Genomic DNA, 57,671 nt, shown 5'->3' with positions numbered 1-57,671 from the left:
TCTACTATATGTTGATTAAGACAGGTTTCCTGCCGCCTATCATCTTTATGGGTGTAGGTGCTCTGACGGACTTCGGGCCGATGCTGCGCAACCTGCATCTCTCTATATTCGGGGCGGCAGCGCAGTTGGGTATTTTCACAGTGTTGCTGTGTGCTGTTATGATAGGCTTTACACCGCAAGAAGCCGGTGCACTGGGCATTATCGGTGGTGCTGATGGTCCTACGGCTATCTTCACGACTATCAAGCTGGCACCTCATTTATTAGGTCCAATTGCTATTGCGGCATACTCTTACATGGCATTGGTACCGGTTATTATTCCGTTGGTGGTGAAGCTACTTTGCTCTAAGAAGGAGTTGATGATTAATATGAAGGAACAGGAGAAACTCTATCCTTCGAAAACAGAAATCAAGAATCTGCGCGTACTGAAGATTATTTTCCCGATAGCAGTGACTACGGTTGTTGCTCTCTTTGTGCCGACGGCAGTGCCTTTGATTGGTATGTTGATGTTCGGTAACCTGATTAAGGAAATCGGCGCAGATACGAGCCGTTTATTTGATGCGGCTGCCAATAGCATTATGAATGCGGCAACCATCTTCCTGGGGCTGAGTGTAGGTGCTACGATGACGAGTGAGGCGTTCCTGAACTGGACGACTATCGGTATCGTTGTCGGTGGTTTCCTTGCATTTGCGCTTTCTATTTCAGGTGGTATCTTCTTTGTGAAGTTGTTCAATGTGTTCAGCAAGAAGAAAATTAATCCACTGATCGGTGCAACAGGACTGAGTGCTGTGCCGATGGCAAGTCGTGTATGTAACGAGATTGCCACGAAGTACGATCCTAAAAACCACGTACTGAATTACTGTATGTCCAGCAATATCTCCGGTGTAATCGGTTCGGCTGTAGCAGCCGGTGTGCTGATTTCGTTCCTGGGATAAGAGTTCTATATCTATAATAATTAAGTGCGAATTGTATGATTTGATCATGAAATTCGCACTTGATTTGTATATATATAAGGCTAAAATACCCTGTCTTTACTCTAAAAGATATAAATATTCACTTTGCTGTTTTTATGCCAGTCTTGTTCCGGGATTAATATAATTAGTTATATTTGCCTCCTGAATATTATGAAAACAATAAATTGACGTTGAAATCAATAAAATGAGTTCACACAAAGCAATATCAGTATCACTTATAGATAAAGCGATTATAGATAATATCAATCGAGGAGATGAGAGGGCCTTCGCTGCTTTATATAATAGCTATTTTACTTATCTCTGTACTTGCGCGGCAGGATATATCTTCGATGCAGATGTTGCCAAGGAAATTGTAAATGATGTCTTTGTGCATATATGGAATAAACATGGCGGTCTGGAATTCCCTATTCATTCTTATCTGTTGCGTTGCGTACAAAATGGTTGCCTGAATTATATTCGTTCACTACGATCGCGTGAACGGGTTCTGGATGAATTCAGAGAAGATTTATTGCTGTTTCAAGAAGAATATTGCCGGAGTGGAGAAACACCTTTGCAAGTGTTGGAAGTCGAAGATATAAAGAAGCAAGTGCATGCAGCTATACGGACATTGCCGGAAAAGTGTCGGATTATATTTGAAAAATACCTTTATAAGAATCTTTCCCCTCAGGAAATTGCTGATGAGTGTGGCTTGTCAGTGAATACAGTTCGTGTGCAGATAAAGAATGCCTTTGATAAATTGAAGAATCATTTAGGCCCGGCTGTCTTTATTTTATTCTTATCTTTTATCGAGCAATAATTATCCACTTGCTCTGTTCTTTATATTTTGTTGGTTTCTAATGAATTAAATATCCATGAAATACTTTCTCTAAAATAATACGAAAAAAAAAGCTTTTCGGATAAATGTTTTCTGCATGAGATGTGTATTCTATATAAAGAGTTATTAAATGCATAAGTTCATGAAGGAAAATAATGAAGAATTTGATAAATGGATGATGGATTACATGACTGGTAGTCTTTCAGGAGAAGATATGCAGAAATTCCATACTCTGTTAAGATCAGATATTCATTATAGGAAAAGATTCAAAGACTTGTCTGCAATTCATGCGAAACTATTAATACCACACTTTGTCGCAGAAGAGGCTGATAACTATGAGAAACTGCTGCGTAGGATTAATTTGGAGAAAAGCACGTCTTTACGGAACTCATCATCACATCGTATTACTTGGAAGTCTATACGTCGCATAGCGGCAGTCATTGTTCTGCTGATAACTTCTTCCATTGCATGCTATTATGTGTGGGATGATGTGTGGAGAACTTCCCAGGATGTTGTGTTGTGTCAAATGGAGGTGCCGTTGGGCTCACAAACAAAGGTTGTATTGCCTGATGGCTCAGTGGTCTGTCTGAACTCTGGCTCCGTTCTGAAGTATGACCCCTCTTTTATGAAGAATAAGAATCGGGATGTTTACTTGACCGGTGAAGGATATTTTGAGGTGCAGAAGAATCAACACAAACCGTTTATTGTACATACCGGAGATTTGAATGTAAAGGTGTTGGGAACTGTTTTCAATGTACGGGCTTATACGGATGAATCGAATGTGGAAATAGCCCTCGTCAAAGGACGGGTAAATGTATTCTCCCAATCCGAAACAATAGGCAATGTAGTCTTGAATCCCAACCAACGGGCTGTTTATGATAAAAAATCCAGATCTCTGTTTTCGGAGGATACAGATGCGGAAGTGGCGGCTCTGTGGATTACTGGACGCTTGAGTTTCATAAATACTTCTTTGGTTGATATAATGAAAGAGCTGGAACGACATTATAATGTACGGATTATTGTTGAATCTGAACATATGAAAACAGAAATCTTCTCAGGAAGCATTAATTCTAAGCTGTCTTTAGAAGAAATGTTAGACTATCTGGATGTAGACAATAAGTATGTATGGACGAGAAAAGACAATGTGATCACAATAACTGATAAATGAATGTTTAACCCTAAAAAATGAATGAGATGAAAAACACCACTTAAAAAAAAGAATCGGAGAAACATATTGACCCCATGCTCTCCGATTCGTGAATCTAAAAACTATTTGCATAATTTTTTTAACGATACAAATGTATGAAAAAAAATCATATTCAAGGAGTGATTTGCTTATTTTATCACTCTAAGCGACTTTTTATACCCGTACGGCTGTTTACTGTGCTTGTTTTATTTTCCATAATGGCAACATTTACAGCCAATGCAATCCCTTATCAAGATATCCGTATTACTGTACAACGGAAAAATGTGGCTTTAACTCAAATCTTTCGGGATATCGAAAAGCAATCGGGATATTCTTTCCTGGTGAGGAACAATGACGTTAATACAAATGAGAAAGTTTCTATAAATGCAAAGAATAAAACTATAGAACAGGTCTTGGATATGCTGTTTTCTGGAAAAAACATCAAGCATAAAGTGGAAGGCAAACGCATCACTATTTATAAACCAATGAATAAAAATAAAGAGCAGACATCGAATAGTGTTCGCAGAATAACCGGTAGGGTGACAGATGAGGCTCAAGAACCTGTTATCGGCGCTTCTGTTACGATTGATGAAACTTCCGATGGCACTATTACAGATGTAGATGGATATTTTTCTTTAGAGGCTCCAACTGATGCTGTACGCTTGAAAATCTCATATATTGGTTATACTACCCAAGTTGTTACTATTGGTAATAAAACGGAAATCAATATATTGTTGAAAGAAGACACTCAGATTCTGAGTGAAGTGGTAGTGGTGGGCTATGGTATACAAAAAAAGGCTTCATTAACCGGTGCGGTGGCAGCCATCAGAAATGAGCAACTGATTTCTACCAAGAATGAGAATACTCAGAATATGCTAACCGGTAAAATATCAGGCGTTCGTGTTATGCAAAAATCTGCCGAGCCGGGCTCATTCAATAATAATTTTGATATTCGTGGTATGGGTGATGCCTTGATTATTATTGATGGAGTACCTCGCGATAATATGTCCCGTTTGTCTCCCAATGATATTGAGTCTATTTCTGTATTGAAGGATGCATCTGCTGCAATTTATGGAGTACGTGCAGCAAATGGTGTTGTTTTGATTACTACCCGTCAGGGAGAGGCTGGGCATGTAGAGCTGGAGTATTCAGGAAACTTTGGATGGCAGAATCCTTCCGGTTCAGTAAAGAGTGTGAGTGCTGCCGATTGGATGACACTGAAGAATGAAAAGAGTATGCATAATGTGAATGGTGGTTCTTTAGTCTTTGGGCTGGATGAGATTGAAGCTTATCGTAATGGGACAAAGCAGGGAACCGACTGGCATGATGCAGTGATGCGCCCACTGGCTCCGCAAACCCAACATACTTTAAGTGCGCGTGGTGGTAATGAAAAGGTACAATATTATATGAGTGCAGGATATATGTATCAGGAATCATTCTTACGTAGTGAGAGCCTGGATTACGATCGCTTTAATGTCCGCTCTAACGTGACCGGTAAAATTACAGATCGGTTAACCGTTAATTTTAATATGAGTGGAATCATGGATCAGAAAGATCAGCCTTATACGAATGCGGACTGGATTATACGTGCTATGCAACGTGCACCGGCCACCCAACCCATTTACGCAAATAATAATCCTGAATATTTAATGTATGGCTGGATTGAAGGTGATAATCCGGTAGCTATGATGGATGCCGACCAGGTAGGTAATAAGAAATATAACAATAAATGGTTTCAGACTTCTGCACAGGTCACTTATGATCTACCTTGGATAAAAGGTTTGCAATTAAAGGGAATGTTCAGCTATGACTATCAAATAGCCGATAATAGCATTTATTCCAAATCATTCAACGAGTATGAGTATGATGCTGCAACGGATGTCTATGCAGTTCGTAAGCTCCAGGTGCCGGCTACTTACCGCCGTGAACATTACACGAAGCAATCTTGGTTGTATCAGGCTTCATTAAACTATGCACATACTTTTCAGAAGAATCATAATGTAACAGGATTATTGCTATTGGAAGGTCAGCGCCGTGACGGTGATAACTTTTTTGCTAGGAGAGAACTATCCTTGAATCTGGATAAACTGTTTGCGGGGAATGTGGCAAACCAAGAAGGCAACATGGGAACTGGTGGTAATGAACTATACCAAATGGCTAATATGGGATTAGTAGGTAAGTTCGGTTATGATTATAAGTCCAAGTATCTGGCTGAATTCAGTTTCCGTTATGACGGTTCTTCCAGATTTGGCACTGGCTCTCAATGGGGATTCTTCCCCTCAGGCTCTTTAGGATGGCGTATCTCTGAGGAAGGTTTCTGGAAAGATTCTCATCTGGCTTTTATTAATAATGCAAAAATACGTCTGTCCTATGGTAAGTTGGGAGATGATAATGCTTCCAGTTATCAATTCATTACGGGATACACTTATCCTGCTGGAGGCGATGCCAGCGGACGTCCCGGAGGATATGTTTTCAATGGTTCTTATATAAATGCAGTAGCGAATAAAGGTATCACTAATCCACTTATAACCTGGTACATTGCCAAAACATTTGATGTGGGTATAGATCTGGATGCATGGAATGGATTATTGGGTCTTACCGTTGACTACTTTAGTCGGTCCCGTACTGGTTTATTGGCAACTCGCGCAACCAGTCTTCCATCAATTGTAGGTGCAAGTCTGCCTCAGGAAAACTTGAACGGAGATTTTACACATGGTTTTGATGTTGAAGTATCTCATTACAATAGTATTGGTGATTTGCGTTATAATTTGAAGGGTATCTTCTCTTACACTCGTACTAAGTCTAAATATGTGGAACGTGGTGAATCGGGAAATTCTTATGAAAATTGGAGAAATAACAATAATGATCGTTTACAAAATATAGTTTGGGGATTTGGTGATGGTGGCCGTTATACCTCATATGGAGATATTGCAAACAGTGGTATTTTTACCGGTTATGGTACATTGCCCGGTGACTATAGATATCAAGACTGGAATGGGGATGGCATTATCTCCGACCTGGACAGACATCCTATTGGTTATGAAAACCGCCCTTTAATCAACTTCAGCTTGAATATGGGAGCTAATTGGAAGGGATTTGATCTGAATCTTTTATTTCAAGGAGCTGCTATGCAATATAATCGCTATATAGAACAGTTGCGTGAACCGATGTGGGGTAGTGATTATTCAAATGCATTAGATTATTTTATGGATAGATGGCATCCGGTAGATCCGACAGCTGATCCTTATGATCCTTCTACGAAGTGGATAAGCGGTGAATATGCTTATACGGGTACATTGTCTGATGAATGGTCCGAATACAATGTACATAATTCAAGCTATATTCGTTTGAAAAGTGCCGAATTAGGCTATACGTTCCCGCAAAAATGGATTGGAAAAAGTGGAATCAAAAATTTACGCTTATATGTAAATGGCTATAATTTGTTTACTGTTAAAGGGGTACCGTTTGATCCGGAACACTCTGGTAATGATACGTGGGGTAACTTGTATCCGTTGAATAGAACTTTTTCTATTGGCGTAAATGTTAAATTTTAATTGAATAATAATATCATGAAAGCATTAAGATATTTATGGTGTCTGGCATTGACTTTTACGATGTCTGCATGTCTGGATTTGAATCTTCCACCTTTGAATGTTATTCAGGATACTGATGTATTCGGATCACAAAATGGTATATATAGTTATTTGGCCCGCATTTATAGTGGCATGCCTATGGAGGACTTTCGTTATTCTCCGGAAAGAGGTTTCTTTAATGGCTATACAATGACCGGAATGAGTGTAATGGATGGTGAAGCTATTTGTGCTAACCAAAGTAAAGGAGCTCAAAGTGAAAATACCAAGTACTGGAGGGATGCATATGCTTCCTTGCGTGACATTAATTACTTCTTGGAAACTTTGCCTAAATATGCTTCTAATTTTCATGACTCGGATGTAAATACTTGGAAAGGGGAAATGCTGTTCAATAGAGCTTTTATCTACTTTGCTATGGTGAAGCGCTATGGAGGTATCCCTCTTGTAAATGAAGTCTTGAAATATCCAGGACAGTCTATTGATGAATTGAAATTACCGCGTTCTTCGGAAGATGCCGTTTATCAGCAAGTCAAGAAAGATCTGGATGATGCATATAGTTTACTTCCGGAAACGAATGAGTTAGGCCGAGCTACAAAATACGCGGCCGCTGCACTCAAGTCAAGAGCAATGTTATTTGCCGGTTCTATAGCAAGATATAATCAAATAACATTAGTAGATGAGAAAAGTGGAGAACGTCTATGTGGTATTTCTGCGGAAAAAGCTACTGAATATTTCAAAGAAGCTTATGACGCAGCAAAATTATTGGAAGGACATTTTTCATTGTATAAAGATGATTGGAAAGCGGATGACAAGGAAGCTCAATATCAGAATTTTGTAAATATGTTCTTTAATGACAGAAGTTCTGAGAATATCTTGATCCGTCAGTATCTGTATCCCAGTTCAGTACATGGATATGATTGTTTCGCTATTCCCCGGCAATATATGGTCGGAGGCTATTCCTCGGCTATAGGTCCTACACTGGATTTTGTGGAAATGTTTGATGGCTTTCCAAAGGATGAGAACGGGCGTATAAAAACGATGGAAAATGGCAAATATGTATTGTATGATAATCTGACGGATTTCTTTCGAAATGCAGAACCGCGTCTGCGAGCCACTGTTATTTTGCCTGGTGAGCAGTTTAAAGGTGAGGCTGTTGAAATCTGGCGGGGTATTTATATCGGATCGGTAGAAGGCGGTATTTCCCCGTTAATCCCTGAGGGTACGCTTTCTAAATATGAATCCAGTGAATGTAAGGACCTTATTGTCACAAGTGCAAGTGGCAGTGGGCAAGTTCCTTATCAATTGTCTAATGGACAGTTAATGAATCCTGCCGGGCGAAGTGGTTGTTTCCATAATGATAACGCTAGTGCTATTTCCGGTTTCTCTGTTCGCAAATATCTGGATCCTAAATTAGAGGCGTCGCTTGTGGTGCTGAACCGTTCTGTACAGTCATGGATTGAGTTACGATATGGTGAGGTGTTGCTGAATCGTGCTGAAGCGGCGATGGAATTAGCTGAAGCTGGCGGGGGAGCAAACTATAAAGAGGATGCCTATGCTTGTATTAACGAAATTCGAGAGCGTGCCGGAGCCACTTTATTGGAAGATGTCTCGGAAATAACGATAGAGGTAGTTCGTGTAGAAAGACGTAAGGAGCTGGGCTTTGAGAATAAATTATGGTGGGATTTGAAACGCTGGCGTACTTTGGATAAGGAACAGAATAATCGAATTTACCGGATTCTGATGCCATTTTATGCGGATAAAGCAAATAAATGGTTCTTTGATGCCCGCTATGATGAGAAAATGATTCGTTATACAGCTGACTCTCGTTGGTATTATCTGGATATACCGGGGGATATTGTGAATAGTGATGGAATTCCCCAGAACCCAGGTTATTAATTTAATAAAGGAATAGAATATGAGAAAGATAGGTTATTTTTTAGTAGTAAGTTTTATTTTATTGGGGACAGTTTCTTGTCAGAAGTTTGATAATTATGAAGAGCCTCAGGAAACATTGAAAGGAGCCATTATCGATAAGGGAACGCAAAAACCATTTCTAACGGAAACGGGAAATAATGGTGTTCGCATCAAGTTGATGGAATATAGCTGGAGTGATAATCCTACCCCTTATTATTTCACAGTGAAACAAGATGGCACGTTCAATAATACTAAAATTTTTAAAGGCAATTACAATATTGAACCGGAAGGTGCTTTTGTTCCTTTGGTTTTGAAAGGTGGAAATGGTCAAGTATTAACAGATGAGAGTATAACGACAGATATTAAAGGAACAGTTACTCTGAATTTTGAAGTTGAACCATTCTTGCGTGTGGAATATGTAGGTGAGCCTGTTGTCGAGGATAAAAAGATTACTATTCAAGCTAAGATTACCCGCGGTACAAATCATGTTGATTATCAGCAACAGATTTCTGATGTTTACCTGTTTATTAACGGATCAAGTCCTTATGTCGGGAATAATAACTTTGATGACCGATATGATAAGCATTTGAGTGGTGCTGCGGTGAATGATATTTTAGGGAAGGTAATTACCTTGACAACAGAAGGAGAACTTCCAGCAGGCAGAACTTATTATTTACGTGTTGGAGCGCGTATTGATAAGGATATTGCTGGTGCCAAGCGCTATAATTATGCTGAAGTTAAGACTGTTAGCATTCCTTGATTCTAAATAGTCCAATTAATAATATAGAACATTACCTGTTGGCTGAATTAGCTTAATCTCTAAAAACGGATTAAGCTGATTTAGTCAGCGAGTAATCATATTGAATCATAATTAATATAATGATGATAAAGTTTTTTGTTTTATACGTCCTTTTATTCTGTTCTATGATTGTTTCTGCGCAACAGCGAATTTCAGTTTCATCACCTAACGGGAAACTTAAATTTTCACTGAAAATAGAACCTGAAAAAATAACTTATGATGTGGATTATAAGAAATGCCCCATTGTGACAAACTCTTTATTAGGATTTAGCTTTGACAATGGTGATTTTGGTCATAATATCAAAACTGGTAAAGTACGCCGTAAGTCTATTGATGAAACTTATGAGCTGATTATTGGTAAAGTAAGTGTTGCGCGTAACTATTGTAATGAAGTCATTATTCCTTTGCAAGAGAAGTCTGTTCCTACTCGTTTGGTTAATTTAATTGTAAGGGCTTTTAATGACGGAGTAGCCTTTCGCTATGAGTTTCCTGAGCAAGAAGGGTGGGACTCGTATGTGATGTATGATGAAAAGACTCAGTTTAATCTAAATGGCAATCCGATGACTTTGTTGATGTACCTTCCGGGCTATGTAAATACCCATGAGAACGTTTACAATCGTGTGAAGTATGATGATATTGCCGGGAAAAAACTGATTGAAATGCCTGTTACATTTCAGTTTGAAGACAATACCTGTGTATCCATTACGGAGGCTGCTATACGGGATTATGCAGGTATGTATCTGATGAAAGAAAAGGATAAACTGGTAGGCAAGCTTTCGCCACACCCTGGACAGGAAAAAATTAAAGTAGAAATCAGTACATTCCCGCATCGTACTCCATGGCGTGTGATTTCAATAGCTGAGCGGGTTGGGGCTTTGTTGGAATCCAATATTCTGACCAGCCTGAACGAGCCATGTGCGATAGAAGATACTTCATGGATCAAACCGTGCCGCACAACGTTTACTTGGTGGAACGGAAATGTGGTTCCCGATAGCACTTTCTCGCCTGGTAATAACTTTGATACGAATAAATACTATATTGATTTTGCCGCCCGCAACGGTTTGGATGCCCATGGAATTTATGGTTATGCCGAAACTCCATGGTATTATGATGAAAACTTTAATTTTGGTCATTCAGGTCCTGATGCCGACGTTACCAAACCAATTCCTTGCCTGGATATGCCACGCATTGCAGAGTATGCAAAAAGTAAAGGTGTGGGTATACATCTTTGGGTAAACTGGCGCCCGTTGTACGACAAACTGGATGAAGCTTTTACTTTGTATGAGAAGTGGGGTGTAAAAGGTTTAATGGTTGACTTTATGGATCGTAATGATCAGGAAATGATATGTATACAGGAAGATATTCTGAAGTGTGCTGCTAAACATCGCCTATTTATCCAGTTCCACGGCTCTAGCAAGCCTTCGGGGCTTGTGCGCACTTATCCGAATGAGTTTACCCGTGAAGGAGCACTAAATTACGAGGTTTGTAAATGGGACAATGCTGTGAATGCCGACCATGATATTTCTATCCCTTTTACTCGTATGCTTGCTGGGGCTACAGACTACCATCTGGGTGGTTTCCGTGCTTTACCACGTTCCCAATTCAAGATTCAGTATGTTAACCCTTATGTAATGAGTACCCGTTGCCATATGATGGCGATGTATGTGGTTCTGGAGAATCATCTCACTTCTCTGTGTGATACCCCTATGGCTTATGAAGGACAACCAGGTTTTGAAGTTTTGCGTACTGTTCCGGGTACATGGGATGAAATACGCGTACCATTGGCAAAGATTAATGAATATGTTACAGTGGCCCGCCGCAATGGTTCCGATTGGTGGGTAGGTACTTTGAATAACAGTACTGCTCGCACTTTGCAACTGAAATTGGACTTCTTGGATGAGGGGGATTACGAAGCTACTATCTATACGGATGCTGCTGATGTGGATGAGAATGCCAATCACTTAAATAAGGAAGTACGCAAGGTTATCCGGACTGACGTACTGAATTTGCCTTTGGCTATGGACGGAGGTTCGGTTTTGCATATCACTAAGTTACAATAGGGTTGTTTTTTAATAATATAATTAGATCTTTAGTATCATGAACAGAAGAAATTTTATAAAAAGAGTAGGTTTATTAGGTGCTGGATATGCATTAAACAAGAGTATGGTATTTGCCCATTCTGGAAATTCATTAGAGAGTGATTCTCTGACTCTGTTTCCTGCAGTGAGAAGAGTTCCGTCAGAAAGACATTTCAAGAGCCCGGCTATAGAGAAGGCTATTGATACTTTCAAAAAGAAAGTGAAGAATAAAGAGTTAGGATGGTTGTTTGAGAACTGTTTCCCAAATACATTGGATACAACTATTTATTATTCGGAGAAGAATGGTCGTCCGGATACTTACGTCATTACCGGCGATATTGATGCCATGTGGTTAAGAGATAGTTCGGCACAGGTGTATCCGTATTTAGATTTCATGTCTGAAGACAAGAAGCTACAGCAGATGATTGCCGGTGTTATCAACAAACAGACAACATTCATCCTAAAGGACCCGTATGCTAACGCTTTCTATGATGATGATAAAAAGTACACCCGTTGGACTAGTGACCATACTGAGATGAAACCGGGTATCCATGAACGTAAATATGAATTAGATTCGCTTTGCTATCCTATTCGTTTGGCTTACGGATATTGGAAAAAGACAAATGATGCTTCTCCTTTTGATACGCAATGGAAGGAAGCGATAAAAGCTATACTGAAAGTTTGTAAAGAACAGCAAAGGAAAGATGGTAATGGGTCTTATAGTTTCCGTAGAACTTCAGAATGGGCCATTGACGCTGTGCCAATGGGTGGAGTAGGGTACAAGACCAATCCTGTGGGGTTAATTTGTTCTACTTTTAGACCCAGTGATGATGCTACTATTTTTCCTTTCCTGATTCCTTCTAATTTCTTTGCTGTAGCCAGTCTGAAACAAGCATCTGAAATGGTGCGTAAGATTTCAAAAGACAATGTTTTGGCAGATGAATTGATGGCGTTGAGTGACGAAGTTCGTAAGGCTTTGCAGGAATATGCTGTGGTTAATCATCCTAAATATGGTAAAGTATATGCATTCGAAGTGGATGGTTTCGGTTCAGCTTATTTGAGCGATGATGCCAATGTTCCTAATTTATTAGCTCTTCCTTATTTAGGTGGGACAGATCGTAATGATCCTATCTATGAGAATACAAGAAGGTTTGTGTGGTCGACGGACAATTCATTCTTCTTCAAAGGCAGAATGGCCGAGGGTATCGGAGGACATCATATTGGTGCTGATATGATATGGCCGATGAGTATCATTATGAGAGCTTTGACTTCCAAAGATGGTAAAGAAATCCAGCAATGTATACAAACATTGCAACACACGCATGCCGGAACCGGTTTCATGCACGAATCTTTCCATAAAGATGATCCTAAGAAGTTTACCAGAAGTTGGTTTGCTTGGGCGAACACTTTATTTGGTGAGCTACTATGGAAAACATTTAATGAAAACCCCGCTTTACTGGAGTATTAAGTAAAGCGGGTAAACAATATTTTTTATATTAATCTAATAACGAAACAATGAATATTCTCAAAAACAATAGTTTAATTTTATTGACTCTTTTCCTGTTATTCAGTTCCCAGCTAATGTCGCAGAAGACATACAGGTGGACCGATGAACTGGAATTACTTAAAAGAGTGGATAAATTGCCGGAATACCGTACAGGTTCTTATGTCGAACAGTTCTCGAGTTACGACCGAACTTGGGGTAATGACGATGGCTTTGCCGGAACCTACTCTTTTCTTCGTAAAGAAGCCGGTCGGCTTGTTATTGCTGAGATGGAAGGTCCTGGTGTGATTAACCGTATCTGGACCCCTACACCTACAGACCATATGTTATATTTCTACTTTGATGGTCAAAAAGAACCAGGCTTAAAGATTAAATTTTCCGATCTCTTTTCTGGTAAAGTTTATCCTTTTACCAAACCGATTTGCGGAAACGAGATTGGTGGTTTTTATTGTTACCTGCCAATAACCTACAAAAAATCATGTAAAATTGTTTTTGATGGTCCAAAGTTGGAATTCATCCAGATTCAATATCGTGCCCTGCCGGGTAAGAAAGTAGAAACTTACACAGGAGAGTTCTCGCTGCAAGACAAGAAATTGCTTTCTGAAGTTAATAAGATATGGGCTGATATTACTCCTGAAGTAGTCAATTATACACTTGGTAAATCGGCTGATATACAGACGAAAGAAACAACATTCACCCTCAAACCGGGTGAAGAAATGCCTTTCTTTGAAATGGACGAACCGGGGCGGATTGTAGGTGTGGAGATTGATGGGGGAACTTCTTTTGAAGGTTTATATAAAGATGTGATACTTTCTGCCAAGTGGGACAATGAAAAAGTTGAGGCTATTTATTCTCCTGTTGCCGATTTCTTCGGATACGCTTTTGGTAAAGGGGCCATGCGCAGTATTGTGATGGGGAAGCAAGGTACTTCCAACTATTGCTATCTTCCTATGCCTTTCGATAAATCTGCCTCTCTCAAATTGGTTTATAAGAAAAGGGATAATATACAGCAATCTCCCATCTCTGTAAATGTGAGAATTTATTATAACAACAATAAACGTAATGCTAAAGAAGAAGGTAAGTTCTATTCTGTGTGGCATAGGGAAAAGACTCCATTGGGTATGTTTCACCGCTTCTTAGCCCAGAAGGGGAAAGGGCATTATGTGGGTACTATGCATCAGGCACAAGGTTTGCGTCCTGGTATGACCCTCTTTTTTGAAGGAGATGACAGCACTTATGTAGATAATAAGATGAGGCTACATGGGACTGGTTCTGAAGATTATTATAATGGTGGTTGGTATGCTTTGTTGGATCGTTGGGATAGAGGTAATAGCCTTCCTATTCATGGATGTCTGGATTACTCTCTTCCGATGGCACGAACCGGTGGTTATCGTTTCTTTTTGTCTGATAAAATGTCTTATGAAAATGAAATCTATCATGGAATGGAACATGGCGAAGTGAAGAATAATTTCCCGGTCGACTATACTTCCGTCGCTTTTTTCTATGCAGCACAACCTTTATCTGATAGAATTGAACCTTCTGATGAACAACGGACAGTCTATCGTCCTACCATTCATGTTTACTTTCCGCAGTTGATGTTGCTGACACCGAGTGGAGGTGTCCAGGTAGTGAATGAAAGAGGTATTCGTATGACCACCCAGCATGAAGGGACTGTGCGTATCATGTTGAATGACATTCCCGAAGGAAAATATAAAGTACTGATTAATTATTTTGAAAAAAACAATGGAGCGGATTTTCAAATCTGGCAGCGTCAAAAGCAACTGTCCGATTGGATATCAAGTAGGGGGGACAAGGAATTATTTAAAGATAGAGTATATGTAGGAGATATCGAATTGACGGAGCAAACTAATTCCATTACTGTGCATGTTAGGAATAATAAAGGGAGGGACGAATTTGAATTAACATTAATCACACTTGAAAGAATTGAATAGATGTACTTGTTTTCAATAAGGTAAAATAATATATATAACAGAAAACGATAAGAAATGAATTGGATAAATAACAGATATCTTTTATTGCTGGGCTTTGCCGTTTGTGGTATCACAGGAACTGCTGAAGCCATGCAACCTTCGCCCTCAAAAGGTGGAAAAACGCTCCACATAACGAATGTTCGTAAAGTTGCTCGTGTTACAGGGGATACACTTCCCGGTGAGACAATCTATAGTCCTAATAATACCGGACCTGATTTTGATGTTTATGGTACGGACTTAGGTTTAATGTGGCGTACCGGTAAAAAACAAGTAGGTCTCTTTTTTGGTGATACCAGTGGTAAAGGCTTTGTCATTAATAAAAATGGTGGCAATGGTTCCAATTGGCGCTCTAATGTAGTTGCTTTCTCATCAGATGTTTATCTGGAAGATGGATTAAAAATTGATTCCATGTTACTGGATTCTGAAGGCAAAGCCCGTGAAATTTGTGCGGGTGGAAAAACAAATCCGGATGTATATCAAACTTCCATTCCGACCGGTGCTATTCGTGCCGGAAAACGGGACTATGTGCATTATATGAACATCCATAATTGGGGAGGGGGGCATGGACGCTGGCTCACTAACTTTTCATCGCTTTATGCGTCTGAAGATGGTGGAAGTACTTGGACACGCCGCAATGAAGTCACATTTGCTGCTGATAGCCATTTTTCCCAGATAACTTATGCCAAGCGCAAAGGCTGGGTTTATATGATTGGCACACAATCGGGGCGCGGAGATGCAGCCTATCTGGCCCGTTTTCGTGAAAAGGATATCCTTGATATGCAGTCTTATGAATATTGGAATGGAGAATGTAAGAAGTGGGTACGTGGTAAAGAAACTGCTGCAACTCCTATTCTTCGGGGGCCTGTGGGCGAAGCATCATTATTATGGCATAGAAAGTTCAAACGTTGGATTTTGACTTATAATTATGATCCTAACTATGATAAGGATCCCGTAATAAAGAAGAGTGGGATACTCTATTGTACAGCAGAAGATATAACGCAATGGAGTTCTCCTAAACTGTTGTATCCTTCTCATTATTGTGCTTATTTGCACCCTCTCAAAGATAATGAGGATAAAATATGGTTTATATCGTCTCAGTGGGGACCTTATAATACGTTTTTGATGAGTGCAGACTTGCATCTGGAATAAAAACTAATGCTTAACATTATGAGAAAAGTGTTTGTATTAATTTGTTTTTTGAATTATCTGTTTGGAGTACATGCCAAAGACTTCACGCAGTATGTCAATCCTCTCATGGGTACACAGTCTACTTTTGAACTTTCCACCGGCAATACTTATCCCGCTATTGCACGTCCTTGGGGAATGAACTTTTGGACACCACAGACAGGGAAAATGGGTGACGGATGGCAGTATATGTACACAGCCAATAAAATCCGGGGTTTTAAGCAAACGCATCAGCCTAGTCCGTGGATTAACGATTATGGGCAGTTTTCTATTATGCCTATAGTCGGGAAGCCGGAGTTTGATGAAGATAAGCGTTCCAGTTGGTTTTCGCATAAAGGAGAAGTGGCACAGCCTCATTATTATAAAGTGTATCTGGCAGAATATGACGTCGTCACTGAGTTCACATCTACTGATCGTGCTGCGTTGTTTCGTTTCACATTTCCTGAAAATGATCATTCTTATGTTGTAGTGGATGCTTTTGACAAAGGTTCGTATATTAAAATTCAGCCAGAGAAAAACCGGATTATCGGATATAGTACACGTAATAGTGGAGGTGTTTCTGAAAACTTTAGGAATTACTTTATTGTTGAGTTTGATAAACCTTTCACCTATCAGGTTACCGTGGCCGGCGGTGTTGTACAGGATGGACAAAACGAGCAGGTGACCGATCATGCGGGAGCAATTATTGGTTTCAAAACCCGTAAGGGGGAGAAAGTACATGCACGTGTTGCTTCCTCTTTTATAAGTTTTGAACAAGCGGACCGGAATTTGAAAGAGTTGGGGCATGATAGCTTTGAAGCATTAGTTCAAAAAGGTAAGGATGCCTGGAATCGGGTTTTGGGGAGGATTGAAGTGGAAGGAGGCGACCTCGACCAGTACCGTACGTTCTACTCTTGCTTGTATCGCTCGCTGCTTTTCCCACGGACATTCTACGAACTGGACGAAGCAGGAAGACCAATACACTATAGCCCCTACAACGGGCAGGTTTTATCGGGTTATATGTATACCGATACGGGATTCTGGGATACTTTTCGTTGCTTGTTTCCTTTCCTCAATCTAATGTATCCTTCGGTGAACAAGCAGATACAGGAGGGACTTATTAATACGTATAAGGAGAGCGGTTTCTTTCCTGAATGGGCAAGTCCAGGACATCGAGGCTGTATGATTGGTAATAATTCGGCTTCTGTGCTGGTAGATGCTTATCTTAAAGGCGTTAAGGTGGATGATGTGAATGCATTGTACGAAGGCTTATTGCACGGAACTGAGCACGTACATCCTAAGGTACATTCCACGGGGAGGCTGGGGCATGAATATTACAATGAATTGGGTTATGTACCTTATGATGCGAATATTAATGAGAATGTAGCTCGTACGTTGGAGTATGCTTATAACGATTGGTGTATCTATCGGTTGGCTAAAGCTTTGAAGCGTCCAAAGAAGGAACTGAAACTTTTTGCGAAACGTGCAATGAACTATCGTAATGTGTTCGATATAGAAAGCTGTCTTATGCGTGGACGCAATAAGGATGGACGGTTCCAAGTGCCTTTTTCTCCTCTGAAGTGGGGAGATGCATTTACGGAAGGAAATAGTTGGCATTATTCTTGGTCGGTATTCCATGATCCTCAAGGATTGATAGAGCTAATGGGTGGCAAGGAGCGTTTTGTGCAGATGCTTGATTCGGTGTTTACAGTTCCTCCATTGTTCGATGAAAGTTATTACGGGCAGGTGATTCATGAAATACGCGAGATGACGGTGATGAATATGGGTAATTACGCTCATGGCAACCAGCCGATTCAGCACATGATTTACTTGTACAATTATGCCGGACAACCTTGGAAGGCGCAGTATTGGATACGTCAGGTTTTAGAGCGTATGTATGCACCTACTCCGGATGGATATTGCGGAGATGAGGATAACGGGCAGACATCAGCTTGGTATGTCTTTAGTGCTTTAGGCTTTTATCCGGTATGTCCAGGTACTGACCAATATGTGTTAGGGGCGCCTTTGTTCAAGAAAACGACCTTGTATCTGGAAAATGGGAAACAGTTGGTGATTTCTGCGCCCGACAATAGTGAATGCAATTATTATATTGATAAGTTCTTTATCAACGGGAAACTGTGGAATAAGAATTTTTTATGCCATGCAGATTTGTTGAAAGGAGGACAATTTGAAGTTATGATGAGTGATGAACCGAATAAAAAGAGAGGTGTATTGGATGATGATATACCATACTCGTTTTCTAGGGAATAGGGATTACTGGTTTCCTTCTCCATAATGAGAGGGGTATAAAAGAACACAAATCCGTAAATTATATAAATAAGTTTATCAATAAGATGAACTCGTATAATTCGCGTAATTTGTGTTCTTCTTTTTGTTGGATAATTGTCTTTCTTTATTCACTAATTACCTTCCTGTATTCCGCCACCGCCATCTTTGCAGCCAGATGCGCATTTATCAGGTTCGTATGTGCCTGTGTCCACGATAACTGTGCGGAAAGTACGTCAGCCATGCTTGATTTCCCTTCATTGTAGGAAAACGTCACGAGGTCGAGGTTCTCTTCGGCAAGAGTCATGTTTTCGCGGGCGGTTTTTACTTGTTGCTCTGTCTCTGTCAGTTTCGTTGTAGCGGCGGATAGCTCTTCAAGAATATTATCGGTGACGTAACTTTGTTGTAGCTTTTGCATACCGATATATGCCTTTTGTTGCCGGTTCGTCTTGAAGCGGGCACCCCAACGGAAAATGGGGATGCTCACATTGATGCCTGCCACGGGAGTATGAGGTATTTCCTGCCCCATGTAAGTGATACCCGTATCCCATCCGGTGGCGAGAAACATACTGACCTGCGGGTTGTATTTGCTGAGTGCAGCGTGACGTTGCGCTTCGCTCCGGATGATGTTGACTCCGGTGCTGGCATAGTCAGCACGGCGGGGGAGGACATCATCGAGGCCAAGCAGAGTGACCGGTTCGCCGGGAGTGCTGATTTCGCATAGGCTATCTACGGGGGTGCCGGGGGAGACGCCCATAAGGATATTCAGCTTTTGCAGGGCGAGGGTATAATTCTGGCGGGCCTTGATATATTGTAATTCCGCTTCTTTCTTGCGGGTGGAAATCATTAACAGGTCAGTGCGACTGATAGCGCCGTCGTTGAAACGGTCCTGAATGATGTCGTACTGACGCTGTATGATGTCTTGGAAAGCTGCGGCAGCTTCGAGCCCGGCACGGGCGGCAGAAGCATTCCAATAGACGGCATCGCTCTGGTAGTGAATCTGATCGAGCGTCAACTCAGTGGTCAGTTGGGAGAGTTCCTCATCGGCTTTCGCCATTTGCTTTTGGGCTATCAGAGAGCCGCCGGTATAGAGCGGTTGCGCCAAGGTGGCAAGGGCTTGGTAGGTGTAGGGGCGGTATTCGCCTTTCGGACTGTTCCACTGATCGAGGTGGTTGAGGTTGGCGGTACCTTCGGCGGTGATGTCTATTTGCGGCAAAAAGCCTGTAGAAGCAATTTTCCGTGCTTCGGTGCTTGCCACGGTTTGCAGACGTTGCTGTTTCAGTACCTGACTGTATGCCTCTACGCGGTCGCGATAGGCTTCACGACTGAGGTATTGCTGCGCTCCGGCAGTCAGACCGGAGCAACAAAGTAATATGAGTATGAGTTCTTTTTTCATAATTATCCTTTTATTTTATGTATTGCACAATAGGCTACGGGCAGCACGAACAGCGTCAGAGCCGAAGCCACCAGCAAACCACCCATGATCGTTGCTGCCATACCGCCAAACATAGCGTCGAACAGCAATGGAAGCATCCCCAGAATTGTAGTTCCCGAAGCCATTGCCACTGGCACGATACGGCTGGTAGTGGCACTGACCACTGCATCCAGTGGTGCCTTTCCTGTAGCAGCTTCTATGTCAATCTGGTCCACCAGTACGATGGCATTCTTGATATTCATGCCAATCAATCCAAGCAGACCGAGGACAGAGAAGAAGTCGAAAGACTTGCCAAGTACCAGTAGACCCAGTACAATACCGATGAAGATAAGAGGCAGCATCAACAGGATGACAATCGGTTTACGGTATGTGCGGAACAGGAACAGCAGCGTGATGAACATCAGGAAAAACGTCAGTGGCAAGTTTGCAGCCAGTGCCGCGTTGCTTTCCGCTTGGCTTTCTTGTTCTCCGAAATATTTCATGGTATAGCCTTCCGGTACTTGAATCTCTTTTTGCACCTGTTCCCATACCCGGTTGAAAGCAGCGATGGCATTCACTCCACGGCGTGGGTCTGCTTGTGCCATCATTACCATCTGGCGGTTATAATCTTTCACGTTAGAGAACTTATATTGGAAATCGAACTCACTGACCACCTGTTCCAGCGTAGTGGTCTCTTTGGTGGTGCCAAATACCGGAAGTGTGCGCAGGTCGTTGATACGGAAAGAGTCTATCGTGTTATCCTTTAGCAGAATTGGCAATACTTGGTCTCCTTCGCGATATTCACCCAGCGTCATGCCGTTTGTGCCTATCTGGATGCTCTGCGCCATGCTCTGCCGGGAAACACCTAGAGGCTGGGCGCGTTCCGGACTGTAAACCGGTCGCCACACGGGTATCTTGTTTCCCCACGAATTACGCACGTTGATGAGGTCAGCGTCGCGGTGCATGATTTCCAGGGTCTTGTCCGTCAACATCACCAATGTGTCCACATTGTTGCCGATGAAACCTATTTCGATGGCGGCATCCACGGCGGGAGAGAGTTTGAAGAGCGTGGTGCGGGTGATGGCATTCGGATAATTGGCTTTCATGTACCCGTCGAAGTTCTCCTCATATTCCTTGGTGTACTTGCTATCGGTCAGTTCAATCAGAATATTGGCAAAGTTCGGTTTCGGGCCGACTGAGGTGGAAGCCAGATAGTAGCGCAGTGGTGTGCTGCCGAAGGTAGTGGATATTCGTTTCACTTCCGGCTGTTGCAGCAGATGCGCTTCCACTTGTTTCATTTCCCGTTCGACGTCGCGGATGCTGTAACCGTCCGGATAGAAAATATCGGCACGGAAGTACGGCTTGTCCAGTGAAGGGAAGAAGTTCTGCGGCATCAGTCCCATGATGACGAGCGACAGAATGAACAGTATGATGATACTTCCTAAAGTCAGCACTTTCTTCTTTATCAATATGCTGAGGATGGAGGCGAATTTGTGGTAGAAAGGCTTGTCGTACGGGTCTTTGTTGGCATCTCCAGACTTGGCTTTCAGAATAAAGTTACCGAAGGTAGTGGTTTGCGTAAGTGCCAGTACCCAACTTAATCCCAAAGAAATGGCCAGTACCACAAACAGTGGCTTCACGATTTCCGCTACGGCCGAAGGAGCCAGATAAAGCGGCAGGAAGGAGCAGATGGCAATGAACGTGGCGCCCAATAATCCCCACTGCGGCCCCGTGGCACCGTTTATCAGAGCCCGGCGTCGATCCATGCCTCTGGCAATGGCTATTTGCGCATTGTCTGTCACCACGATGGCGTTGTCCACCAGCATACCCATGGCGATGATGAATCCTGCCAGGGAAGTTCGGTTCAGTCCTACGCCGAGGAAAGACATGATGAGCAGCGTGCCGCCGATGGAGAATATCAGCGAACTGCCGATAAGTATTCCTGCACGCAGCCCCATCACCAGCATGATGATGACAATAACAATCAGAATAGACTCTACCAGGTTGATGATGAAACCGTTGTTTGCTTCACGGGCTATCACGTTTTCGGGGTAGAGGCTTTCGAGTTCCAGACCGACCGGGATGAGCGGGAGCAGTTCTGCCAGCCGGGCATCTACCAGTTCGCCTGTTTTCACTACATCTTTGGTCGGGTCGGTAGAGACACCGATGCCGATGGCACGCCGTCCGTTGACGTGCATGATGTTGGAGGGCGGGTCCATGTAGCCTTTCTCGATGACGGCAATGTCGCCCAGCTTCACTTGTCCGCCGGGGGTGGTAATCACTTGTCGGCGGATGTCGTCCACGGTGGTGTACGTGCCGTTGGCAACGATGCGCAGTTGCTGTTCTCCGGCGTTGATTTCTCCGGTATTGATAATCTGGTTTTGTGATTGCAGCAGGCTTGCCAGTTGTTTGGGATCAATGCCCATTCCCGCCAGTTTATTGACGGAGATGAGAATATTTACTACTTCGGTTTGAGTGCCGAAGAGGGCTACTTTCATAACTCCGTCGGCGGTGATGACCTGGGTCTTGATGCGTTCCGCCCAGTTGCGCATTTCCTCGTAGGAGAAACCGTCGTCGCCCACCAGACCGTAATAAATGCCGAATACATCGCCGAAATCATCCGATACCGTAGGAGTGGAGGCACCGGCAGGCAGTTGCGGCTGTATGTTGAGAACCTTGCGGCGCAGTTCGTCCCACTTCTGCGGAATGGACTCTGCAGACAAGGCGGGTTGAAGTTCAAACGTTATTTTGGATAGTCCGTACATGGACTCCGACTTGATTTTGTATACGCCACTCATTGACTGTATTTCGCGGGAGATAGGTTCGGTGATGAGTCGTTCCACTTCGGCTGGTTCCGCCCCCGGATAGCGGGTCATGATGACCGCGCTTTTGATAACGAAAGGCGCATCCTCTTTCTTTCCCAGGCTGCTGAACGACAGTATGCCGCCAACGAGCAGCACGGCGAGAAAGAAGTAGACAATCTTGGTGTTGTCTAATGCATATTTAGCTAAGTTCATAATTTAAAATGTTTAGGTTTATTGGGGATATTCATCACGTGGCTTTTTTGCCAGGTATCAAACGATATCAATTGATTACCTTCACCGTCTGTCCTTCCACCAATTGGTGTACTCCGGCTATCACGACACTTTCTCCCGGTTGCAGTCCGGCCGAAATCAGAACATTGGCTTCACCCGTCGGAGAGTATACTGTCACTTCCCGGCGGCTTACCTTGCCGTCCTTAACTACCCACACATACGTTTTCTTATTTTCACTCTCACCAAAGACAGCACTGAGCGGAACATTCATCAACTTTTCTTCCATGAACGGGGCTACGTCCGAAGCCAGTTTGATTTTACATGTGAATCCTGGCTTCACGTCATAAAAGCTGTGGTCGAAAGCTGGGTCGTCTATCCTGATGGTTACCGGTATTCCCGTCCCGTCTGTTGAAATATCCAGATATTCTTCCAGTCGTGCGTTGAACGTTACTCCCGGATAGCTGTCGAATACCACCTGGAATGTCACATCTTTTGCACGAAGCAGATACAGATAATCATCCGGCACCGTGAATTTGATGCGAAGCTTCTGCGTATTCACCAACTGCACAATGCCTTCGCCGGAGTTGACACGCTGATAATTTTCCACCAGGCGCTTCTCGATGGAACCGTCGAACGGAGCTGTCAACTTCGTATCTCTCATATTATTGCTGGATAGCTCATAGGCGGATTTTGCCTTCTGGTAATTGGCTACACTGATTTCGTATTCCTGCACGGAGATGGCTTGGCGTCCCAGCAGGCGTTTGTTGCGCTCCACTTGTGCGGCAGCAGTTTCATAAGCTGCTTTGTCGGCGGCATATTGCAGGGAGATGTCGCGCGGGTCGATGGCAGCAATCAACTGGCCTTTCTTTACCCGTTGCCCTTCCACAACAGGCAGGTTGATGACTTGTCCGCTGACGCGAAAGGCAAGTTTTACGTATTCCACGGCTTCCACTATTCCGGAGAAGTCTTTCCGGATGACCGATTGGGAACTGACGGTCGTTGTCTTAACAGGCCGGATAAGGGCGGTTTCACCCTCCTTCTTTTGCCCGCACGACGTGACAAGCAGCGTCGCGGCAAGGGCGAACAGATAGATTTTCTTCATACAAGTTGTTCGTTTAGGTATAAATGCATAAAACCGGAAAAACAGAAAAATGTTCTCCCGGTTTCTATTATTGTGCTTTGTTATGACAAGCAGACTTTAGTCTTCTATCCTGAGCTTTAAGTCTGTGCCCGATTTCAGGCTATAAACGTTTTGGTATACTTGTATGTTCAACTCATCTCCGGCAATCAGCGAGATTTTTATCTCCTTTCCTATGTGCATGTATAATGTACGCCCCTGATAATTCACTTGGAACGAATAACCTTTCCATTTTTCCGGTACAACGGGTGAAAAGCTCAGTGTATTCTCCAGAACTTCCATACCTGCAAAGCCTCGCACAATGGCAAGCCAACTGCCTGGCATACTGGTGATGTGGAGTCCCTGGTGTGTTTCGTTGTTGTAGTCATCCAGGTCGAGGCGGGTAGCATGCATGAAGAGTTGGTAGGCCCGTTCCACTTCACCGATGCGGGCGGCAAGGATGGAGTGGATGTGAGGAGAAAGTGAAGATTCGTGCACCGTCATAGCCTCATAAAACTCGAAGTTGCGGCGGACAGTTTCTTTATCAAAATGGAAATAATACAGATATAAACCCAGCAAAACATCGCTTTGCTTGATGTAGCACGAACGCAGGATGCGGTCCCAGGACCAATGCTGATTGATGGGGCGTTCTTCAGGCGGGATGGCGTCGGTACTTTTCAACTCCTTGTCCAGATAGCCGTCATTCTGTACGAAGATTCCCAGTTCTTTGTCTTCCGGCAGGTACATGCGGTCGATGATATCGCGCCAACGTTCAGCTTCTTCCTGTTGGCGGAGGTTGGTGACACGGCGGACACGTGCGTATTCGTCCGGATATTCTCCGGCAATGATTTCAATGTATCTGAGAGTCATTCGCAGGCATTGCACGCACGAATAGTTCGTGTACCAGTTATTATCCACGTTGTTTTCGTATTCATCCGGTCCCGTCACGCCCAGTATCACGTACTTTTGTTTTGGCTTTGAGAATGATACACGCTGGCTCCAGAAGCGGGAGACGGCAATCATCACTTCCAAGCCGTATTTGGCAACGTAATCCTTGCTACCTGTCAATGCTGCGTGCTGTGCAATGGCATATACAATGATATTGTTGCGATGTATTTCCTCGAAGGTGATTTCCCATTCGCTATGGCACTCTTCACCGTTATTGGTCACTTGCGGAAACAGTGCGGCACCATCTTTGAAACCCAGTTTCCGAGCATTTTCTATGGCTTTGGGCAATTGGTTGTAGCGGTATATCAGCAGGTTCTTCACAATCTCTCTCGGAGTGGAGAGCAGGAAAAACGGCACACAGCAAAGTTCCGTGTTCCAGTACGTATTTCCACCATATCTTTCACCGGTAAATCCTTTGGGGCCGATGTTCAGGCGCGGGTCATCTCCCCGGTACGTCTGGCATAGCTGGAAGATATTATACCGGATACCCTGCTGCGCTTCCGGGTCGCCTTCGATGGTGACGTCCATTTCGTTCCAAATATCTTTCCAGGCTTGCTGATGATCGTCAGCCAATGTTTCCCAACCGGAAACCTTGGCCTGACGGGCTTCGGCGATGGAATGCTCAATCAGGTCATGACGTTCATAATAGAGTGACGAAGTGATAGCTGTGTATTTGATGAGCGTGATGTTATCCCCCGGTTTCACGTCTGCCCCAAGGCTGAATCCGGTTTGTTTTTCCTTTTCAATTCGTATGGGATTGGATGTGGTTTCTTTGCCATTTTTGAAGAAATGATATGTCATGGCATAACATACTTGTGCATCTTCCCGCCGGGTTTGTGTCCATAAGTATGCACAATCTTTGGTGACGCCGGAACGCAGGATATTCCATATCTTTTCACTCTGTTCATCATCTTTGTTTGTTATGATGGCATTCAGAGAAGGGACGAGTGATATCTTGCCGGTATAATTGATGGAAGTTACGTTATATTTCACCAGGCACAAATTGGGGTGTGCCATGTTGTCAATGTGTTCTACGTGTATACACAATTGGTTTCCTCTGGGAGAGGTCACTTCAAAGTCGCGGTAAGAGATACCGGCTTTCATATCGAGCCTGCGGTTGAAACTGTTTACATCCCACTGTGCCAGATCCAGTTCTTCGTCGATGAGGCGGAGGCTGACACGACTCCAGTCTGCCGCATAGGGAATGCGGGTGTAGAAAGCGGGAAAGCCGTTCTTCCACCAACCTACACGTGTTTTATCCAGAAAAGTGATGCCGGCTACGAATGAACCGCGATACGAGTCGCTCGAATAAGGCTCTTCAAAATTCCCCCGTTGTCCGAAGCGTCCGTTCCCCAGGCTGAATATACTTTCGGACATTCGCAGGTTATCAGCGTGAAAGTTATCTTCAATAATATTCCATTCATCGGTTTTAAGGTATCTCTTCATGGCGTGTATTTCGTTGGTGATTATGGCCGTAAAGATAAACAAATAAACGGATAAACGGCAGTAAGAGGAAAAAAAGAAGACAAAATTTAACCCGTTGATAAAAAAAAGAAGTAGCTCGTGGCTACTTCTTTTCATTCGTAAGGATTATGCTTTCACCTGTTCTCCTTTTGTCTCTTTGATGAAATACACACAAATAGCACCAATAATCAGCATAACACCCGCCATAACCAGCATATTGATCTCGGGCGGGAGTACTCCTTTTGGAGTGAACAGAGCCAGAATACTTCCACCCAGTGAAGCTGCCACAATCTGTGGAATGCAGATAGTACCGTTGAATAGGCCCAGATAAGTTCCCATGTGTCCACCGCTCAGTGCATTGGTCAGGATGGTGAAAGGCAATGCCAGCATAGCTGCCCAGGCGCAACCAATCAGTAAGAAGGAGATGAACAGTACATATTGATTATGAACAAAATACGTGGAGATGAAACCCAATCCACCCAATACCAGACTGAGGGAGTAGATAAGTTTGCGGTCTTTGAACAACGGGATACAGACAGCCCACAGTACAGAGCCAATAGCCTGTACGGCAAACAATACGCCTACCCAGTCGGCAGCATTTTGATATTGAGTGCTCTTGGTGTCCAACACTACTTTGCTGATGCCGTTTACTGCTGTTTCCACTGTCGGGGCATCAAATACATTGGCTGCCACACTACCGTTGGTATATGTCCACATGAACATGAAAGCGAACCAGCAGAAGAACTGAACCAAACCTACTGTCCAGAAAGCTTTCGGTGCTTTCACCAGCAGTTTCACCATATTGATCTTTTCTTTTTCTTCCTCTTCGGTGATGCCGTGGTATTCTGCATATTCAGCAGGCGGCATCTCCTTTACTTTCACTGTGGTATAAATGACACAAAGTATCAAAATAGCGGCGCCGATATAGAAGGAATAAATCACCGAGTCGGGAACTACACCTTGTGGAGCTACATTGCTGATGCCAATCCATGTAAAGATAAACGGGAACAGGAAACCTACGAGACTACCGGCATTGCACAGGAAGCTTTGGATAGAGTAAGCAAGCCCCTTTTGCTTTTCATTCACCATGTCGCCCACCATCATTTTGAACGGCTGCATTGCCATGTTAATGGAAGTGTCCAGAAACATCAGCGATACCAGTCCGAATATCATTGCTGTGCTCACTGCCATACCGAAACTTCCGGCATTGGGTAACAGGCACATCACCAGTACGGCTACCAGTGAGCCTACAAACAGGTAAGGAATACGGCGTCCGAAGCGTGTCCACGTCTTGTCGCTTGCAGCGCCCACAATGGGTTGCACCAGAATACCCGCCAGCGGTGGCAATATCCAGAAATAACTTAAACTATGCGGGTCTGCACCCAGTGTTGCAAAAATACGGCTGATGTTTGCACTCTGCAAGGCGTACGCAATCTGTACGCCGAAAAAACCGAAGCTGATGTTCCACAGCTTCCAAAAGCTCAAATCGGGTTTTACTTTCATTCTTATATTAGATATTTTGTTAATTACTTTGTAGTTCCCCTTACCACAAGATTTGTCCTTACAATCTTGTTACTGCTTCTTTCATCATTCCCTTCCAGTTTGTCTATCAGAATACTGAAAGCGCTTTTTCCTACTTCCTCACCATGTTGTTCCACGGTTGTCAGTTTCGGGTCGGTGCTTTGGGCAATTGCTCCGTCGGTAAATCCGCAGATGGATACCTCATCGGGGACTCTTTTCCCTACCAGTTTGCAGGCATAAAGAATCCCTGAGGCCGTTTCATCGTTGATGGCAAAGAAACCATCCGGGTGATTGGAACCTTCCAATATATCCGGGGTGATGGCTATGGCGCGTTCACGCGTGTCACACAACATAATCATGCTGTCATCCACAGGAATTTTATACTTCTTCATTGCGTCCAGATACCCGTTCCGGCGGTTCTTGGTGATTTCCAGATGAGGCGCTGCGCCATAAAACAGAATGCGTTTGCAGCCGGTCTGTATCATATACTCCACAGCGGCGAAAGAACCGGCATAATCATCCACTACCACCCGTTCCGTCTTTAGTCCCGTACAGATGCGGTCGTAGAAAACAATGGGGATGTTGTTGTTCAGCAACTCCTGATAATGGTCGTATTGGGAAGTATCTTTTGCCAGTGAAGCAATCACGCCACAGACGCGGGCGGCAAGGAATGAGTGCACTATCTTTACTTCCTGTTCATAAGATTCGTTGCTCTGTGCTACCAGAATATTATACCCCGCTTTGCCCGCCGCTTTTTCTATTCCACTCAGCACGCACGAGAAAAAGTGGTGCACCAACTGAGGTACAATCACACCAATTGTGTTCGAGCGGCTGGCACGAAGATTAACAGCGAGTACATTAGGCTTGTAGTTATGCTCCTTGGCATAAGCGTGTATGAGGTTGCGGGTTTCCTGGCTGATATCCGGGTTGTCCTTCAGTGCTCTCGACACAGTGGATGGAGAGACGTTCAACGCCCGGGCAATATCCTTGATGGTTATCTGCGGTTTATTCATGGTATATAAATTGTTTCAGCCAAAGATAATGCAAACCGAAAGCAGTTCAAAATAAGCTTGCTTATTTTTATTGCTGAGGTACAGCTTATCTTATTCAAAGGTAATGTAAATGAGGATAGCTGCCAAACTAAAAAATGTAAAGCGAACTAATCCGATTGCAAAAATAGAGGAATAGCTGAGAAAAAGCTTCTTCGTTGAGAATTATCGGGTTATAGAATAGTGCAAACGTTTGCAGACTTTGTTGATAAAAACCTCAGGTTAGAGAATTTTCTATTCAATGCCTGAGATTTATTCCAGATAAATTCTATCTTTGTCCGGACCTTTAACATAACCCAGTGTATGCACAGACATATTATTTCCCTTTTTATACTCTTACAGATGTGGCTTCCTTGCAGCCTGGCGGGGCAGAAGTCCGATTACCGATTGTTTGATAATATCAGTCTGGGAGCGGAAGCATCTGTCATCAGTTGTTTTCTGCAAGATACACAAGGATTGATATGGATAGGCTCCAACAAAGGCTTGTTCAGTTACGATGGTTATTCTTCACAACCTCATTTTACATTCGGTGAACGTAACAATACACGGATTTATTGTGGTGAAGTAGTAGATAGCACTTATCTTTATTTGGGAGCGGATAACGGTTTACTGATTTATAACTACCGGACAGATACTTACGAAGAACCGAAGGCGGATTTCCCGACAGATATCCGTACATTGGCATTGCATGACGGCATCTTATGGCTGGGAACGCTGAATGGTCTCTATACTTACTCACCGGAAACCCGCCGGCTCTCTGCCATCACCGAAGGACTTCCACACCAGACTATTTATTCCCTTATTCACGCTTCGGATGGTAACCTTTACATTGGCACATACAATGGTTGTTGCCGCTACATCCCCGCCACCGGGCGCTTTGAAACAATAAAACTTCCCGTCACCGGGGGAAGAAGTAACCAGTTTGTCAACTCACTCCTGGAAGATGCCACACGCCGTTGCATCTGGATAGGTACGGAAGGATGTCTTTTCAAATATACTCTTGCTGACGGACGTATGCAGAGGATAGATGCTTTCCATGATAACTCCGTCAAGTCACTGGCACTGGACGGAAACGGGCGACTGATGGTAGGCACGGACAATGGTTTGTACGTCTATCAGGAGGATGAATCCCTGCTGCACGTGGTTCATGACTCCCGAAACCTCCAGTCCCTTTCTAACAATATCATCTGGGCCATCTTTGCTGATCGTGAGCATAACGTCTGGTTGGGTACGGATTACGGCATCTCCATGTCCCGCCATAACAGTGTGTTGCGTCATATCCCTATTTCGCAGATTACCGGAACAGGGGAGGGCAACCAGTTCTATTCCATGCTGCGCGATACGTACGGAACTTATTGGTTTGGCGGCACGAACGGCCTCATTCGCTTCACCGCTCTTATGGATGGAGAACAGGACGTTGCCTGGTATAAGATGGGAGACCGGAAATATCCTTTGTCCCACAACCGGGTACGCCATCTTTACGAAGACCGTGAGCAACAACTCTGGGTGGCTACGGATGGCAGCATCAGTCGCTACGACCCGACGAAACGCCAGTTTATACATTATAATATAGTGGACAGCACCCGCCGCTACAACGCCAATTGGGCGTATGGCCTTTTTGAAGACCGTGACGGGCAACTCTGGATAGCCACCTGCCTCGGCGGTATCTTTGTTGTAGATAAGGAAAACCTCATGCGTTCTTCCGGCGGATTATATATGGCGGAGAAGACTTATTCCATCCACAACGGCCTGTTCGGCATGTTCATCAACCAGATGATTCCTGACCGGGAAGGGAACGTATGGGCCCTGCTCTATAACAGCCCCAACAGCATCGAAAAGATAAATCCCCGTACTGGCGAAGTAACTCATATTGCCGTCGGTGAACTGAAAGGCGATCGTACTCCCAACTTTATCCTTTGTGCCGAAGACGGCTACATCTGGATAGGTTTCCCCGGCGGAGTGATGCGCGTGACTCCCGAAAACGACAGTATCCGTATGTTGCCCTTTGATGCTTATAATCATTATGAGGTGCTTTCCATGGCCGAAGCTGATGGCCGCATCTGGATTTCTACCACAGATGGTTTCTGGGTAGCGGACCAGCAGACTCTGGAAGTCCGTCGGCTGAATATCACAGACAAGCGTTTCACCAGCATGTTCTTTGATAAGACAAGCGGAGAATTTTATTTGGGTACGGCAGATGGCTTTGCCATATCTTCACCGGAAGCCTTGCTGGCAGAACACCTTGAACAGCCTTTGATATTAACCGCCCTTTATGTCAACAACCAACTTTACCAGCCTGGCATCCGCTACTCACATCGTATAAATCTGGACTACGACCAGAATAATCTTGTTTTTGAACTCTCCGACTTGCCTTATTCTCTTGAAGAAAAAAGCAAACTGTTGTATCGCTTGGAAGGTGTAGACCGTGAATGGAACTTGCTGAAGCCAAATACCAATCGGATTATTTATAATAACCTGAACTATGGTGACTACCGCCTGATAGTGAGCAAACTGGATGCACATGGAAAGCCGTCCGAAAAGACGTATGCATTGGATATTCATATCATTCCGCCCTGGTACTACACTCCCTGGGCAAAGGCCGTTTATGTCTTGCTATGCCTTGTTCTGATACTCTGGACGATCAACTTCTTCCGTGTGAAGAACCGTCTGAAACTGGAGCGTCTGGAGAAAGAGAAAATTCTGGAGCAGTCTCAGGCTAAGATGGAATTCTTCACGAATCTCTCCCACGACTTGAAGACTCCGTTGAGCATGATTATTGCGCCTATCAGCCGGATGCTCCCCGCTATAAAGAACCCGCAGGAGAAGAAGCAACTGGAACAAGTGCAGCACAATGCCATGAAGCTGAATTCGCTCATCCATCAGGGGCTGGACTTCAACCGGGTGGACAGTGGCAACAATGCGCTGTTGATTTTGTCGCAAATAGAGTTGGTTTCCTTCGTGCGCGGCTTGCTTACCCTGTATGCGGAAGAAAAGACGAGGGAGAAGCAACTCACATTTGATTTTCATACCGACCGGGAAAAGATATACATACAGATGGATGCTATAAAGCTGGAATCCATTCTGGATAATCTTTTGTCCAATGCAGTGAAGTATACTCCGGAGGGTGGAAGTGTCACACTTCGCTTGGAAATTCCTGATGAGGGAAAAGAAGTGCATATTTCAGTTTCCGATACAGGTATCGGTGTGCCCCGTCAGGACCAGCCGTATATCTTCCAGCGCTTCTTCCAGTCGCCCAAGACGGCAGGACAAAAAGAGGGGACAGGTATCGGCCTTTATCTTGTAAAGACTTACACGGAACTGCATGGAGGTAGCGTGTTGCTCACTTCGGAAGAAAATAAAGGGACTACCGTTATGCTGAACTTGCCGGTTGTCAGTCCGGAGCAGATGTCGGTTGATGCGCTTTCTTCTGACGCAGAGACAGTCAGCCCGGAAGCTCCGCTGATATTGATAGTGGATGACACCCAGGAAATAGCCGAGTTTATTTACCAGATACTGCACGTAAAATATCGTTGCCGCATAGCGGAGAATGGCAAAACAGGTATGGAAATGGCGATGGAATTATCTCCCGATCTGATCATTGCTGATGTCATGATGCCCGTGATGGACGGACTTGAAATGGTGCGCTGCCTCAAAAAGCACATTCCTACTTCCACTATCCCCATTATCCTGTTGACGGCTAAGAGCGATAAGGAGACGGAACTTGAAAGTATCCAGTTGAATATCGAGGCTTTCATTCCCAAACCTTTCGAACCGGATATTCTGCTTTCGCGTGTACAACAATTGTTGGCTGCCCGGGAGATGCACGAGACGAAAGCCCGCATTGAAGCCCTTGCCGCCCCGAAGGAAATCGAGGCTGTTTCTTACGATGAGAAGTTCCTGGCAAACATTATCCATCTGATTGAAGAGCACATTTCAGACTCCGAACTGAATGTGAATGCCCTCTGCGAATGGACAAGTACCAACAACAAGCAGATGTATCGCAAGATAAAACAACTCACCGGCATGACGCCTGTGGAGTATATCAAATCCATCCGCATGAAGAAAGCTGCCATGCTGTTGAAGCAACAGAAGTTCACGGTTGCCGAGGTGATGTACATGGTTGGTTTCTCCAATCACTCTTACTTCTCCAAGTGCTTTCAGGCGGAGTTTGGGGTGACGCCTAAGCAATATATTTAGTTGGCAAAGTTAAGAGTTTAGGAACACCTCGGCTCCCAGTAGATTATTAAAGTAAGTAGCATTCCGCTCATCCTCCAGTCCTCCGTCGGGGGTGAATAACAGTTGGTATCTGGTTTGTGTATTCGCCATTCCCACTATTACGGAAATCACCGATTGTTTTTGGGGAAACTGAACCAACGTCACATCTTGCACCATTCCGTCGGAATACTGGCTGGCGGCGAATGCATTGTAAACTGCGGGAGGCACTTCATCCATAGTCTCCCAGTCAGTCTGCTTCATTGCCCACGAGGCATTGGCATTGAACCAGACCTTGGTGTCGAAGCCATTCAACATAAAGTCTGCCACATAATACGTTTCATCCCGAGTCCAGGCGACGTCCTTAGCTTCGGGATACATCTTTTTTAAAGCTTCCTGTACATTGACAGGAGCATAGTCGGCAAAAACCGGAACTGATGCCAGAAACATCAGAAGCAGGAAAGAAAACTTCAGCTTGTTCATACTCATAAATCTTTTAGGTTAGGTCTTGAAAAATGCTTTTGTAGAGAACGGCATTTCATGTCTTTTGTTTGCTCATTTAACACAAATCGTTCTCACAAGGTGTTCTACGGTCGTTTCATGTCTCAATATTATCCTTTTATGTCCGAAATATACTTTCGTGAATCCCTCTTCTCCGTTACTTTTGTCAACAGAAAACCAACTTTAGTTTGATGACATGAAGAGACACATTTTACTCCTGATTACTTGTTTGCTGACGGCAGTTGTCCCGGCACAAAACAAAGCATCCAAAAGCATCCCTACTATTTACATAGACGGTCACGGCGTCATGCGCTGGTCCGATACTCGGAAAGAAGCTTCTTTTTTTGGCGTGAACTACACCCTGCCTTTTGCGCACGCTTATCGGGCTATGGGGTATCTGGGCATTGACCGCAAAGCTGCTATCGACCGTGATGTCTACCATTTTGCGCGTCTGGGGCTGAATGCCTACCGCATCCACGTCTGGGACGTTGAAATCTCCGACGGCGAAGGTAATCTTCTGGAGAATGAACATTTGGAATTACTGGATTATCTTATCTATAAGTTGCAGGAACGCGGCATCCGCACCGTCATCACCGCCCAAACCAACTTCGGCAATGGTTACCCCGAACGTAACCAACCCACCGGAGGCTTCTCTTCTAATTATGATAAATGCGCCGTTCATAGCGATGCCGAAGCTATTGCCGCACAAGAGAGGTACATTGCCGCCCTTGTGCGCCACGTCAACACCTATACAGGCCATGCCTATAAAGACGATCCTTACATTGTGGGTTTTGAAATCAACAACGAGCCCTGCCATCCGGGCACGGTGACTGAGACGCGTGATTATATCAACAAAATGCTATCAGCCCTGAAGCGTGCCGGCAATCGCAAGCCAGTATTCTATAATGTCAGTCACAACCAACATGTCGTTGAGGCTTACTATGATACTGCTATTCAGGGAACTACCTATCAATGGTACCCCGTCGGCCTTGTTTCCGGTCATACCCGTAAAGGCAACTTCCTGCCTTCCGTAGATCGATATGATATTCCTTTCTCCGATTTGAAAGGCTTCAATAAGAAAGCCCGTCTGGTTTATGAATTTGACCCTGCGGACAATCTCTACTCTTATCTCTATCCCGCCACCGTTCGCACGTTCCGTACTGCCGGCTTCCAATGGATTACGCAGTTTGCTTACGACCCCATCGGCATGGCGGCATATAATACCGAATATCAGACTCATTACTTGAACGTGGCTTATACTCCCAACAAAGCTATCGGCTTGATGATTGCCGCAGAAGTGGCGCAGAAAGTGGGTAGGGGAGAGAGTTTCGGTAGTTATCCGGCAGATACACTGTTCCGTGACTTCCGCGTCAGCTACGTGCAGGATTTGAGTGAACTGAACGACGGAGAAAAATTTTACTACTCCAATACAACGCAGTCCCTTCCGAAAGATGCTTCGCGGCTTCGTGCTATTGCCGGATGCGGCAGTTCTCCTGTTGTCCGCTATGAGGGCACGGGTGTTTATTGGATAGATAAACTGGAAGCGGGCGTTTGGCGTCTTGAAGTGATGCCCGATGTGGTGCAGGTGAGCGATCCGTTTGCCAAGCCTTCTCTTGATAAAGAAGTGATGCGCATCATTTCTAATGAGTGGGATATGACGTTGGACTTGCCGGACTTGGGTAAACATTTCAGGGTGAACGGGTTGAATGCTGACAATACTTTCCATGCGCAGGCGACTGATGGTAAGATTTCATCCCTTCGTCCGGGTGTCTATCTTCTGCAACGCGAAGGTGCATCCGCCACTCAGCAATGGACTACCGATAAGTCTTGGAATAACATCATTTTAGGCGAGTATGTACACCCCCTTCGTTTTCAGCCACACTGTTGTCAAACGGATTCCTATGTTATCAACCATCAGCCTGCCCGGATGGTTGATGCTGGTAAGGATTTGCAAATAGAAACCATCGTAGCAGGTAATGAAAAGCCTGATTCAGTGATTATCTATACCAGCCGGGTCTCCTTCTGGAACGAGAAAAATCCATATATAAAAATGAACTATACAAGTGGATATACTTACCGTGCAACTATACCTGCCGCTCAATTGAAAGAAAGCAGCTTTAAGTATAATATCGTTGTTTGTAAAGGTGATAAGCGACAAACATCTCCTGCCGGGATAGCTAAAAGTCCCTTGGATTGGGATTATACTTCGGAAGCTTTCTGGCTGACTAATACCTTAACCAAACATCAGCCTCTCACGCTCTTCTGTGTGAATACTTCATGCAACATCAGTGAGTCTTTCATTACGAATGGAGCAGATGCTTCCTCTTTGGAAACTTATACTTTACCCGAATGGAGCCGTACAAACCGTCAGGTCATAGAGAATGGTCCGGTGGAGAGGCCGACCTTGCGTGTGACATTTACATCCAAAAGTGAGAAACCTGTTTATTTCCTTCGCCGTTACATAAAAGATGATATCAGCGGATGTCCCGAGCGCCTTGCTGCCTGTCGTACTCTTTGCCTGCAAGCGAAGAAGATGCCGGAAGGGCTTCGGGCAGGTTTTATCACTTCTGATGGATATACTTATCTTGCTTCGTGCATTTCGTCTGCCGACGGCATTGTCCGTGTCCCTCTTTCAGAACTGAAACAAACGAATACTGCCTTGCTGCCTCCCGTCTATCCGGTTTTTCTCAGTAAGTATTTCTATCCGGAAACGGAACTTCCTTTCAGGATAGAGAATATTGAAAGCCTCGAACTTTCCTTCGATGGGAGTGCCGGCAAGGAAGCTGAAATAGAGATAGGCAGCATTTGGTTGGAATAGTATATATTAATTTTCTATATTTGTATCATTGATAATCATATTACCATGAAACACATGAAATTTTTATCTTTCCTGTTTTGTATTGCTTTTGCCATATTGGCATGTAGTAGCAATAATGGAACAGAACCTGATTCAGGTCTGTTTCCTGATGATGAAGAAACTCCTACTGCTGAGTTTGCTAAAGGTGCAGACATCAGTTGGGTAACGGAAATGGAACACAAAGGCATGAAATTCTACAATGCCACCGGTACGGCAACAGACTGTTTTCAATTGATGAAGGACCTCGGTCTGAATGCAATCCGTCTCCGGGTCTGGGTGAATCCAGAGGAGCATGATAACTGGTGCAACAAAGCAGATTTGCTGGCTAAGGCAAAACGGACTGCAAGTTTGGGGATGGATTTGATGGTGGATTTCCACTATAGTGACTGGTGGGCTGATCCGGGTAAACAAAATATTCCCGCTGCATGGAAATCCCACTCTTACGAACAGATGAAGACGGATGTGGCAAACCATACCGCTGAAGTGTTGCAGTTGTTGAAGGACAACCAGATTACTCCGAAATGGGTACAGGTAGGCAATGAAACCAGTAACGGTTTCTTATGGGATATGGGTAAAGCCGATCAGAACCCGAAACAATATGCCGGATTGTTTGCTGTCGGATATGATGCCGTAAAGACTGTTTTCCCGCAGGCCATTGTGATTGTACATCTGGATAATGGTTTTGACAACAGCCTCTATAACTGGAATCTGGATATTCTGAAAAACAATGGTGCTAAATGGGATATGATAGGCATGTCACTTTATCCTTATTGGGCGTTAGAGAGTGGAAAAGAAACCTCCGCCGGGCAAACCATAACAGACTGTATTGCTAATATCAAGAAAGTAAGTGAGAAATACAATTGCGATGTGATGGTTGTGGAAACAGGTATGGAATGTGCAGATAATAATGGAAAACTGGCGAGTGCATCTGTCCTTGCCGAAGGAAAGACCATGATGGCCCGCATCATAAAAGAATGCCGTGAGAATACGAACGGGCGTTGTAAGGGAGTATTCTACTGGGAGCCGGAGTGCAAGCCGAGCCAATATCGGTTGGGTGCATTTACCGAAGATGGTTATCCTACCGTTATCATGGATGCTTTTAAATAATAATGATTCAATAAAAACTCTTGATTGATGATGAAAAAGATATTATTCTTATTTTCTTGCTGTGTTCTTTCTTCCTTGATGGTAAAGGCACAGCGTACGGAAACACTGTTGGAAAAGAATTGGAAATTTACCAAAGAAGACATTCCCGAAGCCATGCAAACAAATTTCGACGATCGCAAGTGGGAAACCGTAACCATCCCTCACGACTGGGCCATCTTCGGTCCCTTCGACCGCAGCAACGATTTGCAGGAAGTAGCCGTGACGCAGAACTTCGAGAAAAAAGCCTCTGTCAAGACTGGGCGTACAGGAGGACTGCCTTACGTCGGTATCGGTTGGTATCGCACTACCTTCGATGCTCCTGCCGACAAACAAACCACCCTTGTCTTCGACGGTGCCATGAGCGAAGCCCGTGTTTACGTCAACGGACAGGAAGCCTGTTTCTGGCCTTTCGGTTATAACTCTTTCCATTGTGATGTCACTTCTCTTTTGAATAAAGACGGTAGTGGTAATACGCTTGCTGTCCGTCTGGAAAACAAACCGCAATCTTCCCGTTGGTATCCCGGTGCAGGACTTTACCGCAATGTGCGTGTAGTGACTACCGAGAAAGTACATGTTCCCGTATGGGGCACACAACTGACCACACCTCATGTTTCCGATAAATATGCTTCGGTCCGTCTGTTGACCACCATCGCCAATGACGAAGGAAAAGACCTCCGCATCGTAACGGAGATTATCTCGCCCGATGGGAAGGTGGTGGCAATCAAGGATAACACCCGTAAGATTAATCATGGCCAGCCTTTCGAACAAAACTTCCTGGTCGATGCTCCTTGCCTGTGGTCGCCGGAGACACCTTATTTATATAAAGCAGTTTCTAAAATCTATGCCGATGGCAAACAAACGGATGAATATACCACTCGTTTCGGTATCCGTAGCATAGAGATTATAGCTGACAAAGGCTTCTTTCTGAATGGTAAGCACCGTAAATTCCAGGGTGTGTGCAATCACCATGATCTTGGGCCGTTGGGTGCGGCTATCAATGTTGCCGCTTTACGCCGCCAGCTTACTATGCTGAAAGATATGGGTTGCGATGCTATCCGTACTTCTCATAATATGCCTGCGCCGGAATTGGTGCAACTTTGTGATGAAATGGGTTTCATGATGATGGTGGAACCTTTTGACGAGTGGGACATTGCCAAATGTGCCAATGGTTACCACCGCTACTTCAACGAGTGGGCGGAGCGCGACATGATAAATATGTTGCATCAATATCGCAACAATCCTTGTGTAGTGATGTGGAGCATTGGTAACGAAGTTCCCACTCAATGTAGTCCCGTAGGCTATAAAGTAGCTTCTTTCTTGCAGGACATCTGCCATCGTGAAGACCCGACACGTCCCGTAACTTGCGGTATGGACCAAGTGACTTGTGTCCTGAAGAATGGCTTTGCCGCCATGATTGATGTTCCCGGTTTGAACTATCGTGCGCACCGCTACCTGGAGGCATATGAGCAATTGCCACAGAATATTGTGCTCGGTTCAGAAACCTCTTCCACTGTAAGTTCCCGTGGTGTATATAAATTCCCGATAGAGAAGCGTGGCGATGCAAAGTATGAAGATCATCAATCTTCCGGTTATGACCTGGAACACTGCTCCTGGTCTAATGTCCCTGACGAAGACTTTGCTCTTGCTGATGATTATGACTGGACTATCGGTCAGTTCGTTTGGACCGGTTTCGATTATTTGGGTGAACCTTCTCCCTACGATACGGATGCTTGGCCGAGCCATAGCTCGCTGTTCGGTATCATCGATCTTGCCAGCCTGCCCAAAGACCGTTACTATCTTTATCGTAGCCTTTGGAACAAGAATGTAAATACGCTTCATGTACTTCCGCACTGGACTTGGCCGGGTAGGGAAGGAGAGAACACTCCTGTGTTTGTTTACACAAGTTATCCGGTAGCCGAACTCTTTGTCAATGGCAAAAGCTTTGGCAAACAGCATAAACTCACTGCTGAAGAGAGTAAAGCATTGCAAGGGAAAGATGCTTTTGCTTTGCAGCGCCGTTATCGTCTGATATGGATGGATGTTCCCTACGAACCGGGTGAAGTGAAAGTTGTTGCTTATGATGCTTCCGGCAAATCCGTAGAAGAAAAAGTAATCCGTACTGCCGGCAAACCTCATCATCTGGAAGTGACTGCCGACCGCAGTCAGTTGAAAGCTGATGGCAAGGACTTGGCTTACATCACCATCCGTGTAGTTGATAAGGACGGCAATCTTTGTCCCGCCGACAACCGCCTTGTTAATTTCTCCGTGAAAGGTGCCGGTCGCTATCGTGCTGCTGCCAATGGTGATGCTACTTCACTCGATTTATTCCATTTGCCGAAGATGCCTGCCTTCAGCGGTCAGTTAACGGCAATTGTGCAAACAGCCGAGCAGCCCGGTGAAATCGTTTTCGAGGCTAAGGCTAAAGGTTTAAAGGCTGGTAAGCTTACACTGAGCACTTTAAAATGATTGTGTAACATCTGATTAAAAAACATCCTTACTGTGCATTTGTATCTACTGCAAATGCGCGGTAAGGATGAATAATATCTATTCGTTAGTTTAAAAAAGGAAATTTAATGTAGCCTTGTCAAGGCCGTACCCGGTCCGTATCTGTTCCGTATCATCTCCGTATCTATAGGAAGCGAACTGATACGGAGCAGATACGGACCGGGTATGGAGATGTTACGGAGATTGCATGGAGGTTGCATGGAGATGCTATGGAATTGATTCTTTTTTCGAAGAGTGAAGTTTCTGTGATATATATCATCTTTGCCATAACAAGATGTGACTTGTAAAAACAAAAGCAGATATGGACAAGAATTATAGACGTTACCCGATAGGAATACAGAACTTTGAGCAGTTACGCAATCGTGATTGTATATATGTTCTTTATATGGCAGATGGTAAACGGATTATAAAAGTCGGCGTGAATTTCGATAGTGCCATGAGGACGATTGGGGGATGGATGGTGGATTAGCCACGGTGCTGCTATTACCTGTAGGTGTGATGTAAAGAAATAAAAAAGACTTCAATTTACCATATACAAGGAGTTAGGAGTTTGCCAACAAGGAGTTAATTCCTTTCCGACAAACTCCTAACTTCTTGTTGATAGAAAATTAATATTTTGTAATCTATTGATAATCAAGGTGAAATAATTCTTGCTTAGAATAATAATTTATATGCATATATTACTTGTCCCATAAATAGTTCTTGAGAGCTTATCTGTCTAAAATATATAACTTGCATTAAGACTAAAGATATTTGTGTGCAGCAATAGATTTAGCCGGGTGCAATTGTGCAATTCCGTGCAATCGTTTGCACTGTTGCTATTGCATATTTCTTATCTTTCTTATATTTTAATATTTTAATAAAGCATATTTTTGTTGCGTCATGTTATAGATACCTTAAAAGCAAAAAGACATCGAAAGATAATTTCGAATAATATATATAGGTAATTAATATTGTTAACTTTAATTTTTTAAATGCATGAAGCAAGTTAATCTTAGAATCTATCAAATGATTCTTCCCCTATTAGTAGGGTTATTCTTGTCTGTAGGCGTTTATGCACAGAACATCACCGTGAAAGGGCATGTAAAAGATGCCACGGGGTTAGAAGTGATAGGCGCAAATGTCGTAGAGAAAGGAAATCCTGCGAATGGTACAATCACTGATTTGGATGGAAACTTTACGTTGAGTGTTCCGCAAGGAGCTATGCTTACTATTTCTTTTATCGGCTATAAAACGGAAGAAGTAAAGGCGGCTTCCACTGTTATGGTGACTCTACAGGATGATTCACAACTTCTGGATGCTGTTGTGGTAATCGGATACGGTACTGTGAAAAAGAATGATGCTACAGGTTCGGTTACAGCTATCAAACCTGATAAAATCAGTAAAGGTATGACTACCAATGCTCAAGATATGATGACCGGTAAAATAGCTGGTGTAAGTATCATCTCCGATGGTGGTACTCCGGGTGCCGGTGCACAGATTCGTATCCGTGGTGGTTCTTCATTGAATGCAGTCAATGATCCGTTGATTGTGATTGATGGTTTGGCTATGGATAATGCAGGTGTGAAAGGTTTGAGCAATCCACTGGCTATGGTGAATCCGAATGATATTGAAACTCTTACGGTATTGAAAGACGCTTCGGCTACAGCTATCTATGGCTCTCGTGCATCTAATGGTGTAATTATCATTACTACCAAAAGAGGTGCATCTGGTTCTGCTCCAAAGGTTTCTTACGATGGTAATGTTTCAGTGGGTGTCATTCGTTCTACGGTCGATGTGATGGATGGCAATGAATACCGTGCCTATATGGCTAATGTTTATGGTGGCGAAGACAAATTGCCTGCTCCACTGGGCACTGCCAATACTGACTGGCAAAGTGAAATTTATCGTCCGGCTGTTAGCCACGACCATAATGTCACTATTACTGGTGGTTTAAAGAATATGCCTTATCGCCTCTCACTTGGTTATACGGATCAGAATGGTATTGTAAAGACCTCTAATTTTGAGCGTTACACAGTTTCGGGTAATGTTTCTCCTACATTCTTCGAGGATCATCTGAAATTTAATGTTAATGCAAAAGTGATGGTTGCCAAAAATCGTTATGCAGATGGTGGCGCTATCGGTTCGGCTTTAGCTATGGACCCTACTCGTCCTGTATACGATGATACCGATACGGGTAAACTTTTCGGTGGCTTCTGGCAATATACTGCGGATGCTGCATTTAATGATCCGAATTGGCCGATAACTAAAAACTCGAATGCTACTCAAAATCCATTGGCTTTGTTGGAGTTGCAGAATAAAAGAGCAAAGAACAAGAGTTTTGTTGGAAATATAGAAGTGGATTACAAGTTCCATTTCCTGCCTGACCTGAAGTTACATGCAAATTTGGGCGCTGACTATTCAGAAGGTAGAGAGGCTAATACTATTTCTCCATATTCTTACTCCAATCATTATTATGGATGGGATGGAGCGGATTATGAATATAAATATAATCTGTCAGGTAATGCATACTTGCAGTATACCAAAGAATTGAAAGATCATTTCATTGATGTAATGATTGGTGCTGAAGAACAACACTTCCACCGTACAGGTTATGGAATAGGTCAGGGTACTAACCAGTTGACGGGTGAAGCGTATAATCCGACATTGCGTTCTCAAAGTGCATTTGGCTATCATAGCACGCTGGTTTCTTTCTTTGGTCGTCTGAACTATTCTTTGCTTAACCGCTATTTAGTGACGTTCACTCTTCGTCAGGACGGTACTTCTCGTTTCTCAAAAGATAACCGTTGGAGTACATTCCCTTCATTGGCATTAGGCTGGAAGATGAAAGAAGAAGGTTTTTTGAAAGATGTCAATGCATTGTCTGACTTGAAACTCCGTTTAGGCTGGGGTATCACAGGACAACAAAATCTTGGTGAGGATAAGGACTTTCCTTATATGCCTCTGTATACGACAAGTGGTAATGGTGGATATTATCCTTTTGGCGGAGATTTTGAAACAAACTCCCGTCCGAAAGAATATAATAAAGACTTGAAGTGGGAACAGACTACCACCTGGAATGCAGGTTTGGACTATGGTTTCCTGAATGGACGTATCACAGGTTCCGTTGATTTTTACTATCGAGAAACGAAAGATTTGATTAATACGCTGAAAATACCGACTTTGCTTAATTTTAATTCCAGTTTAATGAGCAACATCGGTTCTCTGAAGAACACAGGTCTGGAATTCACAATTAATGCGAAGCCTATCGTAACGAAAGATTTTACTTGGGATTTGGGTTATAATATCACTTGGAATTCGAATGAAATCACCAAATTGACTGGAAACAATGATCCTTCTTATTATGTAGCTGAAGGAAGTGTTTCTGCTGGTATTGGTGGTAAAGCCCAAGCTCATAAAGTAGGATATCCTATCAGATCCTTCTATGTGTTTCAGCAGGTATATGATGCAGATGGCAAGCCGATTGAAAATACATTTGTTGACCGTAACGGTGATGGCATAGTTAACTCTGCAGATAAATATATCTATAAGAAACCGGCAGCCGATGTTTTGATGGGTTTGACTTCTAAGATGATATGGAAGAATTGGGACTTCAGCTTTTCATTGCGTGCAAGCTTGAATAACTATGTTTACAATGACGTATTGGCGGGAAATAGCCGTGTGGGTACTTCTATCTATTCGAACAGTGCGTATAGTAACCGCCCAAAAGAAGCTGTTAAATTAGGATTTAGTGGTCAAGGTGACTGGTATTTATCCGATTATTTTGTGCAGAATGCTTCGTTTTTGCGTTGTGACAACATTGTTGTAGGTTATTCGTTCGACGGATTGTTCCACTCCAATGGTTACAAAGGTACCAGCGGTCGTATTTATGCAACGGTTCAGAATCCGTTCATAATAACAAAATATAGCGGACTTGATCCTGAAGTAAAGGATGGCATTGATAATAATATCTATCCCCGTCCGATGACCTTCTTATTGGGACTAAGCCTTCAATTCTAATTCTATAACTTTTTAATAAAGAAAACATTATGAAATTCAGATATTTAAAATTATTATTCCCGGCAGCGTTGTCCGTCTTATTGCTTTTCAGCACGGCGTCCTGCATAAATGATTTGGATATCAGTCCAATAGACCCGCAGACCTCCAGTGCTTTTGTGCAAGACGAGGTGTTCAATAAACTATATGCCGCTTTGGTTATGACTGGTCAGACTGGTCCTTCCGGTAAGCCGGATATCATATCGCCTGATGAAGGTAAGAGTGCTTTCTATCGCTCTCTGTTCACTGCCAACGAATATTGTACAGATGAAATGATCTGGACATGGATGGATGCCGGTATACCGGAATTAATCTATATGCGCTGGAATTCAGCTGACGGTAATATTGAAATGCTTTATAATCGTATTGGCTATAACATAACCTTATGTAACTTCTTCTTAGACGAAACCGAAGGCAAGACGGATGAAGCTTCGCTAAAGCAACGTGCTGAGGCTCGTTTCTTGCGTGCTTATTATTATTATAACTTTATGGATTTGTTTGGAAAGGCACCTTTCAAGGAACATTTCAATAATGATCTTCCGGTACAGAAGAGCCGCAAAGAGGTTTTTGACTACATAGAAAGTGAATTGGAAGCTATCGAGAATGATATGTACGAACCGGGTACAGCTCCTTATGGACGTGCAGACAAAGCTGCCAACTGGCTGTTGCGTGCACGTATGTATCTGAATGGACAGGTTTATACCGGTACAGCCCATTGGAGTGAAGCGGCCACGTATGCTACCAAAGTGATAGGCTCTGGTTATGACTTATGCGATAACTATGCACAACTTTTTATGGCAGATAACGGAACGAATGCAAATGCCAAGAAAGAAATTATCTTCCCACTATGCCAGGATGGTATTAAAACGAAATCTTATGGTGGATCCTTCTTCTTGGTTGCTGCTACACGTATCACTGGTATGCCGGCATGGGGTATTTCCGAAGGCTGGTCTTGTATCCGTTCGCGTGAGGCTTTAGTTGGCAAGTTCTTTGAAAAAACAGATGAGGCTCCGTTGACCGAAAGTGTAAGTGAAGTGATTGCAGCGGCCAAAGACGATCGTGCCCTGTTTTATTCGGGTGAAGGTGGTGGAAAACGCCAGGTTAAACTGGAGACCGTAACGAAATTTACCGATGGTTTCTCTCTCGTAAAATGGACAGGTTCTAAGTCGGATGGCACTAACGGACAAGATCCTATTGTTCCTGATACGGATATTCCATTATTCCGCTTGGCTGAGGCTTATCTGATACGCGCAGAAGCTAATTTGCGCTTGGGTACTGTTGCAAAGGCTGACATTTTGAGGGATATCAATGAATTGCGTAACCGCGCACATGCCACTCCCGCCACGGAAGATGATATGACTTTGGATTACATTTTGGATGAACGTGCCCGTGAACTTCACTTGGAAGGTTTCCGACGTACAGACTTGGTTCGTTACGATTATCTGACTACCAATAAATATTTGTGGGATTGGAAAGGTGGCGTAGCTGATGGTACATCCGTGAGTTCTATTTATAATGTGTATCCTATTCCTGACTCTGACATGAACTCTAATGAGAACATGACGCAGAATACCGGATATTAATGTTTAACTAATAAAGAAAGACTAATCATGAAAAAGATATATGGCTTAATGCTTATAACTTTAGGGTTGCTCGCTTTTTCTGCTTGTGAATCGGACAGAGACAGTAATCCTACCTTAAAAGAGCCAGACTCGTTCGTACTGAATGTTCCGCCTTACGCAGAGAATAATGTATATGATTTGGCTAACTCTACATCTTTAGAGTTCACTTGTTCACAACCAGATTATGGTGTTCCTATGGGTACCACTTATGCGGTTCAAATGTGCTTGTCTGATAATTTTGTAGAAGCAAGTGATGGCGTAGATGCCAATTATGTGACGCTTTCTACCGTTTATACTTCTACCAAAGTGAATGTAGATGCAGTTGAGTTGGCTTTAGCTTTGGTTGACCTGTGGGATACCACTGGTGAAGGTGATTTCCCGAAAGAAACAATTCCTTTGTATTTCCGTTTGAAAGCAAGTTTGACTTCGGCACCAGCAAGAGGGCTATGTTATTCTAATGTGATTAAGTTGCCACAGGTTTTAGGTTATAAAGCTGAGGCTCCAGTTGCATTGCCCACCGAATTATATATGACTGGTGATATGGAAGGTGCATCTGAATGGGGTAACTGGATTAAGCTTGTTGCTGCAACTGAAACTCCTGGTAAATTCTGGAGAATTCAATATTTCCAAGCTGGTAACCAAATGAAGTTTAATACGATGGCCGGCTGGGGCGGTGAAACTGCTTACTTTGACGGACTGATTCCTGATGCTTCTAAAGACTTTGCAGGAGCAGGAGGTGTAGATGATGGATACGGAAACCTCAATATAGGTATTGGTAAGACGGGATGGTATATGGTTGTGATTACTGCAAAACTGGCTGGAACAGCTATTACATATACTCTTGAGTTCTTTGAAGTAGCTGTTTATCTGACTGGCGAACCCCTAACCGGTGCATGGGGAGGCGAAGATAATGCCTATAAATTTACGGCACCTGCATCTCCTGCAGAACCATTTATTTCTCCGGCAACAGTTGGTGGTGGTTCTTTGAGAATCTTCGCTAAAGTTCCGGGCATAGACTGGTGGAAGAGTGAGTTCGTGGTTTTTGACGGTGAAATTAAATATCGTGAGAATGGCGGTGAATTGGCGGCTCAAGGCTTTGCAACGAACATAGGTGCTGGTAAGAAGGTGAAGGTGAACTTTATCACTGGCAAAGGTAGCATAGAATAGTTATTAACCTTTAATTTGAAGAACATGAAAAAGATTTCAATATATGTATATGCGCTTCTTTCATTGGCTGTCTTTTCGGCTTGTGACGAAGACTTTAAGGACTGGGCTGATCCCCAGTCCAATCCTCAGGAGGATGCAAAAAGTGTATCTGCCCAAATGGCAGGTGTGACTGCTGCGTTGAATATGGAAACGTATACGGAAGATTCTGTAGAAGTGGCCAAGTTGAGTAGTGTATCAGAAGGTTGCACAGTGGTTGACTATAAGATACAGTTGGTTGCCAATGATAAGGTGTTAGAATTGCCTTTTGCAGAAAACAACGGTGTGCTGAAAGTGGATGCCAAGGAACTGGATATGTTGACGCAAACAGCTTATAATAGTCGTCAGGCTGTGGCACGTGCTATTACGTTGAAGACCTCTACATCTGTAGTTACTCCAACCGGCGAAGCTGCTTTGGTTAATTCTGGTGATGTGACAATGACAGTGACGCCTGTTACTCCTCCTGTTGCTGAAAATGCTTATTTTATTCTGGGTGATTTTAATGGATGGAATATGGCAGGAGCCTCGGCTTTTGTAGCTGAGGAAGGAGATGATAATACTTTCTCTGTTGAAATTGAAGTAGGTGAGAACTGCAATGTGAAGATTTTCCCAAAATCAGGTATTGATGCTTCGGATTGGGCAACCGCTTTAGGAACTGATGTGGATGGCGATACTTCTACTTCCGGCTTGTTGGATTTTAGAGATAAAGCAGGCAAGGATGCAGGGGCAATTCGTATTGCTGCTGCCGGGAAAAAGAAGGTAATTATTAATGTGAAAGATTATACTTATACTATTAAGGAGGTTACTGGTCTTCCTGAAGTAATGTATATCAATGGTTCGGCTTATAGCTCTGATTGGAATTGGGGTGCTGCTTGCCAAATGATACCTATGACGCAGACTGCTGGTAAATTTTGGAGTATGCAGTATTATGCAGAAGGTGAAGAAATCAAGTTCTCTCCTATAGCCGAATGGGCTGGTCAGGATTTTGGATATTCAGATGATGTTATTACTGCTGAAGCCATAGAATTGGCAGGTTTATCAGATAAAGGTGGTAATATACTGATTGGTAAATCTGGATGGTATATAGTGGTTGTAACTATAACTCCTACTGATAAAAAAATTGAATTCTTGGTACCCAATGTTTATTTACTTGGAGGAGTTATAAATAATAGTTGGGATACTAATGAAGCTACTCTGTTTGCCGTTCCTACAGATAAAGCAGGTGCTTTCATTTCGCCTGCTGCAACACAAGATGGTACAGCCCGTATCTGTGTCGTAGCTGAATCAGGAAATTGGTGGAAGAGTGAGTTTACAGTATCTGACGGCGTTATTGTATATCGCGAAAATAAGGAGGTTAGTGATAACTTGGGAGAACTGGGTTATGAATGTAAATTGGTTGCTGGTCAGAAAGTGCATGTGAAATTTCTTTCTGGAACAGGATCTGTTGAATAACAGAATTATTGACCTTGAATAAAGAATAAGGCAAGGGTTCCATTGAACTCTTGCCTTTTTTATAAGACAAACGTGTCTGACGAGTAATAGTTCGAACTCTATTTATGTCTAATAACTGCTTTTTAATATAACACTATGACTAGATTTTTATTAATATTACTTCCACTTTTATTGGTGTTTCAACAAAGTGATGCCCAACAGACTGTTTCATCCGGAAAGTTAGTGGAATATCCTAACTTCCAATCTTCCATTGTCGCCCCCCGTGATGTTTTCGTCTGGTTACCCTCCGATTATTCAGCCAAGAAGAAGTATGATGTTCTTTATATGCACGATGGTCAAATGCTTTTCGATGCAAATTATACATGGAATAAACAAGAATGGGGAATAGATGAGGTAGTAGGGAAACTTTTAGATGAAAAGAGAATTAATTCGTGTATTATTGTTGGAGTAGCCAATATTCCGGCAACAAGATATGAAGATTACTTCCCTCAGAAAACATTGAAATATTTGCCTGCTGAGAATATTCCGGAAGATGCTCATTTTAATGCTGATAATTATCTGCGTTTCTTGGTGGAAGAAGTGAAACCTTTTATGGATAAGGAATATTCTACTAATAAGGGGGTGGAACACACCTTTGTGATGGGGTCGAGTATGGGAGGTCTGATTTCTCTTTATGCAATTTGTGAGTACCCGAATGTGTTTGGAGGGGCTGCTTGTCTGTCAACTCATGTGCCGATGGTATTGAGCAATGACAAAGCAATAAAAGAAAAAGCAGATAAGTGGTCGGCGGCTTTTAGGGATTATCTTTCGGAACATTTGCCTCAAAGCAATAGTCGTAGAATATATATGGATAGAGGAGATGCAACTTTAGACGCATTCTACCCTCCTTACCAGGATGAATTGGATAAACTAATGCGCCGGAAAGGATGGAGTGAACCTATGTGGGTTTCGAAGGTCTTTCAAGGGGCGGGGCATTTGGAAGAAGACTGGAGAAAGCGTTTGGATAATCCATTGCAATTTCTTATGGGTAACGAAAAGATGGAGAAAGTGGAAAGGGTAGAGCCTGCTTTCTGGTGGTGTGGAATGAAAAATACTCAGTTACAGTTAATGGTTTATGGCACTAATATAGCTACATATAAACCGGTTATCAATCAAACTAATGTAGTATTGAAAAGTGTGCATCCAATGGAAAGTCCTAATTATTTGATTTTGTATTTGGATATCAAGAATGCGCAACCAGGGAAGTTTTCCATTGATTTTGTGAAAGGGAAAAATAAACTGAAGTACATTTATGAATTAAAAGAACGTCAAGGAAAAGGTGAAGATAAGATTGGATTTGATTCTTCAGATGTCGTTTATTTGTTGATGCCTGATCGTTTTGCCAATGGTGATGAAAGTAATGACCGGATAAAAATGAAGTATCCTTATACGGTAAATCGTGAAGATATAAATGCCCGACATGGAGGTGATTTGGCAGGTATTATGCAACATCTTGACTACTTGGATAGTTTGGGTGTTACTGCCATTTGGACAACTCCTGTACTGGAAAATGATATGGGAGAGGGGTCTTACCATGGTTATGCTTCAACGGATTATTATAAAATAGATCCGCGTTTGGGAACTAATGAGGACTATGCTCATTTAGCAGAAACAATGCATCAGCGTGGCATGAAATTAATAATGGATATGGTCTTTAACCATTGTGGAAGTAATCATCAATGGATGATTGACAAGCCAATGCGCGATTGGTTTAATAATCCATTTAAATACGTGCAGACCAATCATAACAAAACTATCTTTTTTGATCCTTATGCTTCTGATATAGACAAACTGGAAATGACGGATGGATGGTTTGTGCCTACTATGCCTGACTTAAACCAAAGAAACCGTTATGTAGCAGATTATCTGATTCAGAACTCTATTTGGTGGATTGAATATGCAAATTTGAATGGCATTCGTCAAGACACGTATCCTTATTCGGATAGTGAAATGATGGAACGTTGGTGCAAGGAAATTTTCGAAGAATATCCTAATTTGAATATTGTGGGTGAAGTAATGATTACTAATTCTACAGGTACTGCTTATTGGCAGCAAAAAAATGCTTTCAATAAACAAGCGAATACAAAATTAAAATCTGTAATGGATTTTCATTTACAATCAATAGCAAGCAAAGCCTTTCATGATGAAACTTCGTGGAATACGGGGTTGCAGCTTGTATTTGAACATTTGGCCTATGATTTCTGCTATCCTGATATTAATAATGTGATGCGCTTGTTTGAGAATCATGATACGGATCGTTTCTTGTTTGAGGTTCCGACGAACCTTAATGCTTATAAACAAGGGATTGTGCTACTATTGACGATTCCGGGTATTCCACAACTGTATTATGGACAAGAATTATTGATGACTGGAAATACAAAGATTGATTTTGGTTATATTCGTCCTGATATGACTGGTGGTTGGAAAGAGGATATATCCAGTTTGTTTGAAGTAAGTGGTAGAACTGCCATGCAGCAAGAATCTTTTGATTTTATGAAGAAACTACTGCAATGGCGCAAAGGAAATGAAATCATCTCTAAGGGGAAGATGAAACACTTTATGCCTCGTAACAATGTGTATGTATATGAACGTTCTTATAATGGGAAAAGTATATTGGTTCTTATGAATGGAATAAGTGAAGCCATTAATGTGGAATTGGAACACTATAAGGAAGTATTGGACGGTAAAAAAAAGGCAAAAGATGTTTTGACCGATCGCGTTGTGCAATTGGTTGATAAACTGTTTTTGGAACCTAAAGGAGTATTAGTACTTGAATTGTAAAGGGGGAGAATGGAATGGCGAAGAAAATAAATATATTATTTCTTTTATGGTCTTTTTCGATAGTACTGAATGCTCAAGATAAGATGCAGGATGCTACTGTTGCTTATTTGCAGAGTGAAGCGATGAGCCCAGATGATTATTTGATATCTAAATTTAAGGAAGCAGACATTGTTTTGTTGGCTGAAGATCATGGGGTGAAAGAGAATTTGGATTTTGTTCGAAACATGATACCTAAATTATATGAGAATGGTATTTATATGTTGGGAATGGAGTTCGGAGCATATGAAGATCAACGACAATTAGATTCATTGATAAATGCACCAAAGTATGATGAACAATTAGCTCGTCAGTTGATGTTTAATTATAATACCCGATGGGCTATCGTCGAGTATATGAGTATTTATAAGGCTGCATGGGAGTGGAATCGTTCGTTACCGGAACAAGCGAGAAGGTTCCGTATTTTAAATATCAGTTATCGGTATAATTGGGAAGCGTTTGAAAAGGTGAGAACACCGGAAAATATGAAGAAAGTTTTTCCTTTGGGGAATACGGAAGATTTCAGATGTGCACTTTTAGAACGTGAAGTGTTGTCTTGCCATGAAAAAATATTGGTTTTGACAGGGACAATTCATGCATTTACATCCTATCGTTTTCCTTATTATGATTATACTTCTCCTGGTTTTGTGCGCTATGAGAAGCTTTTCTTAGGAAATTTGCTCTATTCAAAATATGATACGAGAGTAGTTTCTGTGGCTTTACATCAACCTTTTTTTAATTATCCCAATCATCAGCCTGCATTGGTTTCTCCAGCAGTAGGAAAATTGGAAGTGATAATGAGCAGACACAACAATAAACCTGTTGGTTTTGATTTGAAGGAGTCGCTTATAGGAGAATTACGTGATCATAGTTACTACTCAATGGGGTATACAGACTTTACTTTAGCTGATTTGTTTGATGGATATATATTTCTTAAACCTATAAAGGAATTATCTTCCTGCACTATTGATTATAAATTTATGAATGACGGAAACTGGGAGGAGGCTGTTCGTAATAGCCCTGATCCGGACTGGCATCCGCGTCCACAGAACAAAAAGCAGTACTGGGAGACAGTGACAGAATTCATGAATGTTAAAAAAAGGTATGAAAACGTTCAATGAAGTGGAAAGTGGGAGGTGCTTTGGGGGCTTGTATGAATGATAAACCTCTTAAAATAGTATGATATTGTTAATATGGCTATAGTAATTGTCCACTGAAAATAGATTCTTTTTGTTTAATATGCTGATTGCTAGTATTCTATATTATACCTGTTTGTCCATACTCTTTTGTCACTTATATCTTATTAGTGTATTATTTTTGTTGATGAACAAAAATATAATACTATGAAAACAAAAGCTTTATTGAAGAGTTTTACATTTTCTCTTATTGCAATCTTCTCAGTCAGTGCTCATGCTCAGATTAGCACTAATGAACTACCTCCGAGTTTTTCATCTTCTTTATTCTCTACTCGTTCGAGTGATGTGATTAATTTGTCTGTTCCTGATGTAGCTGAAGCATTACATGAGGATAGCTTATTTGTGGGTATTGATATCCCTTATCGTGTTGGCTTACCTCTTTCTGTGAGTTATAATCTTCAAAATTCAGGTCATTGGCAAGTTATGGGGGATAGTATACGTGTTTGGCGTCTGCAACTACATGCATCAGGGGCAAAGGCTATGACTATCAGTTATGATAAATTTTGGATGCCGGAAGGCGCTAAATTCTTTATTTATAATGTAGATAAAACATTCTGCATAGGGGCTTTTACAAGCTTTAATAATAAAGGTACGCAGGAAAATCCTGTAGATTTTGCAACAGGATTTGTGGCAGGAGAAGATATTGTGCTTGAATATTATGAACCTATTGGAGTGGAAACGGGAGTTATTTCAGTTCAGAAGATTGGCTATATTTATAAAAATGTTCTTGCTGCCCAAGGCAATATTATAACTCGTTCGATGTTTAATACATCTTTGCCTTGTAATGTTAATGTTAATTGTCCACTTGGAATTGATTGGCAAAAAGAAAAAAGAGCTGTAGCCTGTATATATAATGCTTCTACGTTGGGTGTATGTAGTGGAGCACTAATTAATAGTACTTCGCAGAAAGATTATTTTTTATCAGCTGATCATTGCTTTTTGGGTTATGATTCACAAGGGAAAAATCAACTAAATCAATTAATTTTTTATTGGAATTATGAAAGTCCTGATTGTTCTGATACTAATATATCTAACTCGCCGAGCTCTACTGGTGCAAAGCTTATAGCTAATAGTGCTTATACTGATTTTGCTTTGTTGGAACTGGTGGAATCTGTTAAGAATATAAATGGATATATACCTTATTATTTGGGATGGACAAGAAACACTGCTCCCGCTGCTAATGCTGTTGGTATTCATCATCCGCGTGGCGATATAAAGAAAATATCCGTTGAAAATAATGCGGTAAAAAATTATAGTAAGAAACTAAATTGGACAGATGAGAATGGAAATATTATTTCGACAACTATGGAAAATACGCATTGGGAAACAATATTTGATATTGGTACAACTGAACGAGGTTCGTCTGGTTCACCTCTAATGAATCAAAATCATTTGGTTGTGGGCCAATTGCATGGAGGCGAACCGGGTTGTGCTCCAGCAACTCGGTATTATGGGCGTTTTGATAAATCGTGGGATTATGGAAGTACGGCTACTCGCAGATTAAAGGATTGGTTAGATTCAAGCAATGCTGGTATGATGCAGTTAGAAGCGAGAGAATTGATTCCAGAAATAGTAGGAACTAAATTTATTTGTGATAGTAGTACTTATTATATCAAGAATTTGCCAGCTAATGCAATGGTGATATGGGAATATCCAACTGAACCAAATAGTGCACCACGACCACAGTTTTACACTAATTATCCAGTACCTAATCAATGCACTATAAAAAATAAATATTATTATCCTTACAATGCAAATTTAATAGCAAAGATAGTCTATAATGGAAATACTTTATGGACTTTATCAAAAGAAGTTATATCTGATACAAAATCCTATCCTTATGCAACCTATATACAAGAGGCTTGTACTTTTTATGGGGTTAATCATCCGAGCATAAGTGGCAGAGTAGAGAACTCTACATTTGTACATCAAGGTTGTATGGTTCGTGTAATTTTTAACAGTGACTATGACAAAGATATCTATTATGACTCTTCAGGTGGAATTACTCATAAACCTTTATTTTGGAACTATCACCGACCAACAAAGACTTTAGAATTTCAATTACCATATCGTTCTGGCGGTTTACCTTTTGCTTTTATACTTGATGGTGAAGGCGTATGCAAAAAGAAACGAATAATATTCTTTTCTTATACTGGTAACGGAAATGCACCAGTTTCTGCTTATTCATTGAAAGTGCTTTCTCCTTCAGAGAATATTAAGGAAATACAGTTAGTTACTAATGATGAAATAAGAGAGAGGAGCAATCTGGACTGGAGTTTGGAAGTATACAATGTAGCTTATGGAACAAAAGTTTTGGAAGTTAAAAGATTAACGAGTTTGTCTTATATAATGGATACTTCTGGATGGACGTCTGGTATGTATGTAACTCGTGTTATTATTGGAGATAAGGTTTTAACTGAAAAGATAGCAGTAGGAAAGTAGATTTTTAAATATAATACCACATTCTGTAAGCAAGAAAGTTAAGTATAAAGTAACCATTCTATTTTCCGCCTTGACACGCATGTTCCCTAAACCTACCTTTGCGCCGTAACCCTTAAACAACAATGATTATGGCAAAAGAAAAAGTAAACTACCAGGAGGTATATGACCTCTATCAGTTATGCAGTGAGACCAAGGATCTTCGTGAGTTCTGTGCGGATTATGGAGTAAATTACGACAAGTTCATGAACTGGCAGCGTCATCAGCTATGGAGCGAAAAGTTAGGCAAGACAGTTCAGGTTGAGCAACCCAAGGTTGCCAAAGTCCGGATAACCGGCAAGCCTTGCAACAGTCCAACCGTAAAGTTGGAGGTGAAACAACCTGAAGGTGAATCTCCGATTAAGTGGGTAAAACTGCAATTGACATCAGGTGCCACACTGTTCCTGAGAAACACCACAGTTCTTGACTTGAGCCTGTTGCTTAATAAAATGATAGGATGATATGCTTGGACTGAGTGCTAACCTGAACTATTACCTGTTTAACGGTAATGTGGATTTGCGGAAAGGAATCTTCCGTCTGTGTGAGAGTATAAGGGAAGAGATGTCACTTGACCCGAGCGATGCATCCAATGTATATATGTTCATGTCCAGGAACCGGAAGGTCGTTAAGATACTTCATTACGAACGCGGTTTTTATGTGCTTTACGAGAAACGTCCTGTCATGGGAAAGTTCAAGAAACCTGTGTTTGATGAAGTTTCCAAATGCTACCGGATACAATGGTCGGACATGGCCTATCTTACTGAAAGTATAGTAGTTGACAAGATGTACGTTAGTCCGAAAGATTAATATTAATACATTGATTATCAACAAAATGATGCAAAAATAAACGATAAAAAGTTTGCGTAACTGCCTGATTTTTCGTACCTTTATATCATGATTGATGAAAGGGCATACGAGTTACTTTGCTGCCAGCTGGGTCTGGCGAATGAGGAAAAGGCAGGGCTTCGCAAACAGGTAAACGAACTGATTGCGAGGCTTAAGGCTATTGAAGAATCAAACAAAGAGAACTCCAAGGCTATGGTTGATACAATCAATGACCTCAAAGAATCCCTCGAAAAGCAATCGAGTACGGTTGAACATTACAGGAAAGAGATGGAACTTATGAGAAAGCAGCTTGAGGCAAAAGACGAGGTGAACATGATGCTGGCAAATGAGATATCCAATCTCAGGCTTCAGCTTGAGGGCAGCAGGAAACACCGTTTCGGCCGTACCTCAGAGCAAAGAAGGCTGCTGAACAACCGTAACATTGACAAGTCTGCAATGGAGAAGTCCGAGTACGACGGTTCTGGCAAGAAAGGTGATGATGATAATAAGACCGATGGTAACGGTACCGGCAGCAATACCTCTTCCGGTAACGTACCTGCACAGAACTGCAGGCCTTCAAGGAAAAAGGAAACTGCTCCCCGTGCAGAAAAGAGCAGACTAAAGGTGGATAAGGTAATTGTTCATGAAATAGAAGACTATTACCAACTCCCGGATGGTGCAAGGCTTATGAAGCGTAACGGAATGGCTGATGTGTGGGAATACAGGTTTATAGAACATGTGCGTGCTCATAACGTGGAGCATGTGTACAAGGTGGCAAGGGTAAAGCTTGCAGACGGCACTTTCACTAACACGATGGAGCATCCCTTGAAAAACCTTGGAGGAATCTTTTCCCCTGATTTGCTTGCCCGTCTGCTTTGTCTGAAATATGACTTCAGTATGCCTGAGAACAGACAGATAAGACTGCTTGCAAGAGAAGGCATCCACATAAGCAATACCACGCTGAACGGCTATATCCATAACGGAATCTCCAGGCTTAGGGAGTTTATGGAAGATGTCTTCAAGGAGTTTGTACAACAGGCAAAATACCTTATGGTTGACGAGACGACCGAGCTTGTCGGAGTTGAAACACCGGAAGGCAAGGCTTACAGGAGAAAGTATTTATGGGCTTTCTTTGCAAAGCATGTCAAGTTGGTTTACTATCATTACAATAACGGCAGCAGAGCCTCTGATGTAGCAAAGACCTTCCTTGAACATTTTATGGGATCTGTATCTACAGACGGATATACGGTTTACAGGATGTTCGACGGAGAAGACTCAAAGGTGCTTCATATAGGATGCTGGACACACTGCAGGAGGCTGTGGGTCGATGCCTTGCCATCAGACAGAACTGCGATGGATATAATAGACCCTATCGGTGATATGTTCAGAAATGAAGACTTGTTCCGCACAATGAAACTCAGCGGTGAGCAGATTAAGGAAAAAAGACTTAAGCTTACGAGACCTATTCTTGAACGTATCCATCATAAGGTGGTCATGATGATGCAGGATACTAAACTCATGGCAAACGAACTGATGAGAAAGGCTGTGAACTATACGATAAACCAGTGGAAATCCCTGAAAAATATCCTCAAGGACGGTGCGGCGGAAATATCGAACAACCTCTGTGAGCAAAGGATGAAACCTGTAAAGCTGCTGCTCAAGAACTGTATGAACATAGGCAGTGAGGATGCAGCAGGAAACTCGGCATTCATCTTTTCTCTGATAGAAAGCTGTAAGCTTAATGACATAGATCCTCAGGATTACCTGAAGCACTTGTTTGAATGTATTCTTCATGGTAAGGACTGCGACAAAAAAGCCCTTCTGCCATGTTTTTATCAATCGGAATGTTAAAACAAAAATATTTTCTTACGGATATTTTTATTTTATCGGCTGAAAAACAGCCGATAAAATTGTCGTGGCGGAAAATAGAATGGTTAC

Annotated in this window: 33 protein-coding genes and 1 pseudogene (1 of these 34 running past the window's edge); 27 read left to right on the top strand and 7 right to left on the bottom strand. The window is 42.7% G+C overall.

Annotated elements, in window-relative coordinates:
- The 11 genes from HMPREF9447_RS26310 to HMPREF9447_RS26260 all read left to right on the top strand — a co-directional run.
- Window positions 1–932: the 3' portion of a sodium ion-translocating decarboxylase subunit beta gene (locus tag HMPREF9447_RS26310; RefSeq protein WP_009132688.1), read on the top strand. Its footprint begins 304 nt before the window's first position; only the last 932 of its 1,236 coding nucleotides appear in the window; its start codon lies off the left edge, out of view; its stop codon occupies window positions 930–932.
- 241 nt (window positions 933–1,173) lie between these two features.
- On the top strand, window positions 1,174–1,767 hold the full coding sequence (locus HMPREF9447_RS26305; protein WP_044138778.1) for an RNA polymerase sigma-70 factor: 594 nt from the start codon (window positions 1,174–1,176) through the stop codon (window positions 1,765–1,767).
- A 160-nt stretch (window positions 1,768–1,927) separates the two neighbouring features.
- Window positions 1,928–2,953 (top strand): FecR family protein, encoded by a 1,026-nt coding sequence (locus tag HMPREF9447_RS26300; protein ID WP_009132686.1) that lies wholly within the window; start codon window positions 1,928–1,930, stop codon window positions 2,951–2,953.
- 236 nt (window positions 2,954–3,189) lie between these two features.
- Window positions 3,190–6,525, top strand: a complete 3,336-nt coding sequence (locus HMPREF9447_RS26295) for a TonB-dependent receptor (RefSeq protein WP_167549138.1) — start codon at window positions 3,190–3,192, stop codon at window positions 6,523–6,525.
- Between the two features lie 15 nt (window positions 6,526–6,540).
- Entirely contained in the window at window positions 6,541–8,457 is a 1,917-nt protein-coding gene (locus HMPREF9447_RS26290) for a RagB/SusD family nutrient uptake outer membrane protein (protein WP_009132684.1), read from the top strand.
- A 19-nt stretch (window positions 8,458–8,476) separates the two neighbouring features.
- Complete coding sequence (locus HMPREF9447_RS26285) at window positions 8,477–9,235, top strand: DUF3823 domain-containing protein (RefSeq protein ID WP_009132683.1); 759 nt, start codon at window positions 8,477–8,479, stop codon at window positions 9,233–9,235.
- A gap of 122 nt (window positions 9,236–9,357) precedes the next feature.
- Window positions 9,358–11,334 (top strand): glycoside hydrolase family 97 protein, encoded by a 1,977-nt coding sequence (locus HMPREF9447_RS26280; protein WP_009132682.1) that lies wholly within the window; start codon window positions 9,358–9,360, stop codon window positions 11,332–11,334.
- 37 nt (window positions 11,335–11,371) lie between these two features.
- Window positions 11,372–12,820: a glycoside hydrolase family 125 protein gene (locus tag HMPREF9447_RS26275; RefSeq protein ID WP_009132681.1), complete on the top strand. Its 1,449-nt coding sequence runs from the start codon at window positions 11,372–11,374 to the stop codon at window positions 12,818–12,820.
- A gap of 113 nt (window positions 12,821–12,933) precedes the next feature.
- Window positions 12,934–14,808 carry a glycoside hydrolase family 172 protein gene (locus HMPREF9447_RS26270; protein WP_244267673.1) on the top strand — a complete coding sequence of 625 codons (1,875 nt, stop codon included), beginning with the start codon at window positions 12,934–12,936 and terminating at the stop codon, window positions 14,806–14,808.
- 54 nt (window positions 14,809–14,862) lie between these two features.
- Window positions 14,863–15,996 (top strand): DUF4185 domain-containing protein, encoded by a 1,134-nt coding sequence (locus HMPREF9447_RS26265; RefSeq protein WP_009132679.1) that lies wholly within the window; start codon window positions 14,863–14,865, stop codon window positions 15,994–15,996.
- 18 nt (window positions 15,997–16,014) lie between these two features.
- Window positions 16,015–18,282 (top strand): GH92 family glycosyl hydrolase, encoded by a 2,268-nt coding sequence (locus HMPREF9447_RS26260; protein WP_044138776.1) that lies wholly within the window; start codon window positions 16,015–16,017, stop codon window positions 18,280–18,282.
- Window positions 18,283–18,424: 142 nt separating this feature from the next.
- On the opposite strand, the gene HMPREF9447_RS26255 is transcribed toward HMPREF9447_RS26260, so the two are convergent.
- The 6 genes from HMPREF9447_RS26255 to HMPREF9447_RS26230 all read right to left on the bottom strand — a co-directional run bounded on the left by HMPREF9447_RS26255 (window position 18,425) and on the right by HMPREF9447_RS26230 (window position 28,809).
- The gene (locus HMPREF9447_RS26255) at window positions 18,425–19,693 is read right to left on the bottom strand and encodes a TolC family protein (protein ID WP_009132677.1); all 1,269 of its coding nucleotides are present in this window, start codon (window positions 19,691–19,693) and stop codon (window positions 18,425–18,427) included.
- Window positions 19,694–19,695: 2 nt separating this feature from the next.
- On the bottom strand, window positions 19,696–22,728 hold the full coding sequence (locus HMPREF9447_RS26250; protein WP_009132676.1) for an efflux RND transporter permease subunit: 3,033 nt from the start codon (window positions 22,726–22,728) through the stop codon (window positions 19,696–19,698).
- A gap of 67 nt (window positions 22,729–22,795) precedes the next feature.
- Window positions 22,796–23,848, bottom strand: a complete 1,053-nt coding sequence (locus HMPREF9447_RS26245; RefSeq protein ID WP_009132675.1) for an efflux RND transporter periplasmic adaptor subunit — start codon at window positions 23,846–23,848, stop codon at window positions 22,796–22,798.
- Window positions 23,849–23,944: 96 nt separating this feature from the next.
- The gene (locus HMPREF9447_RS26240; RefSeq protein WP_044138758.1) at window positions 23,945–26,257 is read right to left on the bottom strand and encodes a family 65 glycosyl hydrolase domain-containing protein; all 2,313 of its coding nucleotides are present in this window, start codon (window positions 26,255–26,257) and stop codon (window positions 23,945–23,947) included.
- A 144-nt stretch (window positions 26,258–26,401) separates the two neighbouring features.
- Window positions 26,402–27,778 (bottom strand): MFS transporter, encoded by a 1,377-nt coding sequence (locus tag HMPREF9447_RS26235; RefSeq protein ID WP_009132673.1) that lies wholly within the window; start codon window positions 27,776–27,778, stop codon window positions 26,402–26,404.
- Between the two features lie 23 nt (window positions 27,779–27,801).
- Window positions 27,802–28,809, bottom strand: coding sequence for a LacI family DNA-binding transcriptional regulator (locus HMPREF9447_RS26230; RefSeq protein WP_009132672.1), 1,008 nt, complete (start codon window positions 28,807–28,809; stop codon window positions 27,802–27,804).
- Window positions 28,810–29,148: 339 nt separating this feature from the next.
- Here HMPREF9447_RS26230 and HMPREF9447_RS26225 point away from each other — a divergent pair, with 339 nt between their 5' ends.
- Window positions 29,149–33,042 carry a hybrid sensor histidine kinase/response regulator transcription factor gene (locus HMPREF9447_RS26225; protein WP_009132671.1) on the top strand — a complete coding sequence of 1,298 codons (3,894 nt, stop codon included), beginning with the start codon at window positions 29,149–29,151 and terminating at the stop codon, window positions 33,040–33,042.
- A 9-nt stretch (window positions 33,043–33,051) separates the two neighbouring features.
- Here the strand turns inward: HMPREF9447_RS26225 and HMPREF9447_RS26220 are convergent, their stop codons facing one another.
- On the bottom strand, window positions 33,052–33,540 hold the full coding sequence (locus HMPREF9447_RS26220; protein WP_009132670.1) for a PepSY-like domain-containing protein: 489 nt from the start codon (window positions 33,538–33,540) through the stop codon (window positions 33,052–33,054).
- A gap of 214 nt (window positions 33,541–33,754) precedes the next feature.
- Here HMPREF9447_RS26220 and HMPREF9447_RS26215 point away from each other — a divergent pair, with 214 nt between their 5' ends.
- The 15 genes and pseudogenes from HMPREF9447_RS26215 (at window position 33,755) to tnpC (ending at window position 57,584) form a co-directional block, all read left to right on the top strand.
- Entirely contained in the window at window positions 33,755–36,376 is a 2,622-nt protein-coding gene (locus tag HMPREF9447_RS26215) for a glycoside hydrolase 5 family protein (RefSeq protein ID WP_009132669.1), read from the top strand.
- Window positions 36,377–36,421: 45 nt separating this feature from the next.
- Window positions 36,422–37,522, top strand: a complete 1,101-nt coding sequence (locus HMPREF9447_RS26210) for a glycoside hydrolase family 53 protein (RefSeq protein ID WP_009132668.1) — start codon at window positions 36,422–36,424, stop codon at window positions 37,520–37,522.
- A gap of 30 nt (window positions 37,523–37,552) precedes the next feature.
- On the top strand, window positions 37,553–40,027 hold the full coding sequence (locus HMPREF9447_RS26205; RefSeq protein WP_044138774.1) for a glycoside hydrolase family 2 TIM barrel-domain containing protein: 2,475 nt from the start codon (window positions 37,553–37,555) through the stop codon (window positions 40,025–40,027).
- A gap of 340 nt (window positions 40,028–40,367) precedes the next feature.
- Window positions 40,368–40,535, top strand: coding sequence for a hypothetical protein (locus tag HMPREF9447_RS28670; protein WP_009132666.1), 168 nt, complete (start codon window positions 40,368–40,370; stop codon window positions 40,533–40,535).
- Window positions 40,536–41,044: 509 nt separating this feature from the next.
- Window positions 41,045–44,065: a SusC/RagA family TonB-linked outer membrane protein gene (locus HMPREF9447_RS26200; RefSeq protein ID WP_009132665.1), complete on the top strand. Its 3,021-nt coding sequence runs from the start codon at window positions 41,045–41,047 to the stop codon at window positions 44,063–44,065.
- A 29-nt stretch (window positions 44,066–44,094) separates the two neighbouring features.
- Window positions 44,095–45,684 (top strand): starch-binding outer membrane lipoprotein SusD, encoded by a 1,590-nt coding sequence (susD, locus tag HMPREF9447_RS26195; protein WP_009132664.1) that lies wholly within the window; start codon window positions 44,095–44,097, stop codon window positions 45,682–45,684.
- Between the two features lie 27 nt (window positions 45,685–45,711).
- Window positions 45,712–46,890, top strand: a complete 1,179-nt coding sequence (locus tag HMPREF9447_RS26190) for a SusF/SusE family outer membrane protein (protein ID WP_009132663.1) — start codon at window positions 45,712–45,714, stop codon at window positions 46,888–46,890.
- 24 nt (window positions 46,891–46,914) lie between these two features.
- Window positions 46,915–48,378: an Outer membrane protein SusF domain-containing protein gene (locus tag HMPREF9447_RS26185; RefSeq protein WP_009132662.1), complete on the top strand. Its 1,464-nt coding sequence runs from the start codon at window positions 46,915–46,917 to the stop codon at window positions 48,376–48,378.
- 135 nt (window positions 48,379–48,513) lie between these two features.
- Window positions 48,514–49,374: pseudogene (locus HMPREF9447_RS29485) on the top strand (alpha/beta hydrolase); the annotation flags it as partial.
- Window positions 49,375–49,401: 27 nt separating this feature from the next.
- Entirely contained in the window at window positions 49,402–51,198 is a 1,797-nt protein-coding gene (locus tag HMPREF9447_RS26180; RefSeq protein ID WP_044138772.1) for a glycoside hydrolase family 13 protein, read from the top strand.
- 14 nt (window positions 51,199–51,212) lie between these two features.
- On the top strand, window positions 51,213–52,355 hold the full coding sequence (locus tag HMPREF9447_RS26175) for a hypothetical protein (protein WP_009132660.1): 1,143 nt from the start codon (window positions 51,213–51,215) through the stop codon (window positions 52,353–52,355).
- Window positions 52,356–52,577: 222 nt separating this feature from the next.
- Complete coding sequence (locus tag HMPREF9447_RS27540) at window positions 52,578–54,872, top strand: trypsin-like serine peptidase (RefSeq protein WP_009132659.1); 2,295 nt, start codon at window positions 52,578–52,580, stop codon at window positions 54,870–54,872.
- A gap of 128 nt (window positions 54,873–55,000) precedes the next feature.
- Entirely contained in the window at window positions 55,001–55,369 is a 369-nt protein-coding gene (locus HMPREF9447_RS26165) for a hypothetical protein (RefSeq protein WP_009131422.1), read from the top strand.
- 1 nt (window position 55,370) lies between these two features.
- The gene (gene tnpB, locus HMPREF9447_RS26160) at window positions 55,371–55,715 is read left to right on the top strand and encodes an IS66 family insertion sequence element accessory protein TnpB (RefSeq protein ID WP_009131421.1); all 345 of its coding nucleotides are present in this window, start codon (window positions 55,371–55,373) and stop codon (window positions 55,713–55,715) included.
- A gap of 87 nt (window positions 55,716–55,802) precedes the next feature.
- Window positions 55,803–57,584 (top strand): IS66 family transposase, encoded by a 1,782-nt coding sequence (tnpC, locus tag HMPREF9447_RS26155; RefSeq protein ID WP_009131420.1) that lies wholly within the window; start codon window positions 55,803–55,805, stop codon window positions 57,582–57,584.
- Window positions 57,585–57,671 lie beyond the last annotated feature (87 nt).

The organism is Bacteroides oleiciplenus YIT 12058, from assembly GCF_000315485.1.
In the GTDB taxonomy this organism is placed as follows: Bacteria; Bacteroidota; Bacteroidia; order Bacteroidales; family Bacteroidaceae; genus Bacteroides; species Bacteroides oleiciplenus.
Note: the sequence above shows the minus strand (reverse complement) of the source record. Positions and strands in the feature narration are given on the sequence as shown.

What these genes read in the sequence shown, in the direction of transcription:
- HMPREF9447_RS26200 (WP_009132665.1), top strand. Translation starts at nt 41,045, where the DNA reads ATGAAGCAAGTTAATCTTAGAATCTATCAAATGATTCTTCCCCTATTA.
- HMPREF9447_RS26215 (WP_009132669.1), top strand. Translation starts at nt 33,755, where the DNA reads ATGAAGAGACACATTTTACTCCTGATTACTTGTTTGCTGACGGCAGTT.
- HMPREF9447_RS26235 (WP_009132673.1), bottom strand. Translation starts at nt 27,778, where the DNA reads ATGAAAGTAAAACCCGATTTGAGCTTTTGGAAGCTGTGGAACATCAGC.
- HMPREF9447_RS26260 (WP_044138776.1), top strand. Translation starts at nt 16,015, where the DNA reads ATGAGAAAAGTGTTTGTATTAATTTGTTTTTTGAATTATCTGTTTGGA.
- tnpC (WP_009131420.1), top strand. Translation starts at nt 55,803, where the DNA reads ATGATTGATGAAAGGGCATACGAGTTACTTTGCTGCCAGCTGGGTCTG.
- HMPREF9447_RS26250 (WP_009132676.1), bottom strand. Translation starts at nt 22,728, where the DNA reads ATGAACTTAGCTAAATATGCATTAGACAACACCAAGATTGTCTACTTC.
- HMPREF9447_RS26275 (WP_009132681.1), top strand. Translation starts at nt 11,372, where the DNA reads ATGAACAGAAGAAATTTTATAAAAAGAGTAGGTTTATTAGGTGCTGGA.
- HMPREF9447_RS26180 (WP_044138772.1), top strand. Translation starts at nt 49,402, where the DNA reads ATGGGTAACGAAAAGATGGAGAAAGTGGAAAGGGTAGAGCCTGCTTTC.
- HMPREF9447_RS26245 (WP_009132675.1), bottom strand. Translation starts at nt 23,848, where the DNA reads ATGAAGAAAATCTATCTGTTCGCCCTTGCCGCGACGCTGCTTGTCACG.
- HMPREF9447_RS26210 (WP_009132668.1), top strand. Translation starts at nt 36,422, where the DNA reads ATGAAACACATGAAATTTTTATCTTTCCTGTTTTGTATTGCTTTTGCC.
- susD (WP_009132664.1), top strand. Translation starts at nt 44,095, where the DNA reads ATGAAATTCAGATATTTAAAATTATTATTCCCGGCAGCGTTGTCCGTC.
- HMPREF9447_RS26300 (WP_009132686.1), top strand. Translation starts at nt 1,928, where the DNA reads ATGAAGGAAAATAATGAAGAATTTGATAAATGGATGATGGATTACATG.
- HMPREF9447_RS26190 (WP_009132663.1), top strand. Translation starts at nt 45,712, where the DNA reads ATGAAAAAGATATATGGCTTAATGCTTATAACTTTAGGGTTGCTCGCT.
- HMPREF9447_RS26220 (WP_009132670.1), bottom strand. Translation starts at nt 33,540, where the DNA reads ATGAACAAGCTGAAGTTTTCTTTCCTGCTTCTGATGTTTCTGGCATCA.
- HMPREF9447_RS28670 (WP_009132666.1), top strand. Translation starts at nt 40,368, where the DNA reads ATGGACAAGAATTATAGACGTTACCCGATAGGAATACAGAACTTTGAG.
- HMPREF9447_RS26295 (WP_167549138.1), top strand. Translation starts at nt 3,190, where the DNA reads ATGGCAACATTTACAGCCAATGCAATCCCTTATCAAGATATCCGTATT.
- HMPREF9447_RS26175 (WP_009132660.1), top strand. Translation starts at nt 51,213, where the DNA reads ATGGCGAAGAAAATAAATATATTATTTCTTTTATGGTCTTTTTCGATA.
- HMPREF9447_RS26265 (WP_009132679.1), top strand. Translation starts at nt 14,863, where the DNA reads ATGAATTGGATAAATAACAGATATCTTTTATTGCTGGGCTTTGCCGTT.
- HMPREF9447_RS26205 (WP_044138774.1), top strand. Translation starts at nt 37,553, where the DNA reads ATGAAAAAGATATTATTCTTATTTTCTTGCTGTGTTCTTTCTTCCTTG.
- HMPREF9447_RS26185 (WP_009132662.1), top strand. Translation starts at nt 46,915, where the DNA reads ATGAAAAAGATTTCAATATATGTATATGCGCTTCTTTCATTGGCTGTC.
- HMPREF9447_RS26290 (WP_009132684.1), top strand. Translation starts at nt 6,541, where the DNA reads ATGAAAGCATTAAGATATTTATGGTGTCTGGCATTGACTTTTACGATG.
- HMPREF9447_RS26225 (WP_009132671.1), top strand. Translation starts at nt 29,149, where the DNA reads ATGCACAGACATATTATTTCCCTTTTTATACTCTTACAGATGTGGCTT.
- HMPREF9447_RS27540 (WP_009132659.1), top strand. Translation starts at nt 52,578, where the DNA reads ATGAAAACAAAAGCTTTATTGAAGAGTTTTACATTTTCTCTTATTGCA.
- HMPREF9447_RS26230 (WP_009132672.1), bottom strand. Translation starts at nt 28,809, where the DNA reads ATGAATAAACCGCAGATAACCATCAAGGATATTGCCCGGGCGTTGAAC.
- HMPREF9447_RS26270 (WP_244267673.1), top strand. Translation starts at nt 12,934, where the DNA reads ATGTCGCAGAAGACATACAGGTGGACCGATGAACTGGAATTACTTAAA.
- HMPREF9447_RS26255 (WP_009132677.1), bottom strand. Translation starts at nt 19,693, where the DNA reads ATGAAAAAAGAACTCATACTCATATTACTTTGTTGCTCCGGTCTGACT.
- tnpB (WP_009131421.1), top strand. Translation starts at nt 55,371, where the DNA reads ATGCTTGGACTGAGTGCTAACCTGAACTATTACCTGTTTAACGGTAAT.
- HMPREF9447_RS26285 (WP_009132683.1), top strand. Translation starts at nt 8,477, where the DNA reads ATGAGAAAGATAGGTTATTTTTTAGTAGTAAGTTTTATTTTATTGGGG.
- HMPREF9447_RS26165 (WP_009131422.1), top strand. Translation starts at nt 55,001, where the DNA reads ATGGCAAAAGAAAAAGTAAACTACCAGGAGGTATATGACCTCTATCAG.
- HMPREF9447_RS26240 (WP_044138758.1), bottom strand. Translation starts at nt 26,257, where the DNA reads ATGAAGAGATACCTTAAAACCGATGAATGGAATATTATTGAAGATAAC.
- HMPREF9447_RS26280 (WP_009132682.1), top strand. Translation starts at nt 9,358, where the DNA reads ATGATAAAGTTTTTTGTTTTATACGTCCTTTTATTCTGTTCTATGATT.